The 57,671-nt window shown below is 66.6% G+C and carries 39 protein-coding genes, 5 pseudogenes and 1 riboswitch (1 of these 45 running past the window's edge); of the genes and pseudogenes, 21 read left to right on the top strand and 23 right to left on the bottom strand.

The genetic code is table 11. From position 1 onward, the window contains the following. From pal to aspS, 14 genes are all read right to left on the bottom strand, one after another. Positions 1–53: the beginning of a peptidoglycan-associated lipoprotein Pal gene (gene pal / locus XarbCFBP7408_RS08790; RefSeq protein ID WP_016904129.1), read on the bottom strand. The gene continues 466 nt to the left of window position 1, outside the view; the window shows 53 of its 519 coding nt (coding positions 1–53); the start codon lies at positions 51–53; the stop codon falls past the left edge of the window. A gap of 57 nt (positions 54–110) precedes the next feature. Then, complete coding sequence (gene tolB, locus XarbCFBP7408_RS08785) at positions 111–1,430, bottom strand: Tol-Pal system beta propeller repeat protein TolB (RefSeq protein ID WP_104562635.1); 1,320 nt, start codon at positions 1,428–1,430, stop codon at positions 111–113. A 264-nt stretch (positions 1,431–1,694) separates the two neighbouring features. Beyond that, the gene (gene tolA / locus XarbCFBP7408_RS08780; RefSeq protein ID WP_104562634.1) at positions 1,695–2,732 is read right to left on the bottom strand and encodes a cell envelope integrity protein TolA; all 1,038 of its coding nucleotides are present in this window, start codon (positions 2,730–2,732) and stop codon (positions 1,695–1,697) included. Beyond that, the gene (gene tolR, locus XarbCFBP7408_RS08775) at positions 2,722–3,171 is read right to left on the bottom strand and encodes a protein TolR (RefSeq protein ID WP_016904126.1); all 450 of its coding nucleotides are present in this window, start codon (positions 3,169–3,171) and stop codon (positions 2,722–2,724) included. Before tolR ends, tolA begins: the two co-directional genes overlap by 11 nt. Before the next feature lie 235 nt (positions 3,172–3,406). Beyond that, positions 3,407–4,186 (bottom strand): protein TolQ, encoded by a 780-nt coding sequence (gene tolQ, locus XarbCFBP7408_RS08770; protein WP_003482569.1) that lies wholly within the window; start codon positions 4,184–4,186, stop codon positions 3,407–3,409. 11 nt (positions 4,187–4,197) lie between these two features. Further along, positions 4,198–4,656 carry a tol-pal system-associated acyl-CoA thioesterase gene (gene ybgC, locus XarbCFBP7408_RS08765; protein WP_104562633.1) on the bottom strand — a complete coding sequence of 153 codons (459 nt, stop codon included), beginning with the start codon at positions 4,654–4,656 and terminating at the stop codon, positions 4,198–4,200. A gap of 49 nt (positions 4,657–4,705) precedes the next feature. After that, positions 4,706–5,740, bottom strand: a complete 1,035-nt coding sequence (ruvB, locus tag XarbCFBP7408_RS08760; protein ID WP_104562632.1) for a Holliday junction branch migration DNA helicase RuvB — start codon at positions 5,738–5,740, stop codon at positions 4,706–4,708. 178 nt (positions 5,741–5,918) lie between these two features. Beyond that, positions 5,919–7,826 (bottom strand): potassium transporter Kup, encoded by a 1,908-nt coding sequence (locus XarbCFBP7408_RS08755; protein WP_104562631.1) that lies wholly within the window; start codon positions 7,824–7,826, stop codon positions 5,919–5,921. Between the two features lie 52 nt (positions 7,827–7,878). Beyond that, the gene (ruvA, locus tag XarbCFBP7408_RS08750) at positions 7,879–8,463 is read right to left on the bottom strand and encodes a Holliday junction branch migration protein RuvA (RefSeq protein ID WP_104562630.1); all 585 of its coding nucleotides are present in this window, start codon (positions 8,461–8,463) and stop codon (positions 7,879–7,881) included. 118 nt (positions 8,464–8,581) lie between these two features. Continuing rightward, positions 8,582–9,106 carry a crossover junction endodeoxyribonuclease RuvC gene (gene ruvC, locus XarbCFBP7408_RS08745; RefSeq protein WP_104562629.1) on the bottom strand — a complete coding sequence of 175 codons (525 nt, stop codon included), beginning with the start codon at positions 9,104–9,106 and terminating at the stop codon, positions 8,582–8,584. A 130-nt stretch (positions 9,107–9,236) separates the two neighbouring features. Then, positions 9,237–9,965 carry a YebC/PmpR family DNA-binding transcriptional regulator gene (locus tag XarbCFBP7408_RS08740; RefSeq protein WP_024940614.1) on the bottom strand — a complete coding sequence of 243 codons (729 nt, stop codon included), beginning with the start codon at positions 9,963–9,965 and terminating at the stop codon, positions 9,237–9,239. Positions 9,966–10,040: 75 nt separating this feature from the next. Next, positions 10,041–10,718 carry an esterase/lipase family protein gene (locus XarbCFBP7408_RS08735; RefSeq protein WP_429001370.1) on the bottom strand — a complete coding sequence of 226 codons (678 nt, stop codon included), beginning with the start codon at positions 10,716–10,718 and terminating at the stop codon, positions 10,041–10,043. A gap of 235 nt (positions 10,719–10,953) precedes the next feature. After that, positions 10,954–11,481, bottom strand: a complete 528-nt coding sequence (locus XarbCFBP7408_RS08730) for a GNAT family N-acetyltransferase (protein ID WP_104562628.1) — start codon at positions 11,479–11,481, stop codon at positions 10,954–10,956. Positions 11,482–11,937: 456 nt separating this feature from the next. Then, positions 11,938–13,704, bottom strand: coding sequence for an aspartate--tRNA ligase (gene aspS, locus XarbCFBP7408_RS08720; protein ID WP_104562626.1), 1,767 nt, complete (start codon positions 13,702–13,704; stop codon positions 11,938–11,940). 157 nt (positions 13,705–13,861) lie between these two features. Here aspS and XarbCFBP7408_RS08715 point away from each other — a divergent pair, with 157 nt between their 5' ends. Continuing rightward, positions 13,862–14,626 carry a DUF3011 domain-containing protein gene (locus tag XarbCFBP7408_RS08715; protein WP_104562625.1) on the top strand — a complete coding sequence of 255 codons (765 nt, stop codon included), beginning with the start codon at positions 13,862–13,864 and terminating at the stop codon, positions 14,624–14,626. A gap of 83 nt (positions 14,627–14,709) precedes the next feature. Here XarbCFBP7408_RS08715 and XarbCFBP7408_RS08710 read toward each other — a convergent pair whose 3' ends face one another. Next, positions 14,710–15,003 carry an FmdB family zinc ribbon protein gene (locus XarbCFBP7408_RS08710; RefSeq protein ID WP_104562624.1) on the bottom strand — a complete coding sequence of 98 codons (294 nt, stop codon included), beginning with the start codon at positions 15,001–15,003 and terminating at the stop codon, positions 14,710–14,712. Positions 15,004–15,458: 455 nt separating this feature from the next. On the opposite strand from XarbCFBP7408_RS08710, the gene XarbCFBP7408_RS08705 reads away from it, so the two are divergent. From XarbCFBP7408_RS08705 to XarbCFBP7408_RS08690, 3 genes are all read left to right on the top strand, one after another. Continuing rightward, complete coding sequence (locus tag XarbCFBP7408_RS08705) at positions 15,459–16,703, top strand: MFS transporter (RefSeq protein ID WP_104562623.1); 1,245 nt, start codon at positions 15,459–15,461, stop codon at positions 16,701–16,703. Between the two features lie 881 nt (positions 16,704–17,584). After that, positions 17,585–19,996: a TonB-dependent receptor domain-containing protein gene (locus tag XarbCFBP7408_RS08695; protein ID WP_104562622.1), complete on the top strand. Its 2,412-nt coding sequence runs from the start codon at positions 17,585–17,587 to the stop codon at positions 19,994–19,996. A gap of 208 nt (positions 19,997–20,204) precedes the next feature. After that, positions 20,205–22,355: a phosphocholine-specific phospholipase C gene (locus XarbCFBP7408_RS08690; protein WP_104562621.1), complete on the top strand. Its 2,151-nt coding sequence runs from the start codon at positions 20,205–20,207 to the stop codon at positions 22,353–22,355. 102 nt (positions 22,356–22,457) lie between these two features. On the opposite strand, the gene bla is transcribed toward XarbCFBP7408_RS08690, so the two are convergent. Continuing rightward, the gene (bla, locus tag XarbCFBP7408_RS08685) at positions 22,458–23,351 is read right to left on the bottom strand and encodes a class A beta-lactamase (RefSeq protein ID WP_104562620.1); all 894 of its coding nucleotides are present in this window, start codon (positions 23,349–23,351) and stop codon (positions 22,458–22,460) included. 100 nt (positions 23,352–23,451) lie between these two features. Between bla and ampR the strand changes: the two genes are divergently transcribed. Both ampR and XarbCFBP7408_RS08675 read left to right on the top strand, forming a co-directional pair. Beyond that, positions 23,452–24,321 (top strand): LysR family transcriptional regulator AmpR, encoded by an 870-nt coding sequence (gene ampR / locus XarbCFBP7408_RS08680; protein ID WP_104562619.1) that lies wholly within the window; start codon positions 23,452–23,454, stop codon positions 24,319–24,321. 174 nt (positions 24,322–24,495) lie between these two features. Beyond that, positions 24,496–25,772, top strand: a pseudogene (locus tag XarbCFBP7408_RS08675) (lytic murein transglycosylase). A gap of 178 nt (positions 25,773–25,950) precedes the next feature. On the opposite strand, the gene XarbCFBP7408_RS08670 reads toward XarbCFBP7408_RS08675, so the two are convergent. After that, positions 25,951–27,870 carry an ABC-F family ATP-binding cassette domain-containing protein gene (locus tag XarbCFBP7408_RS08670; RefSeq protein WP_104562618.1) on the bottom strand — a complete coding sequence of 640 codons (1,920 nt, stop codon included), beginning with the start codon at positions 27,868–27,870 and terminating at the stop codon, positions 25,951–25,953. A gap of 177 nt (positions 27,871–28,047) precedes the next feature. Here XarbCFBP7408_RS08670 and XarbCFBP7408_RS08665 point away from each other — a divergent pair, with 177 nt between their 5' ends. The 4 genes from XarbCFBP7408_RS08665 to XarbCFBP7408_RS08650 all read left to right on the top strand — a co-directional run bounded on the left by XarbCFBP7408_RS08665 (position 28,048) and on the right by XarbCFBP7408_RS08650 (position 36,471). Beyond that, the gene (locus XarbCFBP7408_RS08665; protein WP_104562617.1) at positions 28,048–30,435 is read left to right on the top strand and encodes a TonB-dependent receptor plug domain-containing protein; all 2,388 of its coding nucleotides are present in this window, start codon (positions 28,048–28,050) and stop codon (positions 30,433–30,435) included. Between the two features lie 234 nt (positions 30,436–30,669). After that, the gene (locus XarbCFBP7408_RS08660) at positions 30,670–31,095 is read left to right on the top strand and encodes a VOC family protein (RefSeq protein WP_181106252.1); all 426 of its coding nucleotides are present in this window, start codon (positions 30,670–30,672) and stop codon (positions 31,093–31,095) included. A 274-nt stretch (positions 31,096–31,369) separates the two neighbouring features. Then, positions 31,370–33,757, top strand: coding sequence for a TonB-dependent receptor plug domain-containing protein (locus tag XarbCFBP7408_RS08655; protein ID WP_104562616.1), 2,388 nt, complete (start codon positions 31,370–31,372; stop codon positions 33,755–33,757). A gap of 314 nt (positions 33,758–34,071) precedes the next feature. After that, positions 34,072–36,471, top strand: coding sequence for a TonB-dependent receptor plug domain-containing protein (locus tag XarbCFBP7408_RS08650; protein WP_104562615.1), 2,400 nt, complete (start codon positions 34,072–34,074; stop codon positions 36,469–36,471). Positions 36,472–36,662: 191 nt separating this feature from the next. Here the strand turns inward: XarbCFBP7408_RS08650 and XarbCFBP7408_RS08645 are convergent, their stop codons facing one another. Then, positions 36,663–37,856 carry a cytochrome P450 gene (locus XarbCFBP7408_RS08645; RefSeq protein WP_104562614.1) on the bottom strand — a complete coding sequence of 398 codons (1,194 nt, stop codon included), beginning with the start codon at positions 37,854–37,856 and terminating at the stop codon, positions 36,663–36,665. A gap of 440 nt (positions 37,857–38,296) precedes the next feature. Between XarbCFBP7408_RS08645 and ybaL the strand changes: the two genes are divergently transcribed. From ybaL to XarbCFBP7408_RS08600, 8 genes are all read left to right on the top strand, one after another. Next, the gene (gene ybaL, locus XarbCFBP7408_RS08635; RefSeq protein ID WP_104562613.1) at positions 38,297–39,994 is read left to right on the top strand and encodes a YbaL family putative K(+) efflux transporter; all 1,698 of its coding nucleotides are present in this window, start codon (positions 38,297–38,299) and stop codon (positions 39,992–39,994) included. A gap of 215 nt (positions 39,995–40,209) precedes the next feature. Then, a complete protein-coding gene (locus tag XarbCFBP7408_RS08630; RefSeq protein WP_104562612.1) occupies positions 40,210–40,971 on the top strand; it encodes an HpcH/HpaI aldolase family protein in 762 nt (253 codons plus the stop codon). Beyond that, entirely contained in the window at positions 40,972–43,104 is a 2,133-nt protein-coding gene (locus XarbCFBP7408_RS08625) for a TonB-dependent receptor family protein (RefSeq protein WP_104562611.1), read from the top strand. It begins immediately after the preceding gene. A gap of 233 nt (positions 43,105–43,337) precedes the next feature. Next, positions 43,338–44,564, top strand: coding sequence for a siderophore biosynthesis protein PvsA (locus XarbCFBP7408_RS08620; RefSeq protein WP_104562610.1), 1,227 nt, complete (start codon positions 43,338–43,340; stop codon positions 44,562–44,564). After that, positions 44,561–46,363 (top strand): IucA/IucC family protein, encoded by a 1,803-nt coding sequence (locus XarbCFBP7408_RS08615; protein WP_104562609.1) that lies wholly within the window; start codon positions 44,561–44,563, stop codon positions 46,361–46,363. The genes XarbCFBP7408_RS08620 and XarbCFBP7408_RS08615 overlap by 4 nt, the downstream gene beginning before the upstream one ends. Continuing rightward, complete coding sequence (locus tag XarbCFBP7408_RS08610) at positions 46,360–47,556, top strand: MFS transporter (protein WP_104562608.1); 1,197 nt, start codon at positions 46,360–46,362, stop codon at positions 47,554–47,556. Before XarbCFBP7408_RS08615 ends, XarbCFBP7408_RS08610 begins: the two co-directional genes overlap by 4 nt. After that, positions 47,534–49,303: an IucA/IucC family protein gene (locus XarbCFBP7408_RS08605; RefSeq protein ID WP_104562607.1), complete on the top strand. Its 1,770-nt coding sequence runs from the start codon at positions 47,534–47,536 to the stop codon at positions 49,301–49,303. Before XarbCFBP7408_RS08610 ends, XarbCFBP7408_RS08605 begins: the two co-directional genes overlap by 23 nt. After that, positions 49,300–50,589, top strand: a complete 1,290-nt coding sequence (locus XarbCFBP7408_RS08600) for a type III PLP-dependent enzyme (protein WP_104562606.1) — start codon at positions 49,300–49,302, stop codon at positions 50,587–50,589. Before XarbCFBP7408_RS08605 ends, XarbCFBP7408_RS08600 begins: the two co-directional genes overlap by 4 nt. Here XarbCFBP7408_RS08600 and XarbCFBP7408_RS23105 read toward each other — a convergent pair. From XarbCFBP7408_RS23105 to btuB, 4 genes and pseudogenes are all read right to left on the bottom strand, one after another. Beyond that, complete coding sequence (locus XarbCFBP7408_RS23105; protein ID WP_258072072.1) at positions 50,493–50,774, bottom strand: AraC family transcriptional regulator; 282 nt, start codon at positions 50,772–50,774, stop codon at positions 50,493–50,495. The two genes, XarbCFBP7408_RS08600 and XarbCFBP7408_RS23105, sit on opposite strands and share 97 nt — an antisense overlap. 377 nt (positions 50,775–51,151) lie before the next feature. Next, on the bottom strand, positions 51,152–52,198 hold the full coding sequence (gene cobT, locus XarbCFBP7408_RS08585; RefSeq protein WP_104562604.1) for a nicotinate-nucleotide--dimethylbenzimidazole phosphoribosyltransferase: 1,047 nt from the start codon (positions 52,196–52,198) through the stop codon (positions 51,152–51,154). Next, positions 52,195–52,350, bottom strand: a pseudogene (locus tag XarbCFBP7408_RS08580) (bifunctional adenosylcobinamide kinase/adenosylcobinamide-phosphate guanylyltransferase); the annotation flags it as partial. The gene cobT and the pseudogene XarbCFBP7408_RS08580, both read right to left, overlap by 4 nt. A gap of 42 nt (positions 52,351–52,392) precedes the next feature. Continuing rightward, a complete protein-coding gene (btuB, locus tag XarbCFBP7408_RS08575; RefSeq protein WP_104562602.1) occupies positions 52,393–54,270 on the bottom strand; it encodes a TonB-dependent vitamin B12 receptor in 1,878 nt (625 codons plus the stop codon). 115 nt (positions 54,271–54,385) lie between these two features. Further along, positions 54,386–54,608: riboswitch (cobalamin riboswitch) on the bottom strand. Between the two features lie 110 nt (positions 54,609–54,718). Between btuB and XarbCFBP7408_RS08570 the strand changes: the two are divergent. Continuing rightward, positions 54,719–55,634: pseudogene (locus tag XarbCFBP7408_RS08570) on the top strand (DDE-type integrase/transposase/recombinase). Positions 55,635–55,732: 98 nt separating this feature from the next. Here XarbCFBP7408_RS08570 and XarbCFBP7408_RS23100 read toward each other — a convergent pair. Continuing rightward, complete coding sequence (locus XarbCFBP7408_RS23100; RefSeq protein WP_258072071.1) at positions 55,733–56,476, bottom strand: DUF6624 domain-containing protein; 744 nt, start codon at positions 56,474–56,476, stop codon at positions 55,733–55,735. Between the two features lie 315 nt (positions 56,477–56,791). Between XarbCFBP7408_RS23100 and XarbCFBP7408_RS08555 the strand changes: the two are divergent. Together XarbCFBP7408_RS08555 and XarbCFBP7408_RS08550 are read left to right on the top strand one after the other, a co-directional pair. Then, positions 56,792–57,284: pseudogene (locus XarbCFBP7408_RS08555) on the top strand (IS4 family transposase); the annotation flags it as partial. A 51-nt stretch (positions 57,285–57,335) separates the two neighbouring features. Further along, a pseudogene (locus XarbCFBP7408_RS08550) lies at positions 57,336–57,578 on the top strand (transposase); the annotation flags it as partial. Positions 57,579–57,671: the final 93 nt, after the last annotated feature.

The raw sequence follows: 57,671 nt of genomic DNA, 5'->3' as shown, positions 1-57,671 counted from the left end.
AGCACGGCAACGGACAACAGGGAGACAAGCAAGACGCGGGTGGACTTGTTCATGGGATACCTATGGAGGCTCTGGGCCAATGAGTGGTTTAACGCAGCGAAATATTAACATTAATGCGCGGTTCGGTAAGGCCCCCACGAAGGTTCTCTCACATCTCCATCCGCCAGGACCAAGCGCTGGCGGACACGAGCGTCGGCGGACACGGCGTAGAGCACGCCACGACCACCTTCACGTGCGGCGTACAGCACCATGCTGGCGTTCGGCGCAAAGCTCGGCGACTCGTCCAGCGACCCCGGCGAGAGCGTGCTCCAGCTCGGCGAACCCAGGCTGCGATCCATCATGGCGATGCGGTAGCTGTTGCCGCTGCCCTGTGCCACGGCGATCTTCTTGCCGTCGAACGAGACGCTGGCGGTGGCGTTGTAGTTGCCCTGGAAGGTCACGCGGTTGGCGCTGCCGCCGCTTGCGGCCACCTGGTAGATCTGCGGACGACCGCCGCGGTCGGAGGTGAAGTAGATGCTGCCGCCGTCCGGCGCCCAGGTCGGCTCGGTGTCGATGCCGAAGTGATTGGTCAGCTGGGTCAACTGCTTGCTGCCCAGATCCATGACGTAGATTTCCGGGTTGCCGCTGCGCGACAGTGCCAGCGCCAGGCGGCGGCCGTCCGGCGAGAACGACGGCGCACCGTTGATGCCGCGGAAGCTGGACACCAGCTCACGCGCGCCGGTGGCGATGTCCTGCAGGTAGATCGAGGAATTGCCGCGCTCGAAGCTCACATAGGCCAGCTTCTTGCCGTCCGGGCTCCAGTTCGGCGACAGCAGTGGCTCGGCCGAGCGCACGATGGTCTGCGGGTTGTAGCCGTCCGAGTCGGCCACCATCAGCGCATAACGCATGGCGCCGCCCTTGCCGCTGGCGGTCACATAGGCGATCCGGGTCCAGAATGCGCCACGCACGCCGGTGATCTTTTCGTAGATCGCGTCGGCCATCTGGTGCGAGACATCGCGCATCGCATTGGCACGTGCGGTCATGGCCAGGCCGAGCAGGCGCTCGCCCTTGGCCACGTCGAACAGTTCGTACTCGACGCGATAGGCGCCTTCGCCGGCATCCATCACGCGGCCGACCACGATGTAGTTCTGCTTGAGCGTACGCCAGGTCTGGAACTGCACCTCGGTGCCGCGGGTCGGCTTCTCGACGATCTGCGCAACCGGCAATGTGCGGAACTGGCCGGAACGGTCCAGGTCGGCGCCGACGACGGCAGACACATCGGTCTGCGGCGCAGTGCCGGAACCCTGGTACGGCATGGGCACGACGGTGATCGGCGTCGCCGAAGCGCTACCGCCGACGATATCGATGGTGAGCCCTTGCTGTTGCGCGAGCGCGCTCAGCGGCAACAACAGGGCGGTCAGGACAGCTAGCCAACGCAGCGGTTTTTTCATGGACGGCTCGGATCGGGCAGGAAAAGTGTGCAAGGGATACCAATCAGCGAGTGAACATACTCGCAATCGTGAACGAGACAGTGTGAAAATAAAGCAAGGGTCAACCATTGGGCATTCCGGCGGCCAGACCAGCGAGCAGGCGTGCGATGGCGCAGCATTATCCACCCGGCAGGACTGCGCCAGGCAGCCGGCCACACCCCGCAAATCTACATCCCGACCGAGGCGCAGCGCAGGTCATGCGGCCGCGCCACGGTCTGGGGCTTGCTAGTCCTGCGGGGTGAACACAAACGTCAGGTTGCGCTGGAACACCGACTCGAACCCACGGTACGGCAATGGCTGCGCGCTCAGCACCGCCGCTTCGATCGAGCGCTGGCCGGCCTCGTCGTAAGGGCAACCCGGCGCCACCTTGGCCTCCATCACGGTGCCACCCGGCAACTGGCGGATGTTGATGCTGCACTTCTGGCCTGGCGGCACCGACGGCGGGCGCACCCACTGCGCCAGCACCTTCTGCTGGATCGCCGCGGCGTACTTGGCCGACAGATCGGTGTTGGTACCGCCCTGCCCCGCGGTCGGTTGTGCGGTGGCGGCGGCAGCCGACGAGGCCTGCTGCGCACGCGCGGCGGCGACCTGGCGCAGCTTCTGCTCGGCCAGCGCGGCTTCCTTGGTGGCCTGTTCGCGCTGACGGCGGATGTCTGCGATCTTCTTTTCGCGTTCGGCATCGGCGGCAGCCTGCTGCGCTGCGGCCTGCTTCTTCTTGGCGTCGGCTTCTTCCTGCTGCTTGGCCAGGCGCAGTTTCTGCTCGGCCTCTTCCTGGCGTTTGCGCTCGGTCAGGTCGATCTGCTCCTGACGGCGCTTGGCCTCCTGTTCCTTCCTGGCCTTTTCCGCCGACAGCGCCAGCGCGTCGACGCGGTCCTGGTCGACCTTGTCCGGCTGCGCGACGCGCTCCTGCGCCTGCGCCTGTTGCGGCGTGGGCGCATCCTGCGGACGCGGCTCGGGAATCGGCTGCGGCGGCGGCACGGTATCTTCCGGCGCCGGTTCGGGCAGCGGTGCCGGCGGTGGCGGCGCCTCCACCGGCGTGGCCTTCAGCGCCTGGCGCGCAACCCGCGCTTCGGCGGCGGACACGTCCAGCGAGGCTTCCATGCTGGGATCGCCCGCGGCCGGCTCGACCGAGCGTTCGGGCGACCACAGCCAGCCGGCGATGAACACCAGCGCGACCAGCACGTGCACGACCAGGGCCAGCATGACCGGCCGCAGCCAGCCATCCTCGCGCGCCGTCTGGGTGGAGAGTGCGTCAGCGTGCATCGCTGCCTGCAGTGCCGCCGGAGTCGGAGATCAGGCCGACCTTCTCGACCTTGGCCTGCTTGAGCACGTCGATGGCGTCCATGATCTTTTGATACGGCGCGGCGCGATCGCCGGCCACGACCACGCGCGCGTCCTTGTCCTGCGCCACGATGGCGGCCAGTTGCGCCTGCAGCGCCGCCACGTCCATCGCCTGCGGCTTGCCCTTGGGCAGCTGCAATGCGAGCTGGCCGTCGGCGGCGACCACCACCACGACCGGATCCTGCTTGCTCTCCAGCGCCTTGGCGCGCGAGCTGGGCAGGTTGACGTCGGTGCTCAGGGTCAGTAGCGGCGCGGTCACCATGAAGATGATCAGCAGCACCAGCATCACGTCGATATACGGCACGACGTTGATGTCGGATTTGAGCTTGCGCTTCTTACGGCGGGAAATACCGGAAATCATCGCGAAACGTTCCTATTGATCCCCCGCACATGGATGTGCAGACTCTTGCGAGGGACTCGCCCATCCAATCCCTCGCACATGCGTGTGCGCGCTGTCGCGAGGGGCTTGCCTGTCCAATCCCTGCGCCATGCCAGACGCACGTGTGCGAACGCCGCACCTGCCACGTCCACGCGCCGGGATGTGCGTGCGATGACGGGGCATTCGCCTGGCTGCCGGCTGTCGCAGGGCACGCGCATCACTCGTCCGCGCCGGCCTGGCGCTGCAGGATCGAACTGAACTCGTCGGCGAAGGTCTCGTAGCGCACCGACAGCCGTTCCACGCGGGTGGTGAAGCGGTTGTAGGCCCACACCGCGGGAATCGCCACGAACAGGCCGATGGCGGTGGCGAACAACGCTTCGGAAATACCCGGTGCGACCGCAGCGATACCGGCCTGCTCGCCGCTGCTGACCATGTCGTGCATGGTCACCATGATGCCGAACACGGTGCCGACCAGGCCGACGTACGGCGCGGTGGAACCGATGTTGGCCAGCAATTCGAGATTGCGCTCGAGCTGGTCGACTTCGCGGGTGAAGGCGGTGCGCATGGCGCGCTGCGCGCCTTCCAGCTGCACGCGTGCATCCAGACGGCGACGGTCGCGCAGCCGCGAGAACTCGCGGAAGCCGCTCTCGAACATCGACTCCAGGCCGCCGACGGTGCGGTTGCGGTCGGTGGCCGAGGCGTAGAGCTTGGCCAGATCCGCACCGGACCAGAAGCGGTTTTCGAACTCGTCCGCCTCGCGGTTGGCCTGCTTGAAGGCGCGCGCCTTGCGGAAAATGATCACCCAGCTGATGAACGAGCCGATCAGCAGCAGCAACACGATGATCTTGACCGGGATACTCGCCCGCAGGATCAGATCGACGTAATTGATGCTGCTGTTGTGCGCCACGCTGGCGGTCTGTGCCGCAGCGGCGGCAACGTCCTGCGGTAGTGCTTCCACTACCGTGTCCTGCAGGGCCAGGAGCAATGCAATCGACATCCGTTTGTTCCTCAGTAATCGGATTCTGGGGTTTCTAGAGCTTTCAACACGTCGTACAGCGCATCGTCCATCCCGCACGGGCGGAAGTCGCTGGTGCCGAGTGTGGCAATGCGCACCTCGGCGGTCAGCAGCACCTCGCCCTCGCGACGCACCGACTGCGCGAACAGCAGGCTGGCCCGTCTGCATCGCAGCAACACCGCCGACACCGACAGCGCATCGTCGAGCCGGGCCGGCTTGAGGAAATCCAGTTGCATCGAGCGGACCGCAAACACCAGACCGTGGTCCTGGCGCATCAGATCCTGCCCGTAACCGGCTGCACGCATCCACTCCGTGCGCGCCCGTTCCATGAAGGCGACGTAGCGCGCGTGGTAGACCACGCCCCCGGCGTCGGTATCTTCCCAGTACACGCGTGTCGGCCAACTGAATATGGACGGAGATTGGGGATTCGGAATTTGGGATTCGATGGTCATGGGCACGGAGTTTCGGTCGGGACGGCCCATGTGGCGAGGCAGGCAGCCATCAAAACAGGTCTCCCGGTTCGCCGATGCCTGCGGCGCGATCGCGTGGCGGCTTCAGGCCCAGATGCAGATAGGCCTTGGTGGTGACCATGCGGCCGCGCGCGGTGCGGATCAAAAAGCCTTGCTGGATCAGGTAGGGCTCGATCACGTCTTCCAGCGTGCCGCGCTCTTCCGACAGCGAGGCGGCCAGCGACTCAACGCCCACCGGGCCGCCGTCGAAATGATCGACGATGGTGCGCAGCATGCGGCGGTCGAGCTCGTCGAAGCCTTCCGGGTCGACCTTGAGCATCTGCATCGCCGCCTGCGCCACCGGCAGGTCGATATGCCCGGTCGCCTTGACCTGGGCAAAGTCGCGCACCCGCCGCAGCAGCCGGTTGGCGATACGTGGGGTGCCGCGCGCACGGCGGGCGATCTCGGCCGCACCCTCGGGCGTGCAGTCGATGCCCAGGATCGCCGCCGAACGGATCACGATGCGGGTCAGTTCCTGCGGCGAATAGAACTCCAGCCGCTGCACGATGCCGAAGCGGTCGCGCAGCGGCGCGGTCAGCAGGCCGGCACGGGTGGTGGCACCGATCAGGGTGAACGGCGGCAGGTCGATCTTGATCGAGCGCGCGGCCGGGCCGTCGCCGATCATGATGTCGATCTGGAAATCTTCCATCGCCGGATACAGCACTTCTTCCACCACCGGCGAGAGGCGATGGATCTCGTCGATGAACAGCACATCGTGCGGCTGCAGATTGGTCAGCAGCGCGGCCAGATCGCCGGCCTTTTCGATCACCGGGCCGGAGGTCGAGCGCAGGTTCACGCCCAGCTCGTTGGCGATGACGTGGCTGAGCGTGGTCTTGCCCAGACCCGGCGGGCCGAAGATCAGCACATGGTCCATCGCCTCGCCGCGCGCCTTGGCCGCTTCGATGTAGATCTCCATCTGCTCGCGCACCGGCTGCTGGCCCAGATAATCGGCCAGGCGCTTGGGCCGGATGCTCGCATCGGCGGCATCGTCTTCGCGGGTGGCACTGCTGGCGATGATGCGGTCCATTGAAAAGCCGGGAATGGGGAATCGAGAATGGGGAATCGAGCGGACAATAGTAGCGGTTACCGGCACCGCTGGTGCCCTTTTCAGCCGCAGCCGAGTGTCTCAGGCCGGCGCAGTCCGTTGCTTTTCCTATTCCCCATTCCCGTCTCCCGATTCCCAAGGCCGCGACGCTGTCGCGGCCTCAGATCTCGACCTGGGCGCCCAGCTCGACCAGGCGGTTGCCGGGGATGCGGAAGAAGCCGGTGGCCGGGGCGGCGTTGCGATGCATCAACGCGAACAGCTTGTCGCGCCAGATCGGCATGCCGCGGTTGGCACTGGCCACGATGGTCTCGCGGCTGGCGAAGAAGGTGGTGTCCATCGGGTCGAAATGGATGCCACCCTGGTCGCAGGAACGCATCAGCGCCAGCGGCACGTCCGGCGTTTCCATGAAGCCGAAGCGCACGTAGACGCGGTAGAACTCGTCGCCGATCGACTCGATCTGCAGCCGCTTGTCCGCCGGCGCGTACGGGATCGGCAAGGTGTCGACGTTGAGGAAGATGTTGCGCTCGTGCAGCACCTTGTTGTGCTTGAGGTTGTGCATCAGCGCATGCGGCACCACCATCGGGTCGGCGGTGAGGAACACCGCCATGCCCGGCACGCGCGCCGGTGGGGCCAGCATCAGGCCCGGCAGGAAGCCGTCGATGCGGATGCCGTCCTTGCGGATTTCCTCGCGCAGCAGCGCACGGCCGCGGCGCCAGGTGCGCATCAGGGTGAACACCACGATGCCCAGCGCCAGCGGGAACCAGGCGCCCTGCAGCAGCTTGGCGCCGTTGGCGATGACGAAGGCCAGCTCGATGAAGAAGAACACCACGCACAGCGGCAGCACCCAGTTGCGCCAGCGCGGCCACAACGAGCGCGCCACCAGCGCCAGCAGCAGGGTATCGATCAGCATGGTCATCGACACCGAGATGCCGTAGGCCACCGCCAGATTGGTGGAACTGCGGAAGATCAGCACCAGCGCGATCACCATCACCATCAGCAGCCAGTTGATGCCGGGCACGTAGATCTGGCCGATGGTGGTGCGCGAGGTGTGCTTGATCAGCATGCGCGGGATGTAGCCCAGCTGCATCGCCTGGCGGGCCACCGAATAGGCGCCGGTGATGACCGCCTGCGACGCGATCACCGCCGCCAGCGTGGCCAGGATGATCATCGGATACAGCGCCCAGCCCGGCACCGCTTCGAAGAACGGGTTCTTCAGTGCGGAGGGGTGATTGAGCACCAGCGCGCCCTGCCCCAGGTAGTTGAGCAGCAGCATCGGCAACACGAAGAAATACCAGCCATGGCGGATCGGCCTGGCGCCGAAGTGGCCCATGTCCGCGTACAGCGCCTCGCCGCCGGTCACCGCCAGCACCACCGCGCCGAGGATGAACACCCCGTGCCAGCCATGCTCCAGGAAGAAGCGGATCGCCCACCAGGGGTTGAAGGCCTTCATCACTTCCGGCGCGTCGACGATGTTCCAGGCGCCGATCGCCCCCAGCGACAGGAACCACAGGCAGGTGATCGGGCCGAACACCTTGCCGACGGTTTCGGTGCCGAAGCGCTGCACCATGAACACCACCAGCAGCACGATCACGGTGATCGGCACGATGAAGGGATGCAGGCTGGGCGCGGCGATTTCCAGGCCTTCGACCGCGCCCATCACCGAGATGGCCGGGGTGATCACGCCATCGCCGAAGAACAGCGAGGCGCCGAAGATGCCGAGGATGCCGACCACGTACGCCGAGCGCGACCCGCTGCGCAGGGTGCGCTGGGTCAGCGCCATCAAGGCCATGATGCCGCCCTCGCCCTCGTTGTCGGCGCGCATGATGATGGTGACGTACTTGAGCGTCACCGTGACCATCAGCGCCCAGAACGCCAGCGACAGCACGCCCAGCACGGTGTCGTGGTCGCTGCTCAGCCCGTAGTGCGGCGAGAACGCCTCCTTGAGGGTGTACAGCGGACTGGTGCCGATATCGCCGAAGACGACGCCGATGGCGCCGATGACCAAGGCCATATGGCTATTGGCAGGCGCATGGCCGTGGCCAGCTGCGGAAGTGGGGGTCTGGGACATGAAGTGGGCAGGGTATCGCCAAGTGGCGTGAAGGAGAGGAAGACGGCGCGACCTAACGCAGCGCGGCCTGGAGGGCCTTGCGAATGACCGTGGCGACTTCGTCGCCTTCTGCCCCGGCCTCGCGTGCCATGCGTGCGGCCTCGGCCGGCTTGTAACCCAGCTGTTGCAACGCCACCGTGGCCTCGGACACCGCATCCGGGCCGAGCTGGCCGGTGATCGGCGCGCCACTGCTGAAGTCGGCGGCGCGGTCGCGCAGCTCCACCACCATGCGCTCGGCGGTCTTCTTGCCGATGCCGGGGATGCGGGTCAGCGCGGTGACGTCGCCGCTGGTGATCAGGCGGGCGAACTCGTCCACGCTGACCCCGGACAGCACCGCCAGCGCGATCTTGGCGCCGATGCCGGTGACCTTCTGCACGTCGCGGAACAGCCTGCGCTCGCCTTCGCGCAGGAATCCGTACAGCGACACGCTGTCTTCCTTCTGCGCGTAGTGGGTGAACAGGATCACGTCGCGGCCGACATCGGGCAGGTCGTAGAAGGTGCTCATCGGCGCCTCCAGCTCGTAGCCCACGCCACCGACATCGATCACCAGCCACGGCGGCTGCTTGTAGGCCAGCAGCCCGCGCAGGCGGCCGATCATTGGGCACCGCCTTGGCGGTGCCGGGAATGGGGAATCGGGAATGGGGAATCGCAACAGCGCGCGCTGCTGTGGACTCTGCGTTTGCAATCCCCGATTCCCGACTCCCGAATCCCGATTCTCATTTCTTGCGGCTCCAGGCCTGTTGGGTATTGACGCCCAGGCGCTGCGCGGTGGCGCGCACGTGGGCGTGAGTGATGGCCACCGCCAGTGCGTCGGCGGCGTCGGACTGCAGCTTGCCTTTCAGGTTGAGCATGATGCCGACCATGTGCTGCACCTGCACCTTGTCCGCCCCGCCCTTGCCGACCAGCGCCAGCTTGATCTCGGTGGCAGCGTACTCGTGCACCGGCAGATCGCGCAGCACCACCGCGCAGATCGCCGCGCCGCGCGCGTGGCCGAGCTTGAGCGCCGACGCAGCACTCTTGCCCATGAACACCTTCTCGATCGCCACCTCGTCCGGACGGTAGGTCTCGATCAACTCGCCCAGCCCGTGCAGCAGGCGCTTGAGCCGCTGCGCAAAGTCGCCCTCGCCCAGCAGCACCAGCGGCGCGTGGTGCACATGCCGGCTGCGACCACCCTCGTCGATATCGATAATGCCGATGCCGGTGCGCTGCGAACCGGGATCGATGCCCAGGATGCGGGTCATCGAGCGGCCGGGAATCGGGAGTTGGGAATCGGGAATAGGTAGAGCCGCCTAAGGGCGCGCCCGGGAACACTAGGCGGCGCCGGCTGCAGCTTTTTCGATTCCCGATTCTCCATTCCCGATTCCCGGCGCCTCAGGCGCCAAGCGCCGCTTGATCGACGTTCGAATAGACGTCCTGGACGTCGTCCAGGTCTTCGAGCATGTCGAGCAGCTTGCGGACCTGCACGGCGGTGTCGCCGTCGACGGCGATGTCGTTTTCGGCGCGGAAGGTGATTTCGGCGTGCGCCGGCTCCAGGCCGGCGGCAGTCAGCGCCTGCTTGACCTGGGCGAAGGCGTCCGGGGCGGTCAGCACGTCGATGGCGCCGTCTTCCGGGTAGACCACCACATCGTCGGCGCCGGCTTCGATCGCCGCGTCGGTGAGGGTGTCCTCGTCGGTGCCGGCGGCAAAGCTCAGCACGCCCAGGCGCTTGAACATGAAGGCCACCGAGCCGTCGGTGCCCATGTTGCCGCCGCACTTGCTGAAGGCATGGCGCACGTCGGCCACCGCGCGCACGCGGTTGTCGGTCAGGCAGTCCACGATCACCGCCACGCCACCGGGGGCGTAGCCCTCGTAGCGCACTTCCTCGTATTCCACGCCTTCCAGCTCGCCGGTGGCTTTCTTGATCGCGCGCTCGATCACGTCCTTGGACATGTTCGCCGACAGCCCCTTGTCCACCGCCACGCGCAGGCGCGGGTTGTTGGACGGGTCGCCACCGCCGCCGCGCGCGGCGACGCTGATCTCGCGAATGATCTTGGTGAACATCTTGCCGCGCTTGGCGTCGGAGGCGTTCTTGCGGCCTTCGATGGAGGGGCCTCTACCCATGGGTGGTTCCAGACTGGCTTGGATGACAGGGCGCGGATTTTACCTGATTGCTCGCCCGCACCGGGGCGGCGGCGTTCAGTGGCGGAACCGGCCCTGGCGCAGGAAGCGCAGCACCTGCTGCGCGGCTTCGGGCGAGCGCAACAGGCCGCTGTGGCTGGCCTGCACCACGCAATGGTCGCGCAGCCCGGGCAGGCGGGTTTCGGCCAGCGCCACGGTGCCGTCCGAGCCGCCGTCCAGCGGCGCCAGCCATCGCCCCACCCCGCGCGCGACGGTACCGGCGATCTGGCCGATCTCCGCCTCGCCCTCCCATTGCCCGACACCGTGCTGCAGCAAGGCCGCGCTGCGCCCCAGCGCCCAGCGCCCGCCGCGGCGGGCCAGGCCGCGCGCGGCGGCGCTGCCGCACAGCGGCGAGCCCAGGCAGACCACGCGGCGCACCGGCAATTCGGGCGCGGCGCGCAGCGCCTGCAGCGCGACCAGCCCGCCCAGGCTGTGACAGACCAGCAATTGCGCGCCGGTCGCCTGCAGACGTTCGATCAGCCGCGGCACGGCCTGCGCGGGTCCGCCGAGCACACTGGCGTAGCCGAACAGCGCCGGCGCCAGGCCCTCGGCACGCAGCCGGCGCGCGAGCGGCAACAGCCAGTGCGCGGTGTTCCAGATGCCGTGCACCAGCAGCACGTCGGCGGTCGCGGCGCTCGCCCGCTCACGCAGGATGCGTTGGGAGTGACCCGGGACGATCGAGGATGCGCCGGACACGGACGTCATGACCGCGACTTGGCGCCGGCTTCAGGTGAGCGCGACGACGTGCCGGATCTGACGTGGGGCGCTCGCGGGCCAATCAACGCCACCCGCGCCGGGCCGGCAGGCCGATAACCGATGCGCATGCCGACCTGCAGGCGACCGAGGTGGGGATGGTGCCGGTGGCACTCAGCGTGGCCGGGCGCCGGCAATCGTGGTCGCACGGCGCGCCAGCCAGGCATCGGCGCGCCGTTCAAGCGGCCGCAATGCGCGGGATGCGGCGCAGGATGAATTCGCGGTCGAGGATCTTGCCGACCGGGAAATCGTATTCGCCGACCTTCTCGAACCCGTAGCGGGCGTAGAAGCGCTGCGCGCCGAAATTTTCGGACCACACGCCAATCCACAGCGTGCGCGGGCCGTCGCGCTCCAGCCATTCCAGCGTGGTCTCGAACAGGCGGCTGCCCCAGCCGCTGTTCTGGTAGTCCTTCAACAGATACAGCCGCTTGAGCTCACCGTCGCCGGGACGCACGTCCTGGTGCGGCAGCCCGCAGGGGCCGGCGGCAGCGTGGCCGACCAGCAGGTTGTCCATCTCCAGCAGCCAGATCGCATAGTCCGGATGCGCCAGCACGATGCGCGCGCGCTCGACCGCATAGGTCTCCTGCAGGAAGCCGTGCAGATCCTCCTGCGGGTACAGATGCCCGAAGGTTTCGGTAAAGGTCTGCGCAGCCAGCAGCGACAAGGCTTCGGCATCGTCCGGTGTGGCGCGGCGGATGCGGGTCATGCGGGCGTCTCGTGCCGGGCGGACGTGGCAGCTTCGCGCATGCGGTGGTGGGGTCGCAAGCGGGGATTCGGGATTCGGGATTCGGGATTCGGGATTCGGGAATCGGGAATCGGGAATCGGGAATCGGGATTCGGGAATCGGGAATCGGGAATCGGGAATCGGGAATCGGGAATCGGGAATCGGGAATCGGGAATCGGGAATCGGGAATCGGGAATCGGAAGAGCATCCGCGATCCGATCCGCGTTTGCGCCCGGCGCGGGTGTGGATTGCGCGCAGTGCGTTGATGAGGGCGAGCGCGGGGCAAGGCCTTGCGTCGCGGCCGCGGCGGGCGCGGCCGCCGGCGGACATCGATCGTTGGGCCGGGCGCGACGCGCCCGCGGCATCCCTGCGTGCGACACGCTGCGCGATGCAGCGTGGCGGCTGCACGGCCACGCTGGCGTGGCCGTGGGTGGCAGGTCAGACCTGCTTGGGGCGGACCTGTACATGCACTTCGGCCAGCTGATCGGCGGCGATCGGCGACGGGGCGTCGGTCATCAGGTCCTGCGCGCCGGTGGTCTTGGGGAACGGGATGACGTCGCGGATGGAGTCGGTGCCTGCCATCAGCGCCGCAATGCGGTCGATGCCGAAGGCGATGCCGCCGTGCGGCGGTGCGCCGTAGTTGAGCGCATCCAGCAGGAAGCCGAACTTGGCGCGCGCTTCCTCGGCGCCGATGCCGAGCAGTTCGAACACCGCGCTCTGCATGTCCGGGCGGTGGATACGGATCGAACCGCCGCCGATTTCGTTGCCGTTGAGCACCATGTCGTAGCCGCGCGACACCGCGGTGCGGGCATTGGCGCGCAGGTCGGCGATGTCGTCCACCGCCGGTGCGGTGAAGGGGTGATGCAGGGCCACGTAGCGCTGCGCCTCCTCGTCCCACTCGAACATCGGGAAATCGGTGACCCACAGCGGCGCCCAGCCATCGGCGATCAGCTTGAAATCCTTGCCGGCCTTCAGGCGCAGCGCGCCCATGAAGTCGGACACGGTGTTGTAGCCGCCGGCACCGAAGAACACGATGTCGCCGTTGCCGGCCCCGACGTGCCTGAGCAGCGCAGCGAAGGCGTCTTCGCCGAAGAACTTGGCGATCGGCGAGCTGACTTCGCCGCTCTCCGACAGCTTGACGTAGGCCAGGCCCTTGGCGCCGTACTTGGCAGCGTGGGCGGCGTATTCGTCGATCTGCTTGCGCGACAGCGTGGCGCCACCGGGGATGCGCAGCGCGGCCACGCGGCCGTCGGCATCGTTGGCAGCGGCGGTAAACACCGGGAACTCGCTGGTCTTGACCAGTTCGGCCACGTCGACCAGTTCCAGCGCGATGCGCAGGTCCGGCTTGTCCGAGCCGTAGCGACGCATCGCCTCGGCCCAGGTCATGCGCGGGAACTGCGCGGCCAGGTCGACGTCCACCACTTCGGCGAAGATGGCGCGGATCATGTCTTCGACGAAATCCTGCACGTCGCGCTCGCGCACGAAGGCGAATTCCATGTCGAGCTGGGTGAATTCCAGCTGGCGGTCGGCGCGCAGCGCTTCGTCGCGGAAGCAGCGCGCGATCTGGTAGTAGCGGTCGAAGCCGGCCACCATCAGGATCTGCTTGAACAGCTGCGGGCTCTGCGGCAAGGCGTAGAACTCGCCCGGATGCATGCGCGCGGGCACCAGGAAGTCGCGTGCGCCTTCCGGGGTGGCCTTGGTCAGGATCGGGGTTTCGATGTCCTGGAAATCGCGTGCGTCCAGGTGCCGGCGCAGCGCCTGCACCAGCTTGATGCGGGTGCGCTGCATGCGCTGCATTTCCGGGCGACGCAGGTCCAGATAGCGGTACTTCAGGCGGGTCTCCTCGCCCGGATTTTCGTGCGCGTGGAACGGCAGCGGCGCGGCCTTGTTGAGGATGCTGATGCGGGTGGCGATCACTTCCACCTTGCCGGTGCGCAGCTTGTCGTTGACCGCGTGCCGCGCACGCACCACGCCTTCGACCTGCAGCACGTCCTCGTAGCCGAGGCTGGCGGCCACCTTGAACAGCTCGGCGCTGGCGTCGTCGCCGGCCACCGGTTCCACCGTCACCTGCACGATGCCTTCGTGGTCGCGCAGGTCGATGAAGCACACCCCGCCCAGGTTGCGGGCCACGTCGGTCCAGCCGGCGAGAGTGACGGTTTGGCCGATCAAGGTCTCGTCGACCAGGCCGCAGAAGTGGGTACGCATCGAAAGCTCCGCTGAAAAACCCGACACAGGACAGCGCCGGAGAGCCGGATATTCTGGGGCCGGCGGGCGGCAGGAGCAAATGCGCGGGCGCTCATGGCCGCTTAAGTCAGGGCCCGGCTGAATAGGCGCCAGACCCTTCCGCACCAAGGACGCCACGATGCTGCGCACCGCCCTGCTGCTCTCCGGCTTCGGCCTGATCACCCTGACCGGCCTGCTGACCAGCGCGTCGGCCGCCGCGCAGGACCGCGGCTGGAACGGCCCCAGCATCACCTGCTCCAGCAAGGACAACCGTCGCCGGGAGTGCGATACGCCGTTCCGCGGCCGCGCGGTGCTGGTCGAGAACATCTCCGGCACGCGCTGCATCGAAGGCCGCAACTGGGGCAGCGAGCGTGGCCGGGTCTGGGTCGATAACGGCTGCCGCGCGCGCTTTGTCGATGGCCGCAACGGCGGCGGCTGGGGCGGCAACGGTGGCCCCGGCGGCGGGGTGGCCGGCACGGTGCGCTGCGAGAGCAACGACCAGCGCCAGAAGATCTGCGACACCGGCTGGCGCCGCGCGATGCTGGTGCGCCAGCTGTCCAACACGCCCTGCGTGGAAGGCCGCAACTGGCGCCAGGACGGGGGCCGGATCTGGGTGGACGACGGCTGCCGGGGCGAGTTTGCGCAGGCGCGCGGCGGCTGGGACCGGGGTGACGGCGGCTACGGTGGCCGCGACGACCGCCCGCGCAACGATTACGCCATCACCTGCGCCAGCGACGACCGCCGCCTGCGCACCTGCGGCTGGGACGGACGCTATGGCCGCCCGGTGCTGACCCGCCAGCTGTCCGACACGCGCTGCGAAGGAGGCCGCAGCTGGGGCTACGACGACCGCCGCGCGACGGTGTGGGTCAACGCTGGTTGCCGGGCGCGCTTCGAGGCGCGTTGAGGCCACGGATGGGCGCGCCGCGCGCGGCTGGGTCCAGGATTGTGACTTCCGCCCTGGCAGCGGCTGCGGCGCGCTGGTCCGGCTCAGGCGGGGTCGGACGCGGGCTTGGCAGCAGGCCTGCTCTCGGCGGCGGCCGCCGGCTTGGCATCGCCACCGGCGCCGCTGCTCTCGGTGAGATTTTTCTTCTTCTCGCCCGCCGACTTGAAGTCTGTCTCGTACCAGCCGCTGCCGGACAGACGGAACGACGGCGCGGTGACCTGACGCTTGATCGTGGCCGCCGCGCAGGCCGGACAGGTCTGCGGATCGGGGTCGGCCATCTTCTGCAGGCGGTCGAAGGCGTGACCGCAGGTGGTGCACTGGAAACCGTAGATGGGCATGGCAGGATCAGCTGAAGACGATGCGGGGCGCAGATTCTAGACGGATGCGGGCGGGCAGGTGCAGTGGTCCGTCTGCGACGTTGAACACGCGCGAGCGTGTTGCGTACAAGAGACATCGATCGATGGTGGTTGGGTCGCGCTTGCGCGCCAGGTGCGCTCGCTGACCACCGCAGCCCGCATCGGCAGATAGCAAGACGGTTAAGAGTGTTCACGCGCATGCGGAAGAACGCAATCTGCGCATCGAGTGGTCATCAGGTCTGCGTGACTGCCCGAACTGCGCGGGTAGATGAGGCAGTCATCCCGCACGCCAGAGACTCACGCCTTGCATCAACCTGACACCACATCAGCGGGTATCGAGAGCTACAGAGCCAGGTCGCTTCGATCAAGCTGCACCACCCGGCTGCTACACTCGCCAACGTGATCGACGCGCCTCTCCCCCCACGAGGACCGCATCCATGTTGCGGCTGACTGCCTTATTGCTGGGCGTTGCCCTGCTGCTGACCGGCAGCGGGCTGCTCGGCACCTTGCTTGCCGTGCGCGGTGGCCAGGCCGGTTTCGATGCGCGTGCGCTGGGCCTGATCATGTCCGGGTATTTCGCCGGCTTCTTTCTCGGCACCTTTTTCGCACCGCCGCTGATTCGGCGCATCGGGCATATCCGCGCATTCGCCTTTTACGCGGCACTGGCGGCGATTGCCGTGTTGCTGCATCCGATCTGGTTGAACGCCTGGGGCTGGGGCCTGCTGCGCCTGGTCACCGGCGCGGCACTGGTCGGCCTGTACACGGTGATCGAAAGCTGGCTCAACGCCGAGCCGGACGCGCGTCGGCGCAGTCGGGTGTTCTCGGTGTACATGGCGATCAATCTGTCGGCACTGGCGCTGGGCCAGATCCTGCTCACCGCAGGCGATGCGGGCGCACCGGCGATGTTTACGCTGACGGCGATCCTGATCTGCGCGGCAGTGATGCCGGTGATGACCACGCGCCTGATTCCGCCCGAAGTCCCGCACGTCTCGCGCCTGCGCCTGAAAACGCTGTACGCGTTGGCGCCGGTGGCGACCATCGGCGCGGGACTGTCGGGCCTGGCGATGGGGGCGTTCTGGGGCTTGTTGCCGGTGTACGCCAACCGCATCGGGCTGGATGCCGATGGCGTGGCGATGTTCATGCTCACCGCCATCATCGGCGGCGCAGTGTTGCAGTGGCCGATCGGGCGCATCAGCGATGGCCATGACCGGCGCATCGGCCTGGTCACGATCAGCCTGCTGGCGGCCGGCATCGCGATCGCTGCCGCGCTGCCGATGGTGCAGGCACAGACCCAACTGTTGTTCGTGCTGTTCTTCGTGTACGGCGGGCTGGCGTTCTCGCTGTATCCGTTTGCGGTGGCACACATGCTCGATTACCTGCCGCGCGAAGATCTGCTCTCCGGCTGCAGCAGCCTGCTGCTGGTGCATGGCGTGGGCGCGGCGATCGGCCCGGCCCTGGCCGGTGGCGCGATGCAAAAATTCGGCCCTGCGGCGCTTCCGGTGTATTTCGCGGTGATGCTGCTGGCACTGGCCGGATTTACGCTGGCACGCCTGCTGCGCTTCACGCGCCGCCGCACCCACCCGATCTCGTTCCGCCCGATGTTGCGCACCACGCCGTCGGCGCTGGAGTTGATGCCGGAAACCCAACAGACCGAAACAGCGCCGCACGCCAAGAGCGGCTGATACACCTGTTTCGCTGTCGTCAGTCGCTGCGCTGCTGATCAGGCGATCTGCGGCGTTGCTGCAGAGGCCCCTTTACCCGCCCACCATTGCGAGGGGCGCCGCGAGGCGAAGCAGCTGGTTGACGACTTTTTGAATGGATCAGCTATGGAGCGGTCGATCTGCTGCTTGGCTGCAAGGCCCTTGCTCGCCCACCATCGCGGGGGCGCCGCAAGGCAGAGCAGATGGTGGAGGACTTTTTGGATGGATCAGCTATGGAGCGGTCGATCTGCCGCTTGGCTGCAAGGCCCTTGCCCGCCCACCATCGCGGGACACGCCGCAAGTACGTCGATGTAGGCGCTTACGCGACGGTGGGCGGGCAAGGACCAGTCGAGATGGTCGGTGTGCATGGTTAAGAGCAGTGCGTGATGCGCGCTGCTCGATACTGGTGTGCCGCTCGAAGCCCGACACACGTGCGACGACCGACTTTTCACGCGACTACCAACCAACTTCCTGGCACGGTGTCCTCACCGGTTGCGGGCCCCTTGGCGGCATGGATGCCGCCAAGGGGCCTCCATGGACGGATTCACGGCGTGTCCCGCAAGTGGTGAGGGCACCGCGCACTCGACTCAGCAGGCTTCTGGCATAAGCACTTGAGTGCATCTACAACAACGCGACGACTCGAAATCGCTTGTCTTGAAGTGGAGACAACGCTGCGACACGAAACTCCGGGTGTCTTGCAATAGCGCGGCCCAGAAACATCGAAACAGCGCTGAATCGCCATCGTCCCGACGTTAGGACTTTCTAAATCCGTCCAGTGATCCCGGCCACACCTTTAGCGCGGTCATCATCACGCAATGCAGGCGCGGCAGTCTTTGCAGACCCTCCCCGTCTGTTGGATTGCAATGGATTCGACGTCCTCCTCGCGCGTGCGCCGTCCGGCCACGCTCGCCTTGTTGCTGGTTCCGCTCACCCTGCCCGCTTACGCACAACAAGTCCCGGATGGCGCAGCGTCTGGCCCGGCTGCGGCCGAACCGGGCAGCGCTGGCGAACAGGTGTCCACGCTGGACCAGGTGCAGGTGGTCGGCCAGGCGATGACGTATTCCAAGACCAACGTCAGCAAGGAAATGCTGGACCGCCAGTTCGTGCTCGGCAGCGTCAACGATGCGCTCAACGAACTGCCCGGCGTGGTGGTCACCGAGGCCGATGCCTTCGGCTCGTCGGATTGGGGCACCCAGATCAGCATGCGCGGCTTTGTCAGCAATCGCGATACCCAGCAGATCGGCACCACCATCGATGGCGTGCCCAACGGCGGCTCGGCGTATGGCGGCGGCTCCAAGGCCAACCGTTTCATCGACATGCCGGATCTGGAAACCGTGGAAGTCAGCCAGGGCACCGCCGACATCGCCTCGCGCTCCAACGAAGCGCTGGGCGGCACCTTGAACTATCTCACCGGCGACCCGCTGGAAACGCAGCGCGTGCGCGTGATCGGCGGCATCGGCGACAACCAGGCGCGCAAGTATTACGCGCGCTACGACACCGGCCTGCTCGGCGGCAACACACGCGCCTGGGTCAGCGGCTCGTCGGCACGCAACGACGACTGGATCGACGGCAGCGGCCACACCCGTCGCGATCATCTGGCCGGCAAGTTCGTCAGCGTGTTGGACAAGTGGACGCTCAGCGGCTATGCGTCCTACGACGATGCCGACGAATCCGAATACACCAGCGTGACGCCCGAGCAGTTCGCGCGCGACCCCGAGCACGATCTGTTGACCGGCGCGCTCACCGGCATTGCGTACCTGGACCAGAACTACCGCTCCGGCTCGCGCGCGCTGCGCAAGAACACCTTTGGCTACCTGCGTGGCGCCTTCGATGGCGGCAATGGTTTCAAGACCACGCTGACCGGCTATGCGCATCGCATGCAGGGCCGCGGCGACTGGATTCCGCCGTATCTGGTGGATGTCACCAACGATGGCGCTGGCGCACCCGAATCCGAGGCACGTGGCGGCAACACCGTGTATGGCGGCAGCGACCTGGGCAAGCTGTATTACCTCACCCCTGGTGGCGCGGCTGCGACCATGCTGGCCGGGTGCGCCGGCAGCGATGCGGTGCCGGCCGAGTCCAACCCGGCCTGCTATCCAGCCGGCTCGGTGCCGGTGCAGTCGTATCGGCACAGCCACTACGACAACCACCGCGCCGGCGCGATGGCCGATGTGGAATGGCGCGCCGATCTCGGCGCCATCGACAACACCGTGCGCGCCGGCGCCTGGCTGGAGCGCTACGACCGCAGTGTCACCCGCGACTGGCATCGCCTGCTCAACGTCGGCACCAACATCGGCTTCGATCATCAGCCGTACTGGGTGCAGTTCAAGGACAACTATCAGACCGACGAACAGATGTATTACGTCGAGGACGTGATGCGCTACGGCGCCTTTGCCTGGCGCGTGGGTGTCAAGCAGTTCTTCGTCGACCAGACCCGCGACCGCCGCATCGACGATGCGCAGCATGTGCAATCGGATTCGCATTCGGACCCGCTGCTGTCGGCCGGCCTGACCTGGACCACCCCGCTGCAGGGCCTGGAAGCCTTTGCCGGTTACTCGCAGAACTTCGCTGCGATTCCCTCCGGCGTGCTCGGCGAAACCGACCCGGTCGCACTGAGCCGCGTGCAACCGGAGACCGCCGACAACGTCGAACTCGGCCTGCGCCTCAGCCGCTGGCCGCTGACCGGCAGCGTGACCCTGTACGACATCCGCTTCGACAACCGCATCGTCTATGTGCCGGCCAACTTCGTCACCGGCATCGACTATCTGGGCGAAACCGACGGCGTTTACGAGAACTTCGGCGGCGTGCATGCGCGCGGCGTGGAAGCGGCACTGGGCTATGGCTGGGACAACGGCTGGCGCATCAACGGTGCCTATACCTACAACAAGGCCGATTACCTGGGCAGCGGCGATGTCGCACGCGACACCGCGCTGGAGATCACCCCCGGCGCGCAGGTGATCGGCCAACCGCGCAACACCCTGGTGATGTCGGCGGACTGGCGCGGCCAGGCGTGGCGCTTCGGTGTGTCCGGGCGCTATCTGGGCAAGCGCTACCTGGATGCCTCCAACCGCGCCGCACTCGATGGCGTGACCACCTTCGATGCCAACCTGGGGGTGGAACTGTCGCAGCTGTCGTCGCAGCTCAAAGGCCTGCAGCTGGCGCTCAACGTCAGCAACCTCACCGACAAACGCTACCTGGAAGGCGTGGACGGCAGCGACAGCGCCTTTATCGCCGCGCCGCGCACGGTCGGGCTGACCTTGACGCTGGATCTCTGACGTCGGCGGCGCATTGCCGAGCTGCGGGATGGCCATTGCGACGTGCGCGGGCGGATCGGGCTGAAGACACGCCACCCGATCCGCTCCCTGCATCGCCTGCCACGCAGGTGCACGTTGCAAGCACACGACAGAACACACGCGCTGACGCATTGGGTACGCTCGACCCGCTCCAACGCAGACAGGATGGGAGCGCCAACCAGGTGACACGATGATCGACCTTCCCCGCCGCCGCGTTCTGCAGACCGGGCTTGCCGGTGCCGCCGCGGCGCTGCTGCCTCCCAGCATCGCGCGGGCCGCCGCCATCGCGCCGGACCGCCGCACCGGCACGCTGGAGGATCTGCAGCACGTGGTGATCCTGATGCAGGAAAACCGCGCCTTCGATCATTACTTCGGCAGCCTGCCCGGCGTGCGCGGGTTCGGCGATCGTTTTCCGATTCCCGCACCGCCACTGCCGGGTGCACCCGCGCGCACGGTGTGGCTGCAGCCCAGCGAAGACGGCCGCCAATGGCTGACGCCGTTTGCGCTGGATACGGCCGCGCAATTCGGCTTCATGCGCGTGCAAGGCACGCCGCATAGCTGGGTGGATGCGCAGCGCGCCTGGGATCACGGGCGGCTCGGGCATTGGGCTGCGGCCAAGCACAACCATGCGCTGGGCTATTACCGGCGTGCGGATATTCCGTTCCAGTACGCGCTCGCCGACGCCTTCACCCTCTGCGATGCGTACCACGCCTCGATCCAGACCGGCACCAATTCCAATCGCGTGTTCCTGTGGAGCGGCGGCAACGACCCGCAGGCACGTGCCGGTGGCCCGGTGATCGGCAACTCGCACGACAACTTTGCGGAGCTGGGCGGTTTCCCCGAACCTTACCGCTGGACGACCTACGTCGAGCAGCTACAGAACGCCGGCGTGTCCTGGCAGATCTATCAGGACATGCGCGACAACTTCACCGACAACCCGCTGGCGGGCTTTGCGCCGTTCCGGCAGGCCTTCACTGCTGCGCCCGGGCACGATGCGCAACTGCGCGCGCGTGGCGTCAGCACGCGCGGTGTCGAGCAGCTGCGCGCCGATGTGCTGGGCGGGCAACTGCCATCGGTGAGTTTCATCATTGCCGATGCGGCCGGCAGCGAACATCCTGATCCCTCCAGTCCTGCGCAAGGCGCGGCCTACACCGCACGCGTGCTGGATGCGCTCACCGCCGACCCGCAGGTCTGGAGCCGCACCGCACTGCTGTTGATGTTCGACGAGAACGACGGCTTTTTCGATCACATGCCGCCGCCGGCGCCGCCGTCGCCGGACCCACGCGCGGCCGGCGGCTTTGCCGGCGCATCCAGCATCGCCACCGACGGCGATTACCACCGCCACCCGGCACCGGGCGAACAGAAGGTGGATCTGCCCGAGCTGCGCGGCCGCCCCTATGGCCTGGGTCCACGTGTGCCGCTGTACGTGATCTCGCCGTGGAGCCGCGGCGGCTGGGTGGATTCGCAGGTGTACGACCACACATCGGTATTGCGGCTGCTGGAACGCCGCTTCGGCGTGCCCGCACCGGAGATCACGCCGTGGCGGCGCGCAGTCTGTGGCGACCTGGTCAATGCGTTCGATTTCCGCACGGCCGATGCGCGCCCGTTCGCCGCGGCGCTGCCCGATGTCAGCACGACCGCAGCGCGCGCGGCAGCCCTGCGCGAACACGCACTGCCGCCCTTGCCCACCGCGTTGCAACCGCCGCAGCAGCCGTTCGGTACACGCCGCTCGCGCGCGCTGCCGTATCGCCCAGGCGTGGAACTGGCCCCGTTGCCCGAGCGTGGCCAGGTGAGGCTGCGCATGTCCAACGCCGGCGCTGCGGTGGTATTGCATGTCTACGACCGCTTCGATCTTGCGGCGATTCCGCGCCGTTACACCGTAGGCAGCGGCGCAGCAATGGACGCCACCTGGACCACCGACGATGGCCGTTACGATCTGTGGTTGCTCGGCCCCAACGGATTCCATCGCCACTACCGTGGCGATCTGAGCGCACCGGTGCTGGTGGCCGAGATCACCCAGGATGCGAACGATCCCGCGGCCGTGTCGTTATCGCTGCGCAATGCCGGCAGTACGGCCGTGCAGGTGGAGTTGCAACCGGCCGCGTATTCCACCGCGCAGCCGCACGAACGCCTGAGCGTTGCACCCGGCACCACCGAGCAGCGTCGCTGGAAGGCGGCGGCAACTGGCGGCTGGTACGACCTGTGGGTACACCACGACGGCGCAGCCCAGCGTCTGGCCGGACGTATCGAAACCGGCGCTGACAGCGTCAGCGATCCAGCCATGGGCGGGCCGGCGCGGCTGCAGCAAGACCTGCCCTTGCCGGGCGGCGCACGCGGCTGAGCCTTGCAGCCAGGACTGTCTGACCTCGAAACCCTGGGGGAAACAGGAAGCGCCTGGCGGTCTCACACGAGCGATAACGCGCAAGACAGCGGGACGTTGCAGTCAACCCACGATGCTGTCGCGCACCGCGGCAGCCACTGCCTTCAACGCCGCATCGCGCGCATCGCTGTCGACGCTGGCGCCATTCAAGTATGCGGTGAGCAGCAATGGCGCCTTGCCTGCCGGCGGCCAGACGATGGCGATGTCGTTGCGGGTGTCGCTGCCGTTGCTGCCGGTCTTGTCGCCGATCTTCCAGCCGCGCGGCAGGCCGGCGCGCAGGCAGGTCGCGCCGGTGCGGTTGTCGATCATCCAGTCGGTCAGCTGCTTGCGCGAGGCCGGCTGCAGCGCGTTGCCGAGCAGCAGGGTGCGCAAGGTGGCGGCCATTGCCGCCGGCGTGGTGGTGTCGCGCGGGTCGTCCAGGGCGAACCGGTTCATCTCCGGCTCGTGGCGGTCGCTGCGCGTGTGCGCATCGCCGATGCCGCGCAGGAACGCGGTCACGCCGGCCGGGTTGCCGACCAGCGGAAACAGCAGGTTGGCAGCCGGATTGTCGCTGTAGATCATCGTGGCCCGGCAGAGCTCGGCCACGCTCAGCGACCCGCCGACATGGCGCTCGGTGACCGGGGCATGCTCGAGCATGTCGGAAGCGCGGATCGTGATCCGGTGCGCCAACGTCAGCTCGCCCTTGTCCACCCGCTGCAGCACCGCAGCAGCCAATACAAATTTGAAGGTGCTGCACATCGGAAAGCGTTCGTCCTCGCGCCGGCCGAGGCGCTTGCCGGTGGCGCTGTCGAGCAGGCTGATGCCCAGGCGGCCGCCGCTGCCGCGTTCGATCTCGGCCCACTGTGCCCGCAGCACATCGTCCACCGTCATCGCCGGGGTGAGTGCCCATGCAGGTCTGGAGGCCGCAAGCAGCACGCCCGCGCCGGTTGCGTACAAGAATTGTCGACGGTTCAACATAAAGCAGCCTCCCGGAGAGAGCCCGCAGTGTCGGCGCATGCCGGCCACCGGACTATTGCGATGTTTCGATCCCTGACATGAATTGAACTAATCTCTGTGCATGCCCCGGCCTCGTCTCCCCCTCAATGCCCTGCGCGCCTTCGAGGCCGCCGCGCACCACCAGAACCTGACCCGCGCCGCGAGCGAGCTGTGCGTCAGCCAGGCCGCGCTCAGCCACCAGATCAAGGCGCTGGAGCAGCAACTGAGAACCAGCCTGTTCCACCGCCTGCCGCGCGGCGTGGCGCTTACCGACGAAGGCGCGGCACTGGCGCCGGTGCTCGGCGAGGCCTTCGACCGCATCGCCGCCACCCTGGAGCGCTTTGCCGATGGGCGCTATCGCGAGGTGCTCAGCGTCGGCGTGGTCGGTACCTTCGCCACCGGCTGGCTGCTGCCGCGACTACCGGCGTTTCAAGCCGCGCATCCGGATATCGAATTACGCCTGTCCACCCACAACAACAGGGTCGATCTGGCCGGCGAAGGCCTGGATCTGGCGATCCGCTTTGGCGACGGCGACTGGCAGGGCCAGATCGTCCATGCGCTGATGGAGGCGCCGTTTGCGCCGGTGTGCGCACCCAGCATGGCGCGCGGCTTGCGCACCCCGGCCGATCTGGCGCAGCTGCCGTTACTGCGCTCGTACCGCCTGGACGAATGGCCGCAGTGGTTTCGCGCGGCGGGCGTAACCGAGGTCGCCGCGCGCGGGGCGATGTTCGATTCGTCGTTGACCCTGGCAAGCGCCGCAGCGGCCGGTGCCGGCGTGGCGTTGTTGCCGTTGCCAATGTTTCGCCAGGATCTGGCTGCCGGGCGCCTGGTGTGTCCGTTCCCGATCCAGATCGATGCCGGACGCTATTGGCTGACCCGGCTGCGCTCGCGGCCGGCCGGCGCCGCCGCGCTCAGCTTTCACCGCTGGCTAGCGCAAACTATTTCCGCATGAGCGGTCCAGCGGCACCTGTTCCCTCTGGACCCGTGCCGAAAGCGGCACGCCGACATACTCGCTGCTGGCCGCCTGTTTTAGAGATGAAAGAAGTGATGAAAAGAATAGCTGCAATAGCTTTATTCCCGGAAAGTGATGGCTATATTGGGCTCCCATCCCGCATCAGGCAGCCCCATGATCACGCCTTCGCATCTTCTTCGTTTCTCGCTCTTTATCGGCGCAGGTGTTGCTGCCGCCAACGCGACAGCGCAAGCCACTGCCCCTGCAACAACCTCGCCTCCCGCAACGAACGCCGCTGCCCAACAAGATGCCGCACCCGCGCCCAGCTTCGAACAATGGCTGGTCGACTTCCGCCAGCGTGCGCTCGCTGCCGGCATTGAAACAACCACGCTGGACACTGCATTCGCTGGCGTCACACCCGATCCATCGGTGCAGGCACTGGATCAGCAGCAGCCCGAATTCACCCGCTATCTCTGGGATTATCTCGACGACCGTGTCACCCCGTCCGCCATCCAGCAAGGACAGCAACTGCTGGTCAGCCAGCGCGCCCTCTTTCAAAAGTTGCAGCAGCAATACGGTGTGGATCCGGGCATCCTGACGGCCATCTGGAGCATCGAGAGCGCGTACGGCAAACAGATTGGCGACCGCTACGTGATCCGTTCGCTGGCGACGCTGGCGCATGAGGGTCGGCGCACCCGCTATGGCAATACGCAACTGCTTGCGGCGTTGCAGATCCTGCAGACGGAAAAAGGCGTCGATCGATCGCAGTTCATAGGCTCGTGGGCCGGCGCCATGGGACAGACGCAATTCATTCCGAGCACCTATCGCGACTACGCCGTCGACGACGATGGGGACCACAAACGGGATGTGTGGATTCCAGTGCGGATGCCTTGGGCTCTGCCGCGAATTATCTCAAGCAGAGCAACTGGAGCAGCGCTGTTCCCTGGGGCCAGGAAGTGCATCTGTCAGGCGGCTTCGACTACGCGCAGGCCGACATGACGATCAAGAAAACCGTTGCCGAATGGCAGCGCCAGGGTGTGGTGTGTGGCAGCAAGCCGATTGCGCCCGCACTGGCCCAGGAACAGGCATCGGTGCTTTTGCCCACCGGGTATCGCGGCCCGGCTTTCCTGGTGTTCGACAATTTCCGCAGCATTCTGCGCTACAACAATTCCACCGCCTATGCGCTGGCGGTCGGTCTACTGGCCGATGGCTATGCAGGCGGAGCCGGGGTCGAGCAGCCCTGGCCCAAAGACGATCCGCCGCTTAATAGCGTGGCAGATATCACCGAGCTGCAGCAGCGGCTGACCGACAAGGGATTCGACGTGGGCGGCGTCGACGGTGCGCTGGGGCCGCGAACTCGCCAGGGAATCCGTGCCTTCCAGCGCAGCCAGCAGTTGCCGCAGGACGGGTATGCCAGCACGTCGTTACTGGCACGACTGCGGGCAGGCTGATCACACGACGTGACCGTCGCAGGGATCGGCAACGCCGGTACCGCGTAGCCCGCGATGGTCCTGCCACATCGGGCGGTGCCACGCACGCGCGCCTTGATGAGGCAAGCACGGCGCGATACCGGCGCAGTGACGTTCTTCCGGCTGGGTGCGCCGCCACGGCGCAGCCGGAAGCGCGCTGTCAGTCCGCCCCGTCCAGCAGCTCCATCCACGCCGCCTCGGCGGCGGCCAACTGCTGCGCCGTCGCCTCGCGGTCGCGGCCCAGCACCGCCATCTTGTCGTTGTCGGCATAGTTGCCGGGGTTTGCGAGTTCGCGGTCCAGTGCAGCCAGCGCCGCTTCCAGTTCGCCGACGCGCTTTTCCGCGCTGGCCAGCTTGTGCGGGTTGACGGCTTTCTTCGGCGGCAGCGGCTTGGTTGGCGGTGGCGGGGTCGGCGCCACTTCGGCCATCTTCTGCTTGGTGCCCTGGGCGGCCGGGCGGCTGCGCAGCCACGCGGCGTATTCGTCCAGATCGCCATCGAACGGCTCGACCACGCCATCGGCCACGCGCCAGAAACTGTCGCAGACCAGGCCGATCAGATGGCGGTCGTGCGAGACCATCACGATCGCGCCTTCGAAGTCGCTCAGCGCTTCGGCCAGGGCCTCGCGCATTTCCAGGTCCAGATGGTTGGTCGGTTCGTCCAGCAGCAGCACGTTCGGCTGCTGCCAGGCGATCAGCGCCAGCGCCAGGCGCGCGCGCTCGCCGCCGGAGAACCCATCCACCACTTCGAAGGCGCGGTCGCCGGCAAAATTCCATTTACCCAGGAAATCGCGGAACGCCTGATTGGCGCCATCCGGCGACAGCTCGCGGAAGTGGTCCATCGGCGATTGACCTTCGTGCAGCGATTCCACCGTGTGCTGGGCGAAGTAGCCGATGCGCAGATCCGGATGCGCGCTGCGCTCGCCCGACAGCGGCGCCAACTCGCCCACCAGCGTCTTCACCAGCGTGGTCTTGCCCGCCCCGTTGGGACCGAGCAGGCCGATGCGGTCACCCGCCTCCAGGCCGAAACCGACGTCGTGCAGGATGACGGTTGCGGTGCTGCCCCCATCCGCCCGCGACCGTTCCCCCGCCAGCGGGGGAACGGTCGCGGGCGCGGGATAACCGGCTTGCAGATGATTGAGCCGGATCAACGAAAACGGCAGCCGATTGGGCTGCGCGAACTGGATGCGGAATTCGCGCTCGGCGCGTACCGCCTCGGTGCCGGCCATCTTGGCCAGGCGCTTCATGCGGCTCTGCGCCTGGGTGGCCTTGCTGGCCTGCGCCTTGAAGCGGTCGATGAAGCTCTGCAGATGCGCACGCTCGGCCTGTTCCTTGTCGTGGGCGATCTGCTGCTGACGCAAGTGCTCGATGCGCTGGCGCTCGAAATCGGTATAGCCGCCGACATACAGCTTGGCGGTGCCGCCGTGCAGATGCAGCGTATGCGTGGCCACGTTGTCGAGGAACTCGCGGTCATGCGAAATCAGCAGCAAGGTGCCCGGGTACTTGAGCAGCCATTGCTCCAGCCACAGCACCGCATCCATGTCCAGGTGGTTGGTGGGTTCGTCCAGCAGCAGCAGGTCGCTGGGCATCATCAGCGCGCGCGCCAGGTTCAGGCGCACCCGCCAGCCGCCGGAGAACGAGGACACCGCGCGGTGATGGGTGTCGGCCGGGAAGCCCAGGCCGTGCAGCAACTTGCCGGCACGCGCCTCGGCATCGTAGGCGCCCAGCTCGGCCATCTTCTGGTGCGCGTTGGCGACCGCTTCCCAGTCCTCGCGCGCGGTGGCTGCGGCCTCTTCCTGCAGGATCGCGGAGACCTCGATGTCGCCACCGAGCACGAACGACAGCGCCGGATCGGGCAGCGACGGGGTTTCCTGCGAGACGCTGGCGGTGCGCACCTTGCCGGGCAGGTCGACATCGCCCTTGTCCGCTTCCAGTTCGCCCTTGACCGCGGCGAACAGGCTCGACTTGCCGGTGCCGTTACGGCCCACCACACCGACGCGGTAGCCGGCATGCATGGTCAGGTCGACGTTGGACAACAGCAGGCGCTCGCCGCGTCGCATGGAGAAGTTGCGCAGGGAAATCATTGATGGACAGTCCGATAGAACGAAAAGGAATGAGCAGATGAGCAGCACTCCTGCGACGCCATTCTAGCGTTAACGAATAATTAGCGCCTTCGGACTGGCCGTCGTTCCCTTCGCATCGCCGCGACAAGACCCCGCCCAGCCTTGCTGGTCCTGCCTGGACCCCCGTTCGGAGTTGTCATGAATTACCCGTTGTCCACGCTCGCAACCGCCGTCGTTGCGGCGCTGCTCGCCTCCCCCGCCTTCGCCCAGACCGCCACCCCGGCCAGCGCGCCCGCCAATACGCTCGATACCGTCATCGTCACCGGCACCCGCGTCTCCGACCGTACCGTGGCCGAGTCGCAGTCGCCGATCGACATCATCAGCGCCGAGTCGCTGCAGGCCACCGGCACCCCGGAGCTGGCCACCGCGTTGGCCCGCGCGCTGCCGTCGCTGAACTTCCCGCGCCCGGCCCTGAGCGACGGCACCAGCGCGATCCGTCCCGCGCAGCTGCGCGGCCTGTCGCCGGACCAGGTGCTGGTGCTGGTCAACGGCAAGCGCCGCCACACCTCCTCGCTGCTCAACCTCAACGGCACCATCGGCCGTGGCGCCGCGGCAGTGGACCTGAACACCATTCCGGTCGCGGCGATCGCGCGGGTGGAAGTGCTGCGCGACGGCGCCTCGGCGCAATACGGCTCCGATGCCATCGCCGGTGTGGTCAACATCGTGCTCAAGGGCGCGGAAAAGGGCGGCAGCCTGCAGGCCGGCTTCGGCCGGTATTCGGCCGGCGACGGCAGCAACTACGAGCTGTCCGGCGACACCGGCGTGGCCTACGGCAACGAGCGCGGCTGGCTGCATGTGGCCGCCCAGCTCAACCAGCAGGACCCCACCGACCGCGCGCGCGGCTATGCCGGCGCGCCCAGCGTCTCGCAGCCGGCCGTGGGCCAGAAGGCGTTCAAGATCGGCGACCCGGACGTCAATGCGCAGGCGGTCTCGGCCAATACCGAATTCGCCTTCAGCGACAGCATCACCGGCTACGCGTTCGCTACTGCCAGCAACCGCGACATCACCTCGTTCGCGTTCTTCCGCGCGCCGGGCAGCACCACCCAGAATATTGTGTCGATCTATCCGCAGGGCTTTCTGCCGCAGATCCAGACCTACGCCAAGGACCGCTCGCTGGTGGCCGGCGTGCGCGGTTCCACCGCCAGTGGCTGGGACTGGGACGCCAGCTACAACTACGGCTACAACAAGATCGATTTCCACACCCGCAACACGCTCAATGTGAGCCTGGGCCCGACCTCGCCAACTTCGTTCTACGATGGCGCGCTGGAGACCACGCAGAACATCGTCAACCTGGACGTCAAGCGCGGTTTCGACTGGGGCCTGGCGTATCCGGTGACAGTGGCCTTCGGCGCGGAATACCGCAACGAGAAGTGGAACCAGTCGCCGGGCGAAGTGGGCTCGTATTTCCAGGCCGGCACGCTGGCCGGTGGCGCGCAGGGCTTTGGCGGATTCGCGCCCAGCGTATCCGGGCGGTATTCGCGTGACAGCTACGCGCTGTATGCGGACCTGGAAGCCGACTTCACCGACAAGTTCTCCGCCGGCCTGGCCGGGCGTTACGAGGACTTCGACGACTTCGGCAGCCAGGCATCGGGCAAGTTGTCCGGGCGCTATGCGTTCACCGACAGGATCGCGTTGCGCGGCACGGTGGCGTCGGGCTTCCGCGCGCCATCGCTGGCGCAGCAGTATTTCCAGTCCACCAGCACCACCTTCCTTGCCGGCAATCCGAACCCGTTCGAGATCCGCACCTTCCCCGCCGACAGCAACGTGGCGCGCGCGCTCGGCGCCGAGCCGCTGGATGCCGAGACCTCGCTGTCCTACAGCCTGGGCCTGGTCCTGCAGCCCACCGATGCGCTCTACCTCACCGTGGATGCGTACCAGATCGATGTGGACGACCGCATCGTGCTGTCGTCCAACCTCACCGGCACCGATGTGCGCAACCTGCTGGAATCGCAGGGCATCTTCGGCATCAACGGCGGGCGCTACTTCACCAATGCGGTGGACACGCGCACGCGCGGCGTGGACGTGGTCGGCAGCTACCGCTGGCAGCTCGCCGCCAGCAGCGTGGACCTGACCGCCGGCTACAACTATTCGGAAACCGAAGTACGCAGCGTCGCCGCCAATCCCGCCGCGTTGTCGGCCAACGGGCTGAGCCTGGAGCGTATCGACCGCACCGAACGCGGGCGCATCGAGGAAGGCTTCCCACGCGACAAGTTCCTGGTCAACGGCAGCTGGAACCTGGAGCACTGGACGCTGGCATTGGGTGCCACGCGCTACGGCAAGTACAGCACCCGTCCGGCCGCAGCGATCAACGACCAGACCTTCGGCGCCAAGTGGGTGGTGGATGCCTCGGCCAGCTACAAGGTGGATCGCTGGACGCTGACCCTGGGTGCGGACAACCTGCTGGACGAGTACCCGGACGAGAACAACTTCGCCAATTCCACCAGCGGGCAGTTCCCGTACAGCAATCTGTCGCCGTTCGGCTTCAACGGTGCCTACGTGTACGGCCGCATCAACTATCGCTGGTAATCAATACAGCGATCCACCCTGCTGCGGCGTTGCCACGCGTTGGTTGCCGACGCGCGCGGCACGGTCGCATCCTGACGCCTGACCACACGCCCCGGCCTGCCCGGGGCGTGTGCGTTCCGGCTGGCTGTTTGTTCTGCCATGCAGCCATCCAGCCGCGGGCATCGACGCGCCGTGAAGAGCTGCCGGCGGCCGCGGTGGTATCAACACCGCTTCCACCCTGCCGGAGCACCCATCATGGACGCAGCGCAGCTCTCACGTGGCCGCCTGATCGATCACCTGCATCTGGTCGTCCACGACCTGGCGGCGAGCCGGCGTTTCTACCAGGCGGTGCTCGATGTGCTGGGCATTCCGATCGGCGGCGAAGGCGAGGGATTTTTCTGGGCCGACGAGCTGTTCGTGTCCGATCGCGACACGATGGCGCAAGGCCAACTCACCGGCCGCCACCATCTGGCCTTCCAGGCGCACGACGTGGCCATGGTGCATGCATTCCACCGGGCCGCCCTCGCCCACGGCGGTCGCGACAACGGCGCGCCGGGCGTGCGCCCGTATCACCCCAGCTACTACGCTGCGTTCGTGCTCGACCCGGAAGGCAACAATATCGAAGCGGTGTTTCATGGTCCTGCGCAACGCAGTGCCGATGCGGTGCAGATCACGTTCTGATGCAGAAGCTTCATATCTGGTATCGATGTCCATGATGGTGCAGGCAAGCGGCTGATATCGCAGGTCTGGTGTAAGGCACGCATCACTTTGGTGCACGATGACAACGATGGCAGTAGCACGCCACGCATGACCGTTGCTTGCGCAACGTAACCAAAATTTGACATGTGGTTACACGTGGTGAATGGTTGGGGCCGCACCGCAGCTGTCGCAACGGACGCGGCCCGGGAGGGGCCCCCCTGCGATGCATCCGTTCCCCACTCGGAGTTGTCACCGCATGAATTGCAAGACCAGTCCACTCGCAGTTGCCGTTGTTCTTGCACTGTCGTTCTCCGCTTCAAACGCATCTGCGCAGTCACAGGCTCCCACCCAGAAAACCCTCGATACCTTGATCGTGACCGGCACGCGCGTGGCCGATCGCACCGTGGCCGAATCGGCATCGCCGATCGACATCATCTCGCCACAGGCACTGGAATCGACCGGCACCACCGAGCTGGCGACCGCGCTGTCACGCGCGATCCCCTCGTTGAATTTCCCCCGCCCGGCCATCTCCGACGGCTCGGACGCAGTGCGCCCGGCACAGCTGCGCGGCCTGTCGCCCGATCAGGTGCTGGTGCTGGTCAACGGCAAGCGCTATCACAGCACCGCGTTGATCAATCTCAACGACACCCAGGGCCGTGGTTCCTCGCCGGCCGATCTCAACACCATTCCGATCGCCGCGGTGGAGCGCATCGAAGTGCTGCGCGACGGTGCGTCTGCGCAATACGGCTCGGATGCGATTGCCGGCGTGATCAACATCGTGCTCAAGGGCAGCGGCGAGGGCGGCAGCGTCAATGGCCGCTACGGCAAGTACAGCGCCGGCGACGGTGAGCAGTACCAGCTGTCCGGCGATGCCGGTTTCAGCTTTGCCGGCACCGGCAAGGTGCATCTGGCCGCGCAGGCCGGGCATTCGGACCAGACCAACCGCGCATTGCCGTTCGGCGGCCGCGTGGAGCAGCGCTACGGCGATCCGGACATCGACCAGGGCGCGATCTCGTTCAACGGCGAATACAGCCCCACCGATTACCTGACCTTCTACTCGTTCGGCATGGTCAGCCGCCGCGAAGTGCTGTCCAACGGCTATTTCCGCTTTGCCGGCGACAACCGCAACCGCCCGGAAATCTATCCGGACGGCTTCCTGCCGCAGATCTACAACGTCAGCAAGGACGTGTCCTGGGTGGGTGGTCTGAAGACTTCCACCGAAGGCGGCCTGAACATCGACCTGAGCTACAACTACGGCCAGAACAATCTCACCTTCGATGTGCGCAACAGCCTGAACAACAGCCTGGGGCTGGCCAGCCCGACCGACTTCCATGCCGGCACGCTGGAAGTGACCCAGAACGTGCTCAATGCCGACTTCACCAAGACCCTCGACTGGGGCCTGGCGTATCCGGTCACGCTGGCCTTCGGCGCGGAATGGCGTGGCGAGAAGTTCAACCAGTCGCCCGGCGATGCGGCTTCCTCGGCCAATGGCGGCATTCCTTCGGCCAATGGCGCGCTGATCCCGGGCGCGCAGGTGTTCCCCGGCTTCAAGCTCTCCGACGCCGGTTACTACAACCGCAACAGCCATTCGGCGTACGTCGACCTGGAAGCGGATCTGACCGAAAAGCTTTCGGCCGGCCTGGCCGGGCGCTACGAAAAGTACAGCGACTTCGGCGACACCGCCACCGGCAAGCTGTCGCTGCGCTATGCGTTCACCGACAAGGTGGCCGTCCGCGCCACCGCCTCCACCGGTTTCCGTGCGCCGTCGTTGCAGCAGCAGAACTTCCAGTCGATCGCCACGCAGTTCCTCAACGTGGCCCAGCCCAACGGCACGGTCACTGCAGTCCCGTTCGAGATCGGCACGTTCCGTACCGACAACCCGGCCGCGATCGCACTCGGTGCCGAGCCGTTGAAGGCCGAGGAATCCAAGAACTACGGTCTTGGCGTGGTGCTGCAGCCGATCGAAAACCTGTACATCACGGTCGATGCGTACCGCATCGAGATCGACGACCGCATCGTGCTGTCGGAAAACCTCACCTCCAATGCGGCGCGCAATTATCTGCAGGCCAATGGCTTCCCGGGCATCGGTGGCGGGCGCTACTTCACCAACGCGGTGGACACCAAGACCCAGGGCGTGGATGCGGTCGGCACCTATCGCTGGAACCTGGACGGCGGCAGCGCGGAGCTGACCTCAGGCTACAACTACAACAAGACCGAGGTGGAACGGATCGCCGACAACCCGGCAGCGCTGGAAGCGATCGATCCGGGCGCAGTGCGCATCGGCCGCGCCGAACTCGGTCGCATCACCGAAGGCACGCCGCGCGACAAGTTCTTCCTGGGCGGCACCTGGTCGCCGGGCAACTGGTCGTTCACCGGCACCGCCACGCGCTGGGGCGAGTTCAGCACCTTCGGCACCAACGCCGGCAGCGACCAGACCTATGCGGCCAAGTGGACGCTGGACCTGGCCGCGTCCTACAAGTTGAACGACTGGAACTTCACCATCGGCGGCGACAACGTGCTCAACGAGTATCCCGACCGCCAGGAAGCCGGCCTGGGCACGCGCACCTACCTGCCCTACAGCAGCGCCTCGCCGTTCGGTTTCAACGGTGCGCTGGTGTATGCCAACGTGAGCTACAAGTGGTAAGTCGCCGCATGCCGGTCGGCAGCGGCCGGCACGTCGATCGCCTCGTCCCGCCTCGCTGAGACAAGGCAGCACGCCCCGCAGCATCGCTCGCCCTTTCCGATTGTCGCGAAAGGGCGAGTTCCCCCCTTCTTTCGCAAGGATGCGCCACGCAGCAGACGCTGCGTTGCAGTCTGCTGTCTTGCTGTGCACGTCGCCTCGCCAGCGCACACACGCTGCGCGCAGGCAACACGGGTCACGCAGTCCGCCGTTGTCTTCCCCCGGCAATACGCGCAGCGCAGCGCTGCGTCCACCATTCCCTTTGAGTCTCCATTCCCATGCACACCTCCAACGCACTCTCGCTTGCGATCTCGGTCGCACTCACCGTCTGCACGTTCGCTGCCAGTGCGCAATCGCAGCCTGCCCAGCCGCAGAAAACCCTGGACACCCTGATCGTCACCGGTACGCGCGTCAGCGACCGCACGGTGGCCGAATCCGAATCGCCGATCGACATCATCACCGAGCAGTCGCTGCAGGCCACCGGCGCCACCGACATCGCCACCGCGCTGGGCAAGCTGCTGCCGTCGCTGAACTTCCCGCGCCCGGCGATCTCCGATGGCAACGATGCCGCGCGCCCGGCCACGCTGCGCGGCCTGTCGCCGGATGCGGTGCTGGTGCTGGTCGACGGCAAGCGCTATCACACCTCCTCGCTGATCAACTACAACCCGTACGTCGGCCGCGGCTCGGCGCCGGCCGACCTGAACTCGCTGCCGATGTCGGCGATCGCGCGCATCGAAGTGCTGCGCGACGGCGCCTCGGCCCAATACGGCTCCGATGCGATCGCCGGCGTGGTCAATATCGTGCTCAAGCATGGCGCCGATGCCGGCAGCAACAGCGTGTCGGTCAATGGCGGCATCATGGACAAGGGCGATGGCGAGCAGAACGGCATCGACGGCTCGGTCGGCCTGCCGTTCGGCGGCAGCGGCGGCGACACCCCGCCGGGCTGGGTGCGGCTGTCCTGGAACTACCAGAACACCATGAGCACCAACCGCGGCGAGAACACCAACCGCGCCACCACCGTGCCGGGCACGCCCAATCCGGGCGGTGTGCCCTACCAGCGCCACGGCGACCCGGCCTCCAGGTTCTATCAGGGACTGGCCGCATTCGGCTACGCGTTCTCACCGAACCTGGAACTGTACGGCCACCTCAGCATGAGCCGTCGCGAGGTCACCTCCAACGGCTACTACCGCGCCGCCGACAACACCGCGCGCAATGTGCAGGCGATCTATCCGAACGGCTTCCTGCCGCAGATCTACAACCCCACCAACGACCGCTCGGCCGTGCTGGGTTTGAAAGGCAGCACCGAGAGCGAATGGAACTGGGACGTGTCGGCCACCTACGGCAAGAACGACATGAACTTCAACATCCTCAACAGCATCAACACCAACCTGTACTGGACCACCGGCAGCTCGCCGACCAATTTCAACTCCGGTGGCTTCGAAACCGAACAGGGCACCATCAACCTGGACGTCAACAAGTCCTTCGACTGGGGCCTGGCGTATCCGGTCAATGTGGCCTTCGGTGCCGAGCATCGCCAGGACCGCTACCAGATCACCGCCGGCTCGCCGGAGTCGTACTTCTTCGATCCCAACACCATCAATCCCGACGACGGCGCGCCGTATCCGGGCGGTGCACAGGTGTTCTCCGGCCTGGAGCCGACGGTGGCCGGCAAGTTCGGACGCCACAGCAATGCGGTCTACGCCAACCTGGAAGCGGACATCACCGACAAGCTGTCCGGCGGTATCGCCGGGCGTTATGAAAACTACAGCGACGCCGGCTCCACGCGTTCGGGCAAGCTGTCGGCGCGCTACGCCTTCAGCGACACCTTCTCGCTGCGCGGCACCATCTCCAACGGCTTCCGCGCACCGTCGCTGGCCCAGCAGAACTACGCCTCGGTGGTGACGCTGATCCAGAACGGCGAGCTGGTGCAGGTCGGTACCTACCGCACCTCCGACCCGGTCGCGGTGGCGCTGGGCGCCGGCCCGCTGAGCCCGGAGAAATCCACCAACTATGGCCTGGGCGCCGTGTGGCAGCCGACCGCCGACTTCACCTCCAGCCTGGACGTGTACCAGATCCGCATCTGGGACCAGATCCTGTATTCGGACCAGCTGCAGCTGGCGCAGCCGATCGGCCAGGTGGCCGCGGTGCAGTTCTTCGTCAACGGCGCCACCAGCCGCACCCGTGGCGTGGACTGGATCAACAGCTATCTCGCCGACCTGGGCAGCTACGGCAAGCTCAATCTCAGTGCCAGCGCCAACTACAACAAGACCACGATCCTGGAACTATCCAACCCCAACTTCGGGCGCGCCAGCCAGGGCCTGCTCACCGACGCCACCCCGCGCACCAAGTACATGGCGGCGGCCGACTGGTCGATTGGCGGATTTGCGCTGAACTTCAACGCCACCCGCTATGGGTCGATCAAGCGCATCAGCGACCCGGCCGATGGCAGCCAGGACCAGACCTACGACGCGCGCTGGTTGTTGAACCTGGCTGCCAGCCAGACCTGGAACGCGTTCACCTTCACCGTGGGCGCGGACAACCTCACCAATCAGTATCCGACCAAGGCGCAGCTGACCACCGGCTACGACGACCGCGCCGGCGGCCTGCAGTATTCGTCGCTGTCGCCGTTCGGCTTCAACGGCCGCTACTGGTACGGGCGGGTCACCTACCGGTTCTGACCGGCGGGCTCGAGCGGACCTGACGATCCGCGGCTGCGTCAACGTAAACACCGCCGAGTGATCGGCGGTGTTTGTCGTTGTGGGCTTCGATTCGCGTGCAGCGGCCGTGCGTCATCTGCCGCAGTGATTGCCAGCGCTACGACTGCTGCAACACTGCGTGCCGGTCCGGCGCTGCGCCGCCTGGCCGCAACTCACCAGGAGGCGAGCAGCGCGTCCACACCGCGCAGGTTGGCGCGATCGTTCCAGCTCAGCGTGTCCAGCTGCTCCAGCCGAAGCGCCGGCAGCCGCGCCAGCAGGCAGGCCAGCGCGGCTTCCATTTCGATCAGCGCCAGCCGGTTGCCCAGGCAGTGGTGGATGCCGCCACCGAACGACAGCGCGCGGCCCTGCTGGCGGCGGATATCCAGCAGCTGCGGGTCGGTGAACTGCAGCGTGTCGTGATTGGCCGCGCCCAGCATCAGATACAGCATGGCGCCCTGGGGAACCGCCACGCCCTCGATCTCGACATCCTGCAACGCGGTGCGCGTGGCGATCTGCACCGAGCTGTCGTAGCGCATGCATTCGAGCACTGCATTGGGCAGCAGGCTCGGGGTTTCCTGCAGCAGGCGCCATTGCTGCGGATGCCGATGCAGCGCGACCAACGCATTGCAGATCATGTTGGAGGTGGTTTCGTGGCCGGCAAAGAACAGCAGGATCACGTTGGAGACGATCTCCTCATCGCTCAGGCGGCGGCCGTTGTCCTCGGCCTGGATGAAACGCGCGATCAGATCCTCGCCGCCAGCGCTGCGACGTTGCGCGATCACGCCGTGGAAATACCTCGCCAGCTGGTCGTACGCAACGCTGGTGGCCTGCAGCTCTTCCGCCGTCATCATCGGATCGAAGACTTTTGCCAGTGCGCTGGTCGCGTGACTCAACGCGGTGACATCGGCCGCATCGATATCCAGCATGCGGCAGATGATGGCGATCGGCAGCGGGAACGCGAACGCGGTCAGCAGATCGCAGTGGCCGTCTGCCTGAAAGGCGTCGATCAACCCCGCGGCGGTATCGCTGGCTATCTCACGCATGGATTCCATCTGCCGCGCACCGAAGGCCTGTGTCATCAGTCCGCGCAACTGGGTGTGCAGCGGCGGGTTGAGCAGCAGGAACATGCGGCTTATGCCCTGAAACAGCGGCAGGTGCACCGCCGCCTCGCCGTAGCGCAGGCGAATGCTGTGCAGATAGTCGCGGCCGACCCGGCGGTCGCCGAGCAGGCGATCGACCACCGCGTAGCGGCCGGACATCAGCCGCCCCTCCGCCACCTGCACCAGCGGGCCTTCCTCGCGCAGGCGTGCGTAGGTCGGATAGGGGTCGTGCCGGAACTGGGGTGTTGCCAAATCGCTGAGATGCATGGCCTGGCTCGTGTGGCATCGCCCGCAACGGGGGCGATGCATGCGTGGGCCTGCCGAACGACGCAGGCGCTCCACTGGGAGACCGGATTGTCGGCCGGCACCGCGCCGCGGCCTTGCGCAAGCGCGAAGCGGTGTCGTCAATGTTGAATCGGCGTGCCGGACTTGCACGGTGCATCGCAGCTCGCACGAGCGCGCCATCGCGGTTTGCGCGCGGCGTCCGACGCATCCGTCCGCCTGCGTGCATGCGCTGCGTGTCGCATCGCGTTAATCAAGCGCTGTGTACTATGGGCGTCCGGCCAACCGGACCAGCAACGCGGTCCCGGTTCCCCCGCGCCGGACTCCAGCCATGACCACGCAATGCCCGCAGGCGACGCCCGGCGCAGTGCCGTTGGCTGGTCGCGCCCGCGACGCTCTCTCGGACACTCTCACAACGGATTGGAATGCATCACGACACCAGCCTCATCGACATCATCGCCGTCGGCCTCGCGGTCGCTTTCGTGCTGGGCACGCTCGCACAGAAAGTGAAACTCTCGCCGCTGGTCGGCTATCTGCTGGCCGGCGTCTGCGTCGGGCCGTTCACGCCCGGCTTCGTGGCCGACCAGACCATGGCCAACCAGTTGTCCGAGCTGGGCGTGATGCTGCTGATGTTCGGCGTGGGCCTGCACTTCTCGCTCGACGACCTGATGGAAGTGAAATGGATCGCGATTCCGGGCGCGTTGGCGCAGATCGTGGTCGCCACGCTGCTCGGCTGGGCGCTGGCCTGGAGCATGGGCTGGCCGTTGATGCATGGGCTGGTGTTCGGTCTGGCGCTGTCGGTGGCCAGTACCGTGGTGCTGCTGCGCGCACTGGAAGAACGCCGCCTGCTGGAAACCCAGCGTGGCCGCATCGCGGTGGGCTGGCTGATCGTCGAAGACCTGGTGATGGTGATCGCGCTGGTGATGTTGCCGGCCCTGGCCGAGGTGCTGGGCACCGCCGCGCCGGCCGCGGCGCATGCCGGCGAGTCCACCTCGCTGCTGGCCGCGCTGGGCCTGACGCTGTTCAAGATGGTGGCGTTCGTGGCGGTGATGCTGGTGGTCGGGCGGCGGGTGATTCCGTGGTCGCTGGAAAAGGTCGCCGCCACCGGCTCGCGCGAGCTGTTCACCCTGGCCGTGCTCGGCATCGCGCTGGGCGTGGCGTTCCTGTCGGCCACGCTGTTCGGGGTGTCGTTCGCGCTGGGCGCGTTCTTCGCCGGCATGTTGCTGAAGGAATCCGAGCTCAGCCACAAGGCCGCCAGCGATTCGCTGCCGTTGCGCGATGCGTTCGCGGTGCTGTTCTTCGTCTCGGTGGGCATGCTGTTCGACCCGATGATCCTGGTCGAGCATCCGTGGCAGGTGCTGGCCACGTTCCTGACCGTGACCCTGGGCAAGTCGCTGGCCGCATTCGTGATCGTGCGTGCGTTCGGCCACCCCACCGGCACCGCGCTGACCATTTCCACCAGCCTGGCGCAGATCGGCGAGTTCTCCTTCATCCTGGCCGGGCTGGGCGTGCAGCTGGCGATCCTGCCGGAAACCGGGCGCGACCTGATCCTGGCCGGTGCGCTGCTGTCGATCATCGCCAACCCGTTCCTGTTCTCGTGGCTGGACCGCTGGCAGGCCAGGCAAGCGCAGGACGCCCCGGCCGCGGTGGAGCCGGAACTGCCGCCCGGCCCGCCGCTGCCGCTGGACGGCCATGCCATCGTGATCGGCTATGGCCGCGTCGGCAGCGCGCTGGCGCAGCTGCTGCGTGGCCGCGGCGTGCCGGTGCTGGTGATCGACGACAACAGCGATCACGTGGCCAAGGCGCATGCGGCCGGCATTCCCGGCATCCGCGGCAGTGCGGCGGCCGACCGCGTGCTGGCCGAAGCCCGCCCGGAGCATGCCAAGATCGCGATCCTGGCGATCCCGCAGCCGCTGGAAGCCGGCGAGGCGCTGGCCAAGCTGCGCGCGATCAACCCCTCGCTGACGCTGCTGGCGCGCGCGCACAGCGACACCGAGGTCAAGCACCTGCTCGAACACGGCGCCGACGGCGCGGTGCTGGCCGAACGCGAGCTGGCCTATTCGCTGGCCGAGATGGTGATGTCCACCCCGCCGTATCGGGCATTGCGCGTACCGGCGTCGTAACCCAAGGCGGAGTAACGCAGCGCTGCAAGAACGAAAAACCCGCCGGCAGCGCCTGCGGGGTTTTTTGTTGCCCGCAGGTGGTTCAGTGCGGAACGGCTCGCCATCACGCATTGATCAAACTGCGACCAGGGCACCGAAAACTGCCCACCAAATCCACTTGATAATCATTCCCATCAAGCGCAGGATGAGCGCCCGTTCCCCTGGCGGCCTCTTCCATGGCGGTTGCAGTCGGCATCCTCAATGCATTGCCAAGCGTGCAGCTCTGCGAACTGCTGGGCCGCATCGGCTACGGCTTCGTGGTGCTCGACCTGGAACATGTGCTGCGCGCGCCGGACGAACTGGAACACGCCATCCGTGCCTGCGAGCTGTCCGGCTGCGAGGCCTGGGTGCGCGTGCCGGAGGTGGACGCAAAACTGATCGGCCGGGTGCTGGATGCCGGCGCGCGCGGGATTGTGATCCCACGCGCCGAAGCGGCCGCGCAACTGGCCGATGCCATCGCCGCGGCACGGTTTCCGCCACTGGGGCGGCGCGGCATCACCGGTGGGCGCGTCACCGGCTTCGGCAATGTCGACCTGCCCACCTACATCGCGCAGGCCAATCGCGATATCCGCATCGTGCCGATGATCGAAAGTGCCGCCGGCATTGCGGCAGTGCCCGAGTTGCTGGCGCTGCCCGGCGTGGCGCTGGTGATGGAAGGCGCGCTGGATCTTGCGCTGGATCTGGGCCTGGGCCCACAACCGACCCATCCACAGGTGTGGGAGCTGCTGCTGCAACTGCATGCGCACTGCGTTGCCGCCGACGTGCCGTTCTGCCCCAATCCGCGCACCGACGCGCAACGCGCGCACTGGCTGCAACAGCCGGACCTGCGCTGGCTGCTGGCCGGCGAAGACCGCGCGCTGATGCAACGCGCACTGCGTGGCCACCTGACCAGCTTCGCCGCACCCACTCCACCACCCGCCTGCAGGAGCACGCCGTAGATGTCGACGTTCCGTTTCCACGCCCTGACCATCGCCATCGCTGCGGCCACCTGGGCGCTGCCGCCGTTGGCGTTCGCCACCGAGTCGCCGGATGCGGCGGCCACCGCTGCGCAGACGCCGATCCGTGCGCTGGACACGATCCAGGTGCAAGGCAGCCTGCTCGGGCGTTCCAGGCCCGACGACGTGCAGCGCTATGCCGGCAGCCGCCAGGTGATCGACCGCGAGCAACTGCGCAATGGCGGCAACCGCTCGCTGGACGATGCCCTGCAGCGCGTGCCCGGCATCAAGATCTTCGACGAGACCGGCACCGGCGCGTTGCCGCAGCTGATGCTGCGCGGCCTGTACGAAAGCCGCAGCGGCCGCGTGCAGGTGCTGGAAGACGGCATTCCGCTGGCACTGGCGCCGTACGGGCAGACCAGCCTGTCGTTGTTTCCGGTGGGGCTGAACCAGATCGACCGCATCGACATCGTGCGCGGTGGCGCGGCGGTGCAGTACGGGCCGAACAACGTCGGCGGGGTGATCAATCTGGTCAGCAAGGAAATCCCCAGCCAGTGGAGCACCACGCTCGCGCACAAGGTCACCGCCGGCGGCCAGGGTCAGTTCCTGCACGACAGCGCGCTCAGCAGCGGCGGGTATCTCACCGACAATTTCGGCATGCAGGTGGATGCCAACCGCACCTATGGCGAGTACTGGCGCGCGCATAGCGACACCGACATCAGCAATCTGCGCGTGCGTGCCGAGTGGTGGCTGGACGACACCAAGTTGCTCAAGGCCAGCGTACAGCGCTATCTGGTCGACATGGATCTGGCCGGCGCGCTCAGCCCGGACGATTACCGGCGCGACCCGCGCCAGTCCACCCGCCCGCTGGACAGCTTCAATGGGCGTACCACGCGCGCTTCGTTGGGGTATGAGCAATTGTTCGGAGACTGGGGCCCGTTGAAAGATGTTCGGTTGTCCTGGACCAACTTCAGCGCACGCAGCAGCCGCAATTTCATCGTCGGCATGCGCCAGGCCGCCACCGAGACCTGGCGTTCGGACCTGCCGCCGCAACTGCGCCAGACCGCACCGCGCGACTTCCGCGTGGTCGGCAGCGAGCCGCGCCTGAGCTGGAGCATGGGCGATGCCGGTGGCGTGCGTCAGCAGTGGACCGCCGGCGTGCGCGCGGTGCACGAGGACATCGATTTCTTGGTCGGCAATCTGCGCCTGCGCGATGGCCTGTTCACCAGCGTGCGTGACTGGCAGTTCAAAGACCGCGCCCTGGCCGCCTACGTCAGCAATGCGATCACCCTGCCCGACGAACGCCTGACCATCACCCCGGGCCTGCGCTACGAGCGGCTGGATTCGCGCTATTTCAATCGCGCCACCGGCCTGCGCACGCGCAACCAGACCCGCGATGTATTGCCGGGGTTGACGGTGGGCTTCCAGGCCAACGCACACTGGTTCTTCTATGCGGACGGGCAGCGCTCGCTGCGTGCGCCGCAGGTCACCCAGATCATCTTCGGCAACAACCTGGATGCCGAACTGGCATGGAACTACGAAGCCGGCACGCGCTACCAGCCCAACGACCGCACCCGCATCCAGCTCGGTGCGTACCTGATCGATTTCGATCAGCAGATCCAGCTGGACAACACCACGCGCGTGTTCCGCAACCTCGGCAAGACCCGCCATCAAGGCGGCGAGCTGGAACTGCAATGGAGTCCGGAAAATCTGCGCGCACTCACCCTCAACGCCGGTTATGCGTATCTGGATGCCAGCCAGGAATCGGGTGCATTCCGCGGGCCGCGCGTGCCCTATACCTCGCGCAACCAGATCACCCTGGGCGGCAACTACACGCGCGGTCACACCACTGTCGCACTGTCGAGCTACTACTTCAGCAAGGCCTACAGCGATGCGGCGAATACCGTGCAGGAAAACGCGATCGCCTCGGTCGGCGAGTTGCCGTCGTACTGGGTGTGGAACACGCAGGTGAGCCATACGCTGCTCGAACGCGATGGACAAAAATTCAGCGCGTCGCTGGCGATCAACAACCTGTTCGATCGGCAGTACTGGTTCCGCGGTGTGGATACCAGCCCGTGGGGCCGCCAGGCCGCGCCGTCGCGCACCGTCACCGCCGGGCTGGAGTACACGTTTTAGGCCTTCGACCCGGCACCTGCCGTAGCGACCGACGTACAGGGGCGTCGGTCGGCTGACGGCAACGGCGCCCGCGCTGGCGGGCGCCGCAGACAACACGGCGTGCATGACGCACGTCTCCCTGCCGCAGCATGCGGCATGCGATCACCGTATCGCAGGCCACCCAACGCCCCTGCGGCGCCAGGCAGCCCGTTTCAGTACCGGTTTTTCCACCGTCCTGTTGAACGAGAGCTGCCATGACTGCGACATCCGCTGCACCGTTGGTGATCCTCACCCATGTCTGCCATCCGGCCATCACCGAAGGTTTTGTTCCGGCCGCGCACGAGCTCGGCCTGCCGGTGTGGCTGCTGACCGACCACCGACTCGATCACCTCAGCCATTTCCGCGAGCATCCGGCGCATGCGCCGCAACGGGTGATCGAATGCGATGTGTTCAATCCGCTCGGCGTGCTGGATGTACTGCACGACGCCGATGTATCGCCGCGCGCGGTGTTCAGCAACAGCGATCATCTACAGACCAGCACCGCGCTGGTCGCAGCGGGTCTTGGCCTGCCCGGCAAGGACTGGCAGGTCTGCTACGCGGCCAAGAACAAGGCGGCGATGCGTCAGCGCCTGCGGGCGCGTGGGCTGCCATCGCCGTGGTTCTGCACGCTGGCGCCGGGCGCTGCGTTACCTGCAGACATTCCATGGCCGGTGGTGGCCAAACCGCGCGAGGGCGTGGCCAGCCTGGACGTGCGCCATTGTGCGGATGCCGCGCAGTTGCAGGCCTATCTAGACGATGTGTGGCAGCGCCATCCGCAGCGCACCGTGCTGCTGGAAGGCATGCTGGAAGGGGCGCTGTTTACGCTGGAAACGCTGGGCGATGGCCATACGTTGCAGGCGCTGGGCGGCTTCAGGGTGCGCTTGTCGCCGCCGCCGCACTTCGTGGAATGCGAGGCGCAGTGGGATGCCCGCGTGGACACGCCGGTGATTGCGCAGGCGCTGCAACAGCTGCGCAGCTTCGGGGTCGGCTTCGGGCTGTGCCATAGCGAATTCATCCTCACCAGCGACGGCCCGGTGCTGGTGGAGATCAACTACCGCAGCATCGGCGACCGCCGCGAGTTCCTGCTCGACGACATGTTCGGCAGGCAATGGTTCACCGCCGCGCTGGCGCCGCATCTGGGCCTGCCGCTGCCGCAACTGCGCTGCGATCGCGCCCATGCCTTGTTGCGTTACTACGTCGCCGCGCAGGACGGCGAGCTGGTGACCGCCAGCGAAGATCGCCGCCACCACGATGCGCACAGCGACGTGCACTACCGGCGCATGCGCGCGCCCGGCGAGCGCATCCGCCTGAGCCATTCCAACAAGGATTACCTGGGTGTGCTGAGCGCAGTGGCCAGCGATGCACAGGCGCTGCAACAGGCGGTGGTGCATGCCGAAGCGGGGCTGCAGTGGCGGATCGATGGCGCGGAGCTGCGCGCATGAGCAGTGCCGCCGACCAACGCTATATCGCCACCCGCATCATCGATGCCTGCCTGCGCGAGGACCTGCGCGGCATCGCCACCCGCGGCAGCGCCGCAATACCCGAGGCAGGCGTGCTGGCGGCATGGACCGACCCCAGCCCGGTGGAGGGCTGGTGGCGCATCGCGCATTTGCCAGACGGCACGCTGTGGTTGCCGATCCATCGGCAGGGCTATCTGCAGGACATCGGTGCCTGCGGCGACAGCTGGATCGTGCAGGGCGCCGATGGCGCGCATGTCGAACGCGGTGCGCAGGCCTGGCTGCAACGCATGAGCGCGCAGCTGGACAGCGAGACGCAACAGCTGCATCGCGCCTACGCCGAAGAAGCCGAGTGCGCTGCCGCCCACCTGGGCCTGGCGCGCCAGGCCTACGACGCGCAGGCACCTGCGCTGCTCAATGCCTTGCAGCATGCAGATGCGGCCGAGCGTGCATACCGCTGCGATCAACTGGCCAGCTATCGCGATCATCCGTTCTATCCCACCGCACGTGCCAAGGCCGGGCTGGATGCCTCGGAACTGCGCGATTACGCACCGGAATTCGCGCCCACCTTCGCGCTGCGCTGGCTGGCGGTTCCGCGTGCGCAGGTCAGCTGCACCAGCGCGCCGCCAACCGAACTGTGGCCGGATTTCGCCACGCTGGGCCTGCCGCCCGCGCTGGCCGACACGCATGTCGCCTGGCCGGTGCATCCGCTGGTGTGGGCGCGGCTGGAGCAGGACGGGTTTGCACTGCCGCCAGGCACACTGCGCGCGCCGCAGGCCTGGCTGGAGGTGCGCCCCACCCTGTCGGTCCGCACGCTGGTGCCGCTGCAGCATCCGCAGCTGCATCTCAAGCTGCCGATTCCGATGCGCACGCTGGGCGCGCTCAATCTGCGCCTGATCAAGCCCTCCACGCTGTACGACGGCCATTGGCTGGAGCGCGCACTGCGGCGCATCGATGCGCTGGATCCGGCCCTGCGCGGCCGCTGCGTGTTCGTGGACGAATCGCATGGCGGCCACGCGGGACAGACCCGTCATCTGGCCTATCTGCTGCGGCGTTACCCACCGCTGGACGCCACCACGCTGGTGCCGGTGGCCGCGCTGTGCGCGCGCTTGCCCGATGGCCGGCCGATGGCGATCCATCTGGCCGAGCGCTTTGCGCAGGGCGATGTGCTCGGCTGGTGGCGCGCGTACACCGAGCTGATGCTGGCGGTGCATCTGCGCCTGTGGTTGCGCTACGGCATCGCGCTGGAAGCCAATCAGCAGAACAGCGTGCTGGTCTACGCCGATGGCCAGGCGACGCGGCTGCTGATGAAGGACAACGACGCCGCGCGCATCGCGATGCCGCAGTTGCGCGCGCAGCTGCCGGATCTGGACGCGTTGGGCCCGCTGCACGATGCGCGCATCGCGGTGGACCAGCCGCAAGCCCTGGCGCAGATGTTCTGCACCATCGTGCTGCAGCTGGATCTGCAGGCGGTGCTGGAAGGCCTGGCCGAATGGCAGCCGGCGCTGCGCACGCCGCTGTACACGCAGTTGCAGACGCAGTTCGCCTTGACGCTGGCGCAGCTGGACGTCGACGGCATCGATACCAGTCCTGCGCGCTGCCTGCTGGCCGCACCGCGGCTGCCGGTGAAGTACCTGCTCAGCGCCGGCAGCCTGCTCAGCAAGCAACTCACCGGTGCGAGCGACATCAACAAGTTCTACGGCGATAGCGCGCCCAATCCCTTCGGCGACGCCTTCGCTGGCGCGCAGCAGCGGCCGCGTCGGCAGGCGGGTGCCCAGCGATGAAGCGCATCCTGGGCCCGGTGCTGGCCGCGCATTACCTGGCCGCCTTCACCGCACTGGGCATGCCGCTGTTTCTGCCGCGGGTGCTGGCCGAACTGGCACCGTCTGCGGCGGTTGGCTGGAGCGGCGTGCTGTACGTGTTGCCGACGCTGTGCACCGCGTTGACGGCCGGCACCTGGGGGCGCCTGGCCGACCGCTATGGACGCAAGCGCTCGTTGCTGCGTGCGCAACTGGGGCTGGCGCTGGGCTTTGCGATCGCCGGCTTCGCGCCGTCGCTGAGCTGGCTGGTGATCGGCCTGATCGTGCAAGGCACCTGCGGCGGCTCGCTGGCGGCGGCCAATGCGTACCTGGCCAGCCAGCCGCAGGCCGGCCCGCTGGCGCGCGCGCTCGACTGGACGCAGTACTCGGCACGCCTGGCGATGGTCAGCGCGCCTGCGTTGCTGGGCCTGGCCGTGACGCTTGGCCCGGCGCAGTCGCTGTATCGCGCGCTTGCGCTGCTGCCGCTGCTGGCATTCGCACTGACCTGGCGGCTGCCGGCCGACCTGCCTGCGCCGCGGCCGACCGCGTCCACTGCGCAGTCCGCGCCCTCCGGGCACGCGGTTGCGTCGGCGCCATCGGCGTCAGCGCCGTCCAGCGCACGGTGGCCTGCGTTGCTGATCGCGCAGTTCCTGTTCTGCTTCGCGATGGTGGTGACCTTCCCCTATTTCATCCCCTATGCGCTGGCGCGCGGCGCCGGCCACGACGCGCTGGCCGGCCTGCTCTACAGCCTGCCGCACCTGGTCTATCTGGTAGTGCTGCCGTGGTGGCGGCGCGGCGATGGCGAGGCCTGGCTGGTGCCCGGCCTGGCGCTGTTCGCGCTGGCCTGCCTGTGGCAGGCGCTGCTGCACGACGCTGTCGCTTTGGCAGCGGCACGGCTGCTGTTCGGGTTCGGCATGTTGTTCGGCCTGCGGGGGCTCAACCGCAGCCTGGCGCTGGTCGCCAGCGGGCATGGCGCCGGGCGCCTGTTCGGCCGCTTCGATGCCTGCGGCAAATGGGCCGGCGTGTTCGCCGGTGCCGCTGCCGGCGCGCTGGCCCAGGCGGCCGGCCCTGCCACCCCCTTCCTGGCTGCCGCGCTGGCTGCGGCGGCCGCTGCGCTCACCGTTCTGGTGCGCTTCCCTTCGAGGAGATCCGCCGATGTCGCCGCACACGATGCATGACCCCTGGTACGACAGCATGGCCGACGCGCAGGCCTGCAGTTGCTGGTTGAACTGCTACCTGCGCGAGTTCGCGATTCCGCAACGCGCAGTGGACTTCGATTACCGCGGGCTGGATCGCCCCGGCCCGCGCGTGGCCGAGCAGCGCTGGCTGCGGATCGCGCTGGGCGATACCGGCGCGCTGTGCGTGCGAATCGCCTATGCCGATCGCCTGGGCCGTTGCCGCTTTGCCTCCACGCCGTTTCTCAAGAGCACCGGCCAACCGTGGCAGAGCTTGGACGCACATGCCTTGGCGCGTTGCCTGCTGCAGGCACTGGGCAGCACGCAGGCGGTCAACCCGGAACTGCTCGCGCAAAGCGCCAACAGCGTGGCGATCACTGCCGCACTGCTGCGCCAGGCACAGGGCAGCGCCGCGACCGGCGAGGCGATGATCGACGCCGAACAATCGATGCTGTGGGGACATGCCCTGCATCCCACGCCCAAGAGCCGCGAAGGCGTCGACCTGGCGCAGGTGCTGGCCTGCGCGCCGGAAGCGCGCGCCGCGTTCCAGCTGTTCTGGTTCCGCATCGACCCACGGCTGCTGCGCATGCAGGGCCGCGATGTGCGTGCCAGCCTGCGGCAGCTCTCCGGCAGCGACGCGCTATACCCCTGTCATCCATGGGAAGCGCAGCGCCTGCTCGACGACCCGCTGCTGCGCACCCTGCAGGCACGCGGGCTGATCGAGCCGGTCGGCATGCTGGGCGAGGCACTGCGGCCCACCTCGTCGGTGCGCACGCTGTATCACCCGGAACTGGATTATTTCCTCAAGTGCTCGGTGCATGTGCGCTTGACCAACTGCGTGCGCAAGAACGCCTGGTACGAACTGGAAAGTGCGGTCGCGCTCACCGAGCTACTGGCACCGAGCTGGCGTGCGCTGGCCGTGCAGGTGCCGGGCTTCGATGTGATGCTGGAGCCGGCGGCCACCTCGCTGGAGGTCGCCCAGGTCGATCCCGCCCTGCACGACGCCGACCCGTTGGCGGCACGTGGCCTGTCGGAGAGCTTCGGCATCCTGTACCGGCAGACCCTGCCCGCCGCGCAACGCGCGCGTTGGCAGCCGCAGGTGGCCGCCGCGTTGTTCACCTGCGATGCGCAGGGCAACAGCGTGTGTGCGTCCAGGCTGCAGGCACTGGGCGGCGCGCAGATGGATCGCCACACCGCCACGCTGCTGTGGTTCCGCGCCTATGCCGGCTTGCTGCTGGACGGGGTATGGAGTGCGTTGTTCCAGCACGGCATCGCGCTGGAACCGCACCTGCAGAACACCGTGATCGGGTTTGCCGATGGCTGGCCGACGCGGGTATGGATCCGCGACCTGGAAGGCACCAAGCTGCTCGCACATCACTGGCCCGCCACGCGCTTGCAGGGCGTGGGCGAACGCGCCCGGCAATCGCTGTACTACACACCGGAACAGGGCTGGAATCGGGTGGCGTATTGCGCGCTGGTCAACAATCTGGCCGAGGCGATCTTCCATCTCACCGAAGGCGATGCCGCGCTGGAGGCGCGCCTATGGCAGTGCGTGGGCGAGCTGGCCGCACGCTGGCAACAGCGCCATGGCACGCAAGCCGCGCTACAGGGCCTGCTCGACGGCGCGCCGCTGCCCGGCAAGAACAACCTGGGCACGCGGCTGTGGCAACGCGCCGATCGCCAATCCGATTACACCGCGCTGCCCAATCCGATTCCACGCATCGCAGCGGCACGGCGGGTGGCGGCATGAGCCTGCGCATCGATAGTGACGCAGTGATGCAGGCATTGCCCGGCATCCGCGACCAGAGCGATGGCCCGCTGTGCGCCTACGTCTACGACCTGGCCGCACTGGATGCGCATGCGGCCTGGATGCGCGCGCAACTGCCGGCCGACTGCGAGCTGTTCTACGCGGCAAAAGCCAATGCGGAGCCGCCGATCCTGCACACGCTCGCCCCGCACGTGGAGGGCTTCGAGGCGGCCTCCGGCGGCGAACTGGCCTGGCTGCATCGGCAACAACCCCAGGCCGCGTTGTTGTTCGGCGGCCCTGGCAAGCTCGATGGCGAACTGGCCCAGGCCGCCGCGCTGCCCGACTGCAGCGTGCATGTGGAAAGCCTGGGCGAACTGGAACGCCTGGCCGCGATCGCGGCGCAGGCCGGCCGCTGCGTGCCGGTGTTCCTGCGCATGAACATCGCCGTGCCCGGCGCGCAGAGCACGCGCCTGATGATGGGCGGGCAGCCCTCGCCGTTCGGCCTGGACCCGGACGATCTGGATGCGGCGATCCAGCGGCTGCGGGCCAGCCCTTCGCTGCGGCTGGAAGGCTTCCACTTCCATCTGATGTCGCATCAGCGCGATGCCGGCGCGCAGCTGCATCTGATCGCCGTCTACCTGCGCACCGTGCAGCAGTGGCGGCAGCGCTACGGACTCGGCCCGGTGCGGGTGAATGCAGGCGGCGGCTTCGGTGTGGATTATCTGGCGCCGGAATCGTCGTTCGACTGGGCCGGGTTCTGCGCCGGCTTGCCTGCCTTGCTACGCGAACACGGCCAGGCGCTACGGCTGCGGCTGGAACCCGGGCGCTATGTCAGCGCCGGCTGCGGCTGGTATCTGATGGAGGTGCTGGACCTCAAGCGCAGCCACGGCGCGTGGTTTGCGATCGCCCGCGGCGGCACCCACCACTTCCGCACCCCGGCCGCGCAGGGCCACGATCACCCGTTCCGTGTGTTGCGTGGCAGGCATGCGCCGGTGCTGCGCCACACCCCGGTCACCCTGGTCGGGCAGCTGTGCACGCCCAAGGACGTGCTGGCACGCAACCAACCTATCGCGGCGCTGGCGCCAGGCGACTGCCTGGCCTTCCCGCTGGCCGGCGCGTATGCGTGGAATATCTCGCACCAGCAGTTCCTGATGCATCCGCCGCCGCAGATGGTGTTCCTGCCGGTGGCGGCTCAGGCGGCGGCATCGGCGTGCGTTGCAGGCCGGACCGGCACGCGGATGTCGGCACGCAGCTCTGCCTCTGCCACCGCTTCGGGATCGTCCAGGTAGAGATAGTGCAGCGGCGCATCGCGCAGTACGTAACCGCTGTCGGGCAGCCATTGCGCGAACAAGCAGTCGAGCGCGTCTTCGATACCTGCATAAGAGCCCACATGACGCAGCACTGCGTGCGCGCCGCCGTCGAGCTGACGCAGTTGCAGCGGCGCCGGCGGCGACCGTGCGGCGTCGAAGACCATGCCGCATTCGAATATTCGCCGGCGCGGATGCTGGCCTGCAGATGGGCGACGACGCGCTTGACGCTGCACTGGCGATTGAAGACGACCGAAGCGGCTGCTGGCATGGGTGGTTCCTGTTGGACAGCCCCAGCATCGCGCAGATCGGCCAGGCCTGCGGTCCCGATCTTGCGCAATGTCGCTGGCGCGTTCGGCTGCATACAACCCGGTGGCGAAACAGCCGCAGGTGTTACAGCGTCGAGGCCACCACCGCGTCCCGTGCGCCATCGACGGTGGCCGCGTGCAGTTGCTGCCAGCCAGTTAAGCGAGCGGTTCGTCGAGCTGACTACGGTCGCTGCGCTGGCCGGTGTCGCCGTGCCGCAGCGGGGTGATCTGCGTACTCATGCGTCGGACACGCCGGCTTCGGCAAAGGTGGCCATGCCGTTGTGCAAGGCGCAGGCGTGACGCAGCAGCGGAATCGCCACCGCTGCGCCGCTGGCCTCGCCCAGGCGCAGCTCCAGCTGCAGCAACGGCTCGGCATCCAGGGCGCGCAGCAAGGCGGCGTGGCCGCGCTCCTGCGAGCGATGCCCGAACAACAGCCATTCGCGCACGCCGCCATTGAGATGGGTGGCGACCAGCGCCGCAGCAGTGCTGATGAAGCCATCCACCAGCACCGGAATCCCGGCCTGCGCAGCGGCGATGTAGGCACCGACCAGGGCGGCGATCTCGAAACCACCCAGCCGGCGTAGCCGCTCCAACGGAGTCGCAGCATCGGCATGCAGGGCCAGCGCGCGGGTGATCACGGTGGCCTTGTGGGCGATGCCCTCGGCATCCAGCCCGGTGCCGGCGCCGGCCATCGCCTGCGGAAACTGCGACAGCAGCGCGCAGCCCAGCGCCGCGGCCGAGGTGGTGTTGCCGATGCCCATTTCGCCGCCGACAAACAGCTGCGTATCGCAACTCTTTGCCTGGGCAACGCTGTCGGCGCCCGCGGCAAGCGCGTCGCGCAACTGGGTGGAGCTCATCGCCGGCTGCTCGCAGATGTTGGCGCTGGCCGGCGCGATCCAGGCACGCCGCACCCGCGGCAACTCGCCCGGGTCGTTGACCACGCCCAGATTGACCACTTCCAGGCGCGCACCGAGCTCGCGCGCCAGCACCGCAATGGCGGCGCCACCGCGGGCGAAATTGCGCACCATCTCGCCGGTGACCACCTGCGGAAACGCAGACACGCCCTCGGCGGCGACGCCATGGTCGGCGGCATACACCGCGATCCAGACCCGCTGCACGGTGGGGTGCGCGTTGCGCTGCCAGGCCGCCAGCTGCACCGCCAGCTGTTCCAGCCGGCCCAGCGCGCCGTGCGGCTTGGTCAGTTGTTCCTGCCGCGCCAGCGCAGCGGCGCGCACGCGCGCGTCCGGCACTGCACAGGCACCACGGATCCAATCGCTTGTCACACCGCCTCTCCCGTCAGAACCATCGGCAAACCCACCACCAGCAGCAGCACACGCTCGCACTGTAGCGCCAATGCCTGGGGCAGCCGGCCGGCCCCGTCGACAAATCGAGGCGTGAGTTCGCCCAGCGGCACGACGCCCTGCCCCACCCGGTTGCGCGCTTCACCCCCCAGTGAGCCCCGGCGCGACAGCTTCGCTTATTGCGCGGCCTGATAGCGCAGTGTCAGCAGATAATTGCGCCCCGGCTGCGCATACCAGCGTGCGGTTTCGTAGTGGCGATCGAATACGTTGTTGGCGGTGAGCGACACCTTCCAGTCCGCGCTCACGGCATAGCTCACGCGCAGATCCAGCAAGCCGTAACCGGCCAGGCGCTCGGTGTTGGCCAGATCGTCGAAGCGCTTGCCGGACCCGAACAGGCTCGCGCCGACGCCGAATGCACCGACGCTGCGGTCCGCATCGATGCGCCCGCTCTGCCGCGCGCGCCGCGGCAACCAGTTGCCGTTGTCGACCTCGCCATCGGCCTGCGGCTGCAGCCAGGTCAAGGCGCTGCGCACGGTCCAGCCGGCCAGCTCGGTGTCGTAGCCGGCTTCCACGCCGCGGACGCGCGCCCGATCGATATTGTTCGGCTGCCCGAACGGATGCGCCGCATCCACCAACGACGCGTCGTAGGCGATCAGATCGTCGATGCGGGTCTGGAACGCGCTCAGCGTCCAGGTGCCCCGGTCGTAGCTGCCGCGCAGGCCGAGCTCGGCGCTCTTGGAGGTTTCCGGCCCCAGCAACGGATTGCCGAAATCGGGGTAATACAACTCGTTGAAGGTGGGCGCCTTGAACGCGGTGCCGTAGCTGGCGCTCAGGCGCAGATGCTCTGCAACATCCCAGCCCCACAGCAGGCTGCCGGTGGTCTTGCCGCCGAACTGGCTGTTGTCGTTGCGACGCAGGCTGGCCTGCACGGACTGCGCACCGAAGCTCTGCTGCCACTGCGCGAATGCGGCGCGGTCGATGCGGCTGTCGGCATCGTAATCGTCGCTGCTGGCGATGGCGTCGCGCTGCCAGTCGAAGCCGACCGTGAGCAGGCCCGCGCCGGCAGCGATATCGGCCTGCAATGCGCCCTGCTTGCGGCGGGTGTCATAGGTGGACAGATAGGCACCGTCGTAATACGCATCGCTGAAGTCGGAACTGCTGCCGACGCTGGCGGTGAGCTTGACCGCATCGGTAGGCGCGTAACGCACACGGCCACCGACCGCCTGCTGCACGCCCTTGGACAGGTTGCCGCCGAAGGCCGAGCCGTCGTATTCGTTGCGGCTTTGCGCGCGCAAGGCATGCACGTCGGCGTCCCACTGGCGATTGAAGCGCCAGCCGCCCTGCATGCTCAGCGAATCGTTGCGGTAGCCATCGCGATCCGGGTCGTAGTCGCTGGAGCTGGTGTCCAGATACGCGTTGATGCCATCGGTTTCGTCATGCACCGCGTTGGCCGAATACCAGCCGCCGCTTTCGCTCAGATCGCCTGCACTGCGCCCGGCCAGGCCCGCGCTATAGCGGCGCGCGTTGTCGCTGCCGGCCGCCGCGCTGAAGGTGGGCACGAAGCGGCCTTGCGGGCGCCGGGTAAAGATCTGGATCACCCCGCCCAGCGCCTCGGAACCGTACAGGCTGGAGAACGGGCCACGCACGATTTCGATGCGCTCGATCTGCTCGATCGGCAGATCCTGCAACGCCGCCCCGCCCGAGGTGGCCGAGCCGATGCGCACGCCATCGATCAGCACCACCACCTGGTCGGACTCGGTGCCGCGCAGGAACAGCGAAGTCGGCTTGCCCGGGCCGCCGTTGTTGGCCAGCGCCACCCCGGCTTCGCCACGCAGCAGGTCCTGCAGCGAATTCACCTGGCGACGCTCGATCTGCGCGCGGTCGATCACGGTGACCGGCGCCAGCGTGTGGTCCTGGGTCTGCGCGGTACGCGAGGCGGTGACCACGACCTGGTCGAGATCGATGGCGGCCTCGGCGTGGGCCAGGGTGGCCAGGCACAGCGACAACCCCACGGCCAGCACCGCACGAGGCGGCAAAACGGAAGAAACGGACATCGACTGCTGCTCCTGGAACCGCGCCTACCCGCGCGGGGCAATGGGGGCGGCAGACAGCAACGGGCCAGACGTCCAACGCGGCAGCACCAGACGATCAAGGCCACGCCCACCGCGTGCCGGTTCAATCCCTCGGGCCGGTCTCCGGGCTCGCGAGTGGAGACCTGCGCCTCCGATGCCGCGCCTTCCCATGCGACTGCACAGTGGCGTGTTGCGGCATCTGACCTCGCCCACCGTTGCGGGGGCAGCTCCGGAATTGCAGTTCGCCAAGGCGACCCGCGCACCGGATTCCCGTTTAAACCACCGGCCAGCCGGCAGTCACCTCAGGGCCGCGCATGGTAGCAGGAAGGGATGAACGTGTCGGCAGAAACACGGAGTATTTGTTAGGGGGGAGATGTTTGATCCCAGGTTTTAATGGTGCATTATTTTGCCTCGGATGGAAGGAAGCAGGATGGGCCAGGTTTTGCCCGGGAACGCCACCACGACAGAGGCGATTCGTCGAGCAATACAACATAGTCAGGAGAGCCTAAGAGCACTTTCCAAGCGCTACGGCATCAATCAAAAGACGGTGGCGAAGTGAAAGAAGCGCAGTTCGGTTGATGATCTGCCAACCGGGCCGACGCGGCCGTGTTCCACCGTGTTGTCCATCGAGGATGAGGCGGCGATCGTTGCTTTCTGCAAGCACTCCTTGTTCCCGCTAGACGATTGTCTCTACGCACTGCAGCGGAGCATCCCGCATCTGACGCGCTCCTCGTTGCAACGCTGTCTGCAGCGCCATCACATCTCGCGCTTACCCGACAGCAATTGCGACAAAACCGCCAAGAAGCGGTTCAAAAGCTATCCGATCGGCCACTTCCATATCGACATTTCAGAGGTGCACACGACCGAGAGCAAGCTCTATCTGTTCGTGGCCATCGACAAGACATCCAAGTTCGCGCTCACCGAACTGCATGCCTCGGCTAACAAGATGGTGGCAGCGCAGTTCCTGCGCAATGTAATCCAGGCGGTGCCCTACAGCCTGCATACGGTTCTGACGGATAACGGCATCCAGTTCACCAACCGTAGTTCGGACCGATATGCCTTTGCGCAAATCTTCACGCGCGTCCGCGAGGAGCACGGCATCGAACACCGGTTAACCAAGGTCAAGCATCCCTGGACCAACGGACAGGTCGAGCAGATGAATCGGACGATCAGAGAAGCCACTGTCAAATGGTTCCATTACGAGGATCACGCACAACTGCAACAGGTCGCAGGCTCAAAACTCTAAAGGGTCTGACACCGTACGAATTCATCTGCAAACAGTGGACATCCGAACCGAGCGGTTCAACGTGGATCCGATCCATCTAATGCCGGGCCTGAACACCTAGCTCGCCGATTGATTAGGCGTAAATTACAGTGGCAGACAGCACCATAAGAAAAGATAACCGTTCTCTCTCGATATCGAATGCCAAGGAACACTGATAGTCTACTGATCCACCGGAAGATTGCCTTCGTAGGTCGCCCGTAGTACGCATTGATAAATACCGAGCGGCATGAGATCCATCTGGGCACGCCGGGCATCTATGCTGGCGAGATCCTCGACGGGCTCCTGCAGCACCAGCTCACCATCTTCGTTCCGTACAAACTGCGTGCCATAGCGCTGATGCTTACCCTGGGCCAAATGAACGCGATCTAAAAGTATTGCCACGTCAGCTTTTCTTACACCATTGGTAGATGAACTTTTTATTAGCATATCGAGAACAGTTTGTTGAAAAGCAGGATCACTGTCAGCGTGCTGCACCAGCAGCCAAAAATCCTGAACGCCCTGCTGGCCAACGCTCTCGGCAGTTGGAAAGCCGTAGCGCGCAAATGTATCCTTGAGCCACTTCAGGTTGTCAGCATCCACTTCAGAAAGCTTTCGAATTTGTTCCGGGCTGGGTATCTGACCGCCTAGCAAGGGAGCTCGTACACGCTGATCGTTATCAACACGTCGCGACAACTCGGCGCTCGCTTTGCTTAAAACCGATTTCTTTCGTGAGTCACCGCTACTATCCATATCTTTTCCCCCGCGCGGATGCTTGGCCGCCCATGCAGACAAGCCAGGACAAGACTTGAATAGCGCATCATCCTCTTCGCCAGCAAACAACTGCGGCGAAACCATAAATCCAAACAGCAATATTACCACGACCCCATATTTCATTTTAATTAACCTTAATGATTTCTCAATCAATAATAAATTCGGGCATAACTAGAAAATTCGTTAAATCAACGTAACGAATCGATCACCCTCTCTACCTTGGGGGCGAGCACTCTGCCATTGACGGTGATTTTCACTTTCCATGAAAGCCGCATCAGTCACCACATCAGACGACTCAAGCGGATAATTTGGAGATCCATGAGCTAGCATCGAGGCAAAAGCATCTAGAAGCTGGGGTATCCCCACATTTTTTTCGCCGAGATCAAGCACTTGGTGCGCCAGGATGTGGAAGAAGGTGCGCGCATGGGGCACGCTTCAAGGTGACTAAGCCAGAGAAAAGTGCTGACCATGCGCGCCAGCGAAGTATTGCAGAAGTGCCTGTCCAACTCACTCTCCGGGATGCATGCATTACGCCAGCGCACCTTGCTGCGCGCGGTTGAAGCGCTGGTGCACGGAGGCCGGCTGACGCTGATCGACATCGCACGCGCGTGGCCCGGCGCGACGCGGGTACGTGCCCCTCAAGGCATGCGACCGCCTGCTGTGCAATCGCACCTTGTATGCCGAGCGATCCGTGATCGAGCGGGACATGGCGCACTGGCTGTTGCGCGGGGTGCAGCCGGTGATCGTGATCGATTGGAGCGATCTGAAGCCGGACAAATCGTGGTGCCTGCTGCGCGCCGCCGTGCCGGTCGGTGGGCGCACGCTCACCTTACTGGACATGGTGGTTCACGGGAGACAACAGGGCTCGCCCGGTGCAGAGAAGCGTTTTTTGCAGCAACTCCGGTCACTGATCCCAGACGATGTGCGTCCGATCCTGGTCACTGACGCCGGATTCCGCACCCTGAACCGCCCTGAGATTCCCGGAGGCTCCAACTCTTAAAAGGATGGAGTCATGAGCAAAGCAATGAAGTATTCGCCAGAGGTCCGAGAGCGAGCGGTACGGATGGTGTTTGAGCACCAGAAAGATCACGCCTGGCAGTGGGCGACGATCGCATCGATTGCCGGGAAGATCGGTTGCACGGCGCAGACGCTATGCACCTGGGTACGGCAGGCCGAGCGCGACCAGGGACGGCGCGAGGGGCTGAGCACGTCCGAACGCGAGAAGATGAAGTCGCTGGAGCGCGAGGTGCGGGAAGCGACAAGGCGCAGCCGTGCCCCCTGGACCGAGTCAACCGGCAGTTCCATGCCACGCGGCCGAATGCGCTGTGGGTGAGCGATTTTACTTACG

Source organism: Xanthomonas arboricola pv. guizotiae (genome assembly GCF_002940205.1).
GTDB lineage: Bacteria > Pseudomonadota > Gammaproteobacteria > Xanthomonadales > Xanthomonadaceae > Xanthomonas > Xanthomonas arboricola_C.
The sequence above is the reverse complement of the archived record's forward strand: the minus strand, read 5'-3'. Positions and strand labels throughout refer to the sequence as shown.

What these genes read in the sequence shown, in the direction of transcription:
- XarbCFBP7408_RS08655 (WP_104562616.1), top strand. Translation starts at nt 31,370, where the DNA reads ATGAATTGCAAGACCAGTCCACTCGCAGTTGCCGTTGTTCTTGCACTG.
- ruvA (WP_104562630.1), bottom strand. Translation starts at nt 8,463, where the DNA reads ATGATCGGCCGCCTGCGCGGGCTGCTGGCCTACAAGCAGCCGCCGTGG.
- XarbCFBP7408_RS08670 (WP_104562618.1), bottom strand. Translation starts at nt 27,870, where the DNA reads ATGATTTCCCTGCGCAACTTCTCCATGCGACGCGGCGAGCGCCTGCTG.
- XarbCFBP7408_RS08755 (WP_104562631.1), bottom strand. Translation starts at nt 7,826, where the DNA reads ATGTCCCAGACCCCCACTTCCGCAGCTGGCCACGGCCATGCGCCTGCC.
- XarbCFBP7408_RS08715 (WP_104562625.1), top strand. Translation starts at nt 13,862, where the DNA reads ATGCTGCGCACCGCCCTGCTGCTCTCCGGCTTCGGCCTGATCACCCTG.
- XarbCFBP7408_RS08730 (WP_104562628.1), bottom strand. Translation starts at nt 11,481, where the DNA reads ATGACCCGCATCCGCCGCGCCACACCGGACGATGCCGAAGCCTTGTCG.
- tolQ (WP_003482569.1), bottom strand. Translation starts at nt 4,186, where the DNA reads ATGTCGATTGCATTGCTCCTGGCCCTGCAGGACACGGTAGTGGAAGCA.
- tolB (WP_104562635.1), bottom strand. Translation starts at nt 1,430, where the DNA reads ATGAAAAAACCGCTGCGTTGGCTAGCTGTCCTGACCGCCCTGTTGTTG.
- btuB (WP_104562602.1), bottom strand. Translation starts at nt 54,270, where the DNA reads ATGTCCGTTTCTTCCGTTTTGCCGCCTCGTGCGGTGCTGGCCGTGGGG.
- XarbCFBP7408_RS08665 (WP_104562617.1), top strand. Translation starts at nt 28,048, where the DNA reads ATGAATTACCCGTTGTCCACGCTCGCAACCGCCGTCGTTGCGGCGCTG.
- ybaL (WP_104562613.1), top strand. Translation starts at nt 38,297, where the DNA reads ATGCATCACGACACCAGCCTCATCGACATCATCGCCGTCGGCCTCGCG.
- XarbCFBP7408_RS23105 (WP_258072072.1), bottom strand. Translation starts at nt 50,774, where the DNA reads ATGGTCTTCGACGCCGCACGGTCGCCGCCGGCGCCGCTGCAACTGCGT.
- XarbCFBP7408_RS08740 (WP_024940614.1), bottom strand. Translation starts at nt 9,965, where the DNA reads ATGGGTAGAGGCCCCTCCATCGAAGGCCGCAAGAACGCCTCCGACGCC.
- ruvC (WP_104562629.1), bottom strand. Translation starts at nt 9,106, where the DNA reads ATGACCCGCATCCTGGGCATCGATCCCGGTTCGCAGCGCACCGGCATC.
- XarbCFBP7408_RS08690 (WP_104562621.1), top strand. Translation starts at nt 20,205, where the DNA reads ATGATCGACCTTCCCCGCCGCCGCGTTCTGCAGACCGGGCTTGCCGGT.
- ybgC (WP_104562633.1), bottom strand. Translation starts at nt 4,656, where the DNA reads ATGACCATCGAATCCCAAATTCCGAATCCCCAATCTCCGTCCATATTC.
- aspS (WP_104562626.1), bottom strand. Translation starts at nt 13,704, where the DNA reads ATGCGTACCCACTTCTGCGGCCTGGTCGACGAGACCTTGATCGGCCAA.
- XarbCFBP7408_RS08710 (WP_104562624.1), bottom strand. Translation starts at nt 15,003, where the DNA reads ATGCCCATCTACGGTTTCCAGTGCACCACCTGCGGTCACGCCTTCGAC.
- tolR (WP_016904126.1), bottom strand. Translation starts at nt 3,171, where the DNA reads ATGATTTCCGGTATTTCCCGCCGTAAGAAGCGCAAGCTCAAATCCGAC.
- XarbCFBP7408_RS08625 (WP_104562611.1), top strand. Translation starts at nt 40,972, where the DNA reads ATGTCGACGTTCCGTTTCCACGCCCTGACCATCGCCATCGCTGCGGCC.
- XarbCFBP7408_RS08645 (WP_104562614.1), bottom strand. Translation starts at nt 37,856, where the DNA reads ATGCATCTCAGCGATTTGGCAACACCCCAGTTCCGGCACGACCCCTAT.
- ruvB (WP_104562632.1), bottom strand. Translation starts at nt 5,740, where the DNA reads ATGGACCGCATCATCGCCAGCAGTGCCACCCGCGAAGACGATGCCGCC.
- XarbCFBP7408_RS08605 (WP_104562607.1), top strand. Translation starts at nt 47,534, where the DNA reads ATGTCGCCGCACACGATGCATGACCCCTGGTACGACAGCATGGCCGAC.
- XarbCFBP7408_RS08660 (WP_181106252.1), top strand. Translation starts at nt 30,670, where the DNA reads ATGGACGCAGCGCAGCTCTCACGTGGCCGCCTGATCGATCACCTGCAT.
- XarbCFBP7408_RS08650 (WP_104562615.1), top strand. Translation starts at nt 34,072, where the DNA reads ATGCACACCTCCAACGCACTCTCGCTTGCGATCTCGGTCGCACTCACC.
- XarbCFBP7408_RS08705 (WP_104562623.1), top strand. Translation starts at nt 15,459, where the DNA reads ATGTTGCGGCTGACTGCCTTATTGCTGGGCGTTGCCCTGCTGCTGACC.
- XarbCFBP7408_RS08620 (WP_104562610.1), top strand. Translation starts at nt 43,338, where the DNA reads ATGACTGCGACATCCGCTGCACCGTTGGTGATCCTCACCCATGTCTGC.
- XarbCFBP7408_RS08695 (WP_104562622.1), top strand. Translation starts at nt 17,585, where the DNA reads ATGGATTCGACGTCCTCCTCGCGCGTGCGCCGTCCGGCCACGCTCGCC.
- XarbCFBP7408_RS08615 (WP_104562609.1), top strand. Translation starts at nt 44,561, where the DNA reads ATGAGCAGTGCCGCCGACCAACGCTATATCGCCACCCGCATCATCGAT.
- XarbCFBP7408_RS08610 (WP_104562608.1), top strand. Translation starts at nt 46,360, where the DNA reads ATGAAGCGCATCCTGGGCCCGGTGCTGGCCGCGCATTACCTGGCCGCC.
- bla (WP_104562620.1), bottom strand. Translation starts at nt 23,351, where the DNA reads ATGTTGAACCGTCGACAATTCTTGTACGCAACCGGCGCGGGCGTGCTG.
- tolA (WP_104562634.1), bottom strand. Translation starts at nt 2,732, where the DNA reads ATGCACGCTGACGCACTCTCCACCCAGACGGCGCGCGAGGATGGCTGG.
- XarbCFBP7408_RS08630 (WP_104562612.1), top strand. Translation starts at nt 40,210, where the DNA reads ATGGCGGTTGCAGTCGGCATCCTCAATGCATTGCCAAGCGTGCAGCTC.
- ampR (WP_104562619.1), top strand. Translation starts at nt 23,452, where the DNA reads ATGCCCCGGCCTCGTCTCCCCCTCAATGCCCTGCGCGCCTTCGAGGCC.
- XarbCFBP7408_RS08600 (WP_104562606.1), top strand. Translation starts at nt 49,300, where the DNA reads ATGAGCCTGCGCATCGATAGTGACGCAGTGATGCAGGCATTGCCCGGC.